Below are 44745 nucleotides of genomic sequence, written 5' to 3'. Positions count from 1 at the left end.
GAAACTGACCGGCAGGGACGGGAAAACAGCGGTAGACTTCTGCATCGAAAGGGTGCTCCCTCGCTCGGCAAATAACGGTCTCGACAACCACTATTTTCCCAGCTCAGAGCACCCTTTCCCTGATTAATACGCCAACCCAGCGGCACCCCCATGAAAACCCCGGGCTAGCGAGGTGGGCCCAAGACGAGTGTTGGGCCCGGCATGTCGGCGGAAAGCCAGCTTCGTGAACCCTGCTCTTTGCGGCATCTTGAGTCAAACTTTCCTAAAGGTGGCCTAAGTCCTGATGCTTCCCGTGCAAGATCATGACAACAGGAGGTATGGGTGAGGCATGATCCCGGGGAAAGTAGCCACGGTGAGGTTGTCGGTGGCGGTGCTCCCATGGGGACTGTCTTGCCTGATCCATATGGCTTGCCGTATCGGGAAGAAGCTGGGGTGCATGACAGACGACGATCAGAGCTTTGAGCTTGCGACGAATAGTGCGGAGGATCCGAAGGAGCCGGTGATTGGTCTAATGGTTATTCGGACGTGGCACGAGCCGGACCACCAGCACCTTTTTCGAGCGAGGATAACTACCGGCCTGTCGCCCGGCGGGGAACAGCGCTCTGTTGCTGCGGCTAATCCGGACGAAGTCCTGATGATCGTGCAGGAGTGGCTGGATGGCCAATCACGTGGGTTTGGTGCGCAATGATTCTTCGGTGCCCCCACCAGTGTTGTGGCCGCGGATTGCTGCAACGAGGCGCAGAGTCTCCGCACGTTTTCGTAGGCCTTGGTGTCAGGGTGCTCAGGCAATAAAAGCCCAACAACGTAACTGCGGGGGCTTGGCCCCCGCAGGACCAGGGCTGCAATCAGTCGCTGCTGCCGCAGAGCGGCGTGAATAGTTTGGCCATTGACGCGGAGCCGCCATGAGTGCAGATGTAATTCGAACTATTCATGGGCTTCGCTGCCCATAGCAACCCCGATCTCGCTGGGTCGGCGAAGTATTTCAGCTTTCTGATTCGCCATGCGCTGAGTACGGCGGCATGAAGCTCGCTGAGATTCAACTCCGGGGAACCACGAAGGATGAGCGGCGCGCTATCCGCGCCGAGTACAACGCTTGGCGACGGGGCGAAATTCTAATAGACGGCTGGACATGGAAGCGCTGGAGAGGGTGGGGAGATCACAACCAACGCGGTCAGTGTTATTACTGCCAAAAGAAGAAATCCAAGCAGGGATGCAGGTCGATCACCGCGTCGCTGTGTTCTATTGCGGCCCGAACCATGTCAGCAATTGCATCCTGGCTTGCCAGCCCTGTAACTCCTTCAAGGCCAAGCACGTACTTCCGCGGGCCATAGACGGGACTGCCGCCGGTCTTGTTGACTCCTTGACCTAGCGAGCTTGTGCTCGTGGAAGGATGTTGACCATGCCCACGGCTTATGGGGCGGAGTTCCGCCAGGATGTTATTGATGTGGCCCGCAAGGGCGAGGCGCCGCCGGCGCAGATTGCGAAGGATTTCGGGCTTGCGGTCACGCTTAAGCGCAGGATTGCTGTCGCCGAACGTAAAGAATCCGGGGCCGGCCCGGCAGCGTCGGAGTCGGCCGAGCTGCGGGAGCTGAAGAAGCGCAACCGTCTGTTGGAGCAGGAGAATGAGATTCTGCGCCGGGCGGCTGCCTATCTGGCCACGGACATCAACCCAAAATGATCTACCCGCTGGTCACGGATCTTGCCGCCGACGGTGTTCCCGTGGCGGTGACCTGCAGGGTGTTGAAGTTCAGCACTCAAGGCTATTACCGGTGGAGGGCCAGTCCGGTGACGGAACGCGGTTGGATCGATGCGCACCTCGTCAACGCCGCCCTGGACACCCCGCCGACGACCCCGCATTCGGGTACCGGTTCATCGCCGACGAACTCCCGGAGAAGGGCATCACGGCAGGCGAGAACAGGGTCCAGCGCCTGTGCAGGGACCACGGCATCTGGTCGGTGTTCTCGAAGAAGCGTGGCCTGAACCGCAGACCCGCGCCGCCGGTCCACGACGACCTGGTCGAGCGGGATTTCACCGCCGCGGGCCCGAACGAGCTGTGGCTGACGGACATCACCGAGCACCCCACGGCCGAGGGCAAGCTCTACCGCTGCGCGGTGAAGGATGGCTGATTGTCGGCTCCCGTCTCGGGCGTGAGAACCGCCACGGCGAACCACAGTTCGTACTTGGCACCTGTAACCCGGCAGCTAACTGGGTCAAGGACACCTTCTACACACCCTGGATAAAGGGCACGTTGCCGGCCGACTTCGCGCCACTCGATGCCCTGGCGTACGTCAAGGCGGCTCGCTTTCGGGGTATCCCCGCAGCGCTGGAAGTGTCCCAATCCGGACGTGGCGCCCATGTATGGATCTTCTTCAGCACAGCTATGCCGGCATCCGCAGCACGCCAGCTTGGCACGGGTCTCATCCACGAAGCAATGGCATTGCGTGGCAGCATGAGCCTGGCCAGTTATGACAGGCTTTTCCCCGCCCAGGACGTTCACTCGGGCAAAGGTATGGGTAACCTGATCGCGGCGCCGCTAAACGGCAAGCGCCGCCAGCACGGCACCACGTTGTTCCTCGACACTACGACCCTCGAACCATACGAGGACCAATGGGCGTACCTTTCCAGCCTGGATCGGCTCTCGGACGGGGAGGTTCGTATGCATATCCGAAGATTGCCTGGAGTTAGGCTTGGACAAGAGGTTCGCCGGCTAGAACTGCCGCTATCGTCGAAGATCGTTCCACGCCCGGCACTGATCGTCCATGCAACATTCGCATCGCGCCTGACTCTCAAGGCAGCAGACCTTGGACCAGCCATGATCTCGGCCGTCAAGCATGCCGCGTCCATGCCCAACCCTGAGTTCTATGAACGCCAACGCCAGAGGCGATCCACCTGGAATATTCCCCGATACCTGCGCAACTACGACGAAACCCTTGACGGCGACCTGATCCTGCCGCGTGGGTTGTTGCCCTTATTACAGCAACTTGTCGAATCGAGTGGCAGCTCGCTGCGCATCGATGATGAACGGTCGGGAGGCGCTGCTCACAGCTTCGAGTGCTCGGCCCGCCTGCGCGCGGAACAACAAGACGCCGTGGACGCCGCCACTGCCGCCGAGCACGGAGTCCTGGTGGCCCCGCCCGGCACAGGCAAGACCGTTATGGCGTGTGCTGCGATGGCACTGCGTGGCGTCGCAACGCTCATTCTGGTTGATCGCAAAGCCTTGGCGGAGCAATGGCGCAGCCGCATCCGTGAATTCTTGGACGAGAAGTGCGGCCAAATCGGAGGTGGCCGTGCCAAGACGACGGGTCGGGTCGATGTCGCGCTGTTGCCCACGCTGGCACGGCGGGAAAATGTTGCCGAGCTGACCGCCGGGTACGGTTTCGTCATCGTGGACGAATGTCACCACGTCCCGGCGGCAGCGTTTACCCACGTCATGAACCAGATCCAGGCCCGGTACTGGCTGGGGCTGACGGCCACACCGTACCGACGGGACAAGTTGGACTCGCTGATCAACCACCAGCTCGGCCAAATCTCACACACGATTTCCCCAGCTGTTCCACAGCAGCTGCCAACGCACGCACATGACATTGCCGAACCGACGCTGACTTTGGAACTGCACCGGACCTCATACGCGTACGACGGCGCCGCAGACCCCAGCGAACCGGGCGGGATCTCTGCCCTTTACAAGGACTTGATCACCAATGAGGAACGCCTACAGCAAATTTACGACGACGTCATTGAAGCTTACGAACAGAACTCCAGAATCCTTGTACTGACTACGTGGAAAGCCCATCTTGAGTCCCTGAGGTCCCGGTTCGAGTCGGCTGGTCTGAAGCCAGTGGCTTTCACTGGGGCGATGAAAGCCAAGGAGCGACAGGCCGCCGTCGACCTTCTTGCCACCACCGATGATTCGCAGCCTCTGCTGGTCTTGGGCACCGGCTCATATATTGGAGAAGGCTTTGACTGCCCCAAACTGGATACCCTGTTCCTTGCAGCGCCGGTGTCGTTCAAAGGCAGATTGGTCCAGTACGTCGGCCGGGTAATCCGGCCGTACCCAGGGAAAACTGTGGCGACAGTTCACGACTACTATGACGAATCAACACCCGTACTGGCCGCGTCCCTGAACAAGCGGGCTCCGGGCTACGTCTCGCTCGGGTTCCCTGATCCGCGCAAGCTCAAAAGCAGATAACATCGTCGACAGGACCGTAGGCGGCGGTGTCTGCGTTGCCACAACTCCTCGGAACCGTATTCTCGAGAGGTCACCGTCGGGCAGCCGGATACGTCTCACGCCAGTGAACTACCTGATACCGCTTAGTATCATCGAACGTGGACATGAACCTGCGTGTTTCAGACGACTGTGACTGCCGTCCGGATGAGCCTACTGCCAAGGCGCACACCTCCAGGTCGGCGCTTCTTGGCCAAGTTGCCGGTTCGGACGTCCAAGGTCACCGGCATAGGCAGGAAATCAGCGCGGGCCTGGACTTCGTAATGCGCCACGACGCCGGGCTGCTGAAGCACCTGGACGATGCCTGAGTTCTCGCTTCGAATACGACGACATCGTCGCCTTGCCAGATCTTCTTCTCTGCGACGCACTGCCTGGCCACAACCGTTATGGGTGTGACGGCTCGTCCCTACTGCACGTCCAACAAGTGGCGGCCGCAATATAGCACTTGAGTTGTAGAACACCTGAGTTGTATTATGGACTCGATGTGGAAAGTTGACGTGGGATTAGTTGAGCCATGGTTGTTAGGTCTTGACCAAGACTCGTATGAGCAGATTATTGCTGCATTAGAGCTTCTCGCCGAGCGCGGACCTCAACTTGGTCGTCCATTGGTCGACACGGTGGTTCGTTCACGGCATAAGAATATGAAGGAGCTGCGGCCGGGGTCGAGCGGGCGGTCGGAACTGCGAATCCTGTTTGCCTTTGATCCGGAGCGGCGGGCGATCCTGCTTGTCGCGGGGGACAAGGCGGGCAACTGGAGCAAGTGGTACAAGACGAACATTCCGGTTGCTGATGACCTGTTCGATGATCATCTGAGGATTCTGAAAGGAGGGGCATAGTGGCGAAGTCCATGGAGGAACTACTGGCAAAGCGTCCGGTGGACCGGGCAGCTGTGAATGCCCACAAGAAGCGCATGGTCGATGAGGTCCGGGCCTACCGGCTTCGGGAGCTCCGCGAGGCCTCTGAACTGACGCAGGTCGAGCTGGCTGGGCGCCTTCATGTCAGCCAGAACAGGGTTTCCCGCATCGAGCACGGTGACATTGATCGTGCCCAGATCGATACTTTGCGGAAATACGTCGAGGCGCTTGGCGGTCGGCTTCGTGTTGAGGTTGAACTCGGCGACGAACGAATCCAGATCGCCTGACGAAGCGACTCGGAGCGATCCGCGACGGCAGCCGTCTGCCCGGACATCGAGGTCTAAAAGGTGGGAAAAAGGGGTGTGCACAATGTGCACACCCTGGGGGTCGGACTGGGTCGTATATTGGCCGGATCGGGCCGGATTCAGCATGTTTTCGGGAGTTCCCAGTGTTTGCAAGGGCCGGAGTCCGGTTCGAGTCCCACCTCGGGCACAGTGTTTCCGCAGGTCAGGGGCTTTTTTGGGGTTTTTTCGTGTGGACAGTGTCCACACTTTTGCCTCTGATCTGATGTTCCGGGTGTGTGGGGTCCCGGAAACGGCCTATTCGGTTGTGTGGGGGGCGGCTGCCTACTGCGGACCGGGTACCGCCCTGCGGGGCCTCTTCTGGGTGTTCATCCTTCCCTTGGTTTTGGCGTTCACCACTTCATGGTGGCCAGAATGGCCTACAACATGATTTGCTGATTATTCGTTAGATCGACCTTGGGTTTGCGGCCGGTCCGGATTTTCCGTTCTGATACCTGTTCATGCAGGAATGCCTCGGGAACGGCATGACATGGCCACTGATCATGAGCTTGCTGAGCCTGGCCAGTCGGTTGGCGGGCCGGCCTCGGGGTCGAGTTGTAGGAGTTGCTGGGCCTTGCTGCCTCTGCCTTCCCACCAGTTAACCGGCCGCCGCAGCCATCATTTTCCCGTCATAGCAGCGACAACTCCAAGGTGGGCGAGGAGCAGTTCGGCCCGACGCTGCCAATCGTCAAGTACCGCCCCCAGGTCTGCCCCGCAGCTCCCGGTGAGAGGCGATCCGGGTGGCCGGAGAGGATCTACCAGTTGTAGTCCAGGAATTTGCCGTCCAGAGTGATGACGACCCGGTCTCCTGCCGGGTCCTCACGGCGCTCGATGTCGACTTTGAAATTGATCGCGCTCATGATGCCGTCCCCGAATTCTTCATGAATGAGCTCCTTGATCGCGGGCCCGTACACGTTGATCGCTTCATAGAGCCGGTATATGGTCGGGTCCGATGGCACCGGCGAATCGAAGGAACCGCGGTAGGGCGGCATCTGCAGAGCCTCCCGGACCTCCGGATCCAAAGACAGCAGCCCCCCGACGATCTCTGCGTCCGCCGCCGTCAACGCGTGCTGGCCGAGCAGCGCGGCAACGACCCAGACCGGATCTTTACCGACTGCCTGTGCGATAGCGGCCCAGGACACTCCCGACCGGAACTGTGCTGCCCGCACAATCTGACCGGCATCCCTTTTACTGACAATCGGTTCCATGACTGCTCCTCTCTTAACGCACAAAATTGAGCGGGTAAAGGCCCAAAGGTTCTCAAACCAATCGTCTTGGGTCAATACGGCTTGAATAGAACGAAGGTTGGGAGCGCTCTTGCCCGGGGGGGCAGGGGAGCTGCGGATGCGGCCCCGGGCGGGGGAGTAGAAGACGGGTCTAACCGGCCGGGCTGGAAGCGATATGGAGGCCCCGAAGCGGATTGACGATCCCCCACGGGGCGTTCGACCCACAAGACTCAGCATCTACAACTGCTTCCACAACGTCTGTTAAGCGATCGGGTTTCAGTCGCAGGTTTTGGGCTGGAAACCGGAACCTGGGGGCCGGCGCTGAAACAGCTTTGCCAATCAACTGCCGCGATCGCGAGTGAGGCATCTTTACAAGACACGGGGCGGCCCGGCACGACGTCGATTACTTCGATCCTCCACGACACGATGTCCGTGTCTTGAAGAGCTGTTGATTACCGACACATTGCGATCACGCACATCTCTAAGCACGTGGCGCGCCTTCTGGGCCTCCCGTGAACTATGGGTTGGCCGGCGGAGGCATACAGTGCTTGACTAATCCGCATCCCAAGCACCTTGACGACGGCGGGTTTAGGCGGTTCGCCTGGGCGCGGCAACGATCGGCCGAGCCCTCCAGTTGCGGCGCGCGTTCCAGCTGAGGCGCGCTCTCGCGACGAGTGATGGCGTGAACTAGACTCACAGAGGTTCGGGTGTGTCGACGGTGATGCCGACAAACTGTCGCCCAACCTGACCGCGCTATTGTCGAGACAATAATTCAATCGAAGGAACCCGCCGTGCCTGTTATCGCCATCATCGGAGCTGGACCGGGACTCGGAGCGGCAGTTGCGCGAAGGTTTGGGCGCGAAGGCTTCTCGATAGCCCTGATCTCAAGGAACCAGTCGAAGCTTGACGTCATGGCCGCGGAGCTCAAGGCCGGCGGCTTGACCGCCTGTGGTTACGCCGCGGACGTGCTAGTGCCGGCGGCGCTTGAGGACGCCCTTGCACGTGCCGCGGCAGAGTTGGGATCCATCACCACGTTGCAGTACAGCCCGCTCCCGTCGCGTGAATACCTGAAGCCGGTGCTCGACATGACTCCAGAGTTGGCGCTGGAAGCATTGCGGTTCTCGGCCCTCGGGCTCATTCACGCGGTGCGCACGGTGCTACCAGCGATGCGTCAGGCAGGAGGCGGCAGCATCATCCTGATTAACGGCGGGACCTCGGTGAAGGCACGCGCCGACTTCGCAGGCACATCGGTCGCGTTCCCGGCCGAGAGCGCCTACGGTGAGATGCTCCACGACGCACTCGAGGTTGAGGGCGTCCGTGTCGCGCAACTCGTGATCCCCGGGGGCATTCCTAAGCTTCAGCTTGTCAATGGCATCGACGACGTCGCCGATCGTATTTGGGGCCTCCACGCCGTTGGGGGTCCGTTCCGCACTATGCTCATCCCGCTCGAGGACGGCAGGGAGTAGGGGCGCTATCGGCGTTGGCCATGTTGCCTCGTTGACTTCGGGACCAGGACGTCGAACCGGCCGCCGCTCAGAGCAGGCGCCGGATCATTGCCGCCGCCCTCGCCGCCCCACCGTAACGACGTCGACTACATGACACCCGAAACCCGGGTCGAAGCGACGGTCCCGCTGAGGACAGACCGGATATGTAGCTGAACTCTCTGGCCAGCCCTGATTATGTCTACGAACTGGCAGGCCGTACGAGATCCGCTTCCGATCCCGACTGAAACGACCATGAACGAATTTATGGGGTTGACATAGCTACCGAATTCGGACGGGTGATCGGCGAGAAGCGCGCAGAACGCCTCGCGGTTCATGGGGCCTTCGACGAGCGGGCGAGGGTACGTGAGGATGCCGAGCCCATAAGGAGCCGCGTACTGCCAATGCGATGGCGGGAACATCACGACGACCACGCCGAACGCAGCGGTCCCCACGACATGAACGCCTGCGAGCCATGCCCGCGGCGCCTCAGTCTTGGTGTGATTTTTTCGAAGCAAGTAGGTTGCGCGTATGACGATAACCGCGACGAAGAGCGCCACTACGGAGGGCAGCACCCATGGGACCCGGTGACATCGCCGATTGCAAAGAACCCGAGCACGGTTTCGGTGATGAAGAGCGACCAGAAAAGCCCAATAAGCATGACGACGAGGCCGACGATGTGCACGATGCGACCAAGGTCACAGTGGCCGCATCCCTCGCCACGCCGTTCCTGGCATCGGCGGTCTGCCCTGCAACGTTGATGAGCGAGTACGGCAGGGCAGCAAACCACACTGCGTCCCGGGCATGGCGGCGGGATGTGCGCGGCCAGTTCAACAGGCGCAGCTCATGTCGGGCAGCGGGGGTGGATGAATCGTGTCCGGGCCCCGCGGAAACCTCCATGCCACTACCGGGCCGCTACCGATCGAGTCGAGTGGTCGCTTGTCGCCCATGCCGTGGACGCGCAATTCGACACTTCGAGTCGGGTCGACCGTTGACCGTGCTCATATGCGGACAGTAGACAATAACCGGGTTGGTCCGATAGTGGAAACTGAAAATTGGCGGTTTGTGCGGGAGTACGGAGTTGGGCACCTGCTGGCTCAAGCGCAGGGCATTGCGCTCTGGTTGCGCGGAGGGCCCGCCCAGCGATGATGGGGGATCAGAATGACAAACAGCGAAGATGCTCTTTGTCGTTAATGGACGGTTTTCGGTGGTGCGGCATGACGCGGGCGCATCTAGTGTGCAGTGGCAGCGGCAGCAACAAGCTACCGGATGGGACTGCTGAAGTTTTGACTGACAAAGAGGTCAGGGACACCTGCGGCGACGCGACCTTCAGCCCGGCGTTGGCGCCCTTGTCCGTCGGCACCGACAACCACTCATCGGCGAGTTCCTGCAGCCCGGCGTCCCGGGCCAACGTCATCACCGGAAGAAGCCCAGCCACCGACACGAGATTCGGCTCGTCAAAGGAAAATGACATGCAGGCACGCTCATAGGAAAATTGCATCCACAAGATGCCCTCTTTTCGGTGGTGAATGTGCTCCAGACAAGCTCCATTTTCCTTGAAAAGACGGGCATTCTCGGTTTAAACCGCCGTCGGCGCCCCGACCATCATCGGTTGATCAAGGGCTAAGAAGGGGCGACATAGCACCACCTGGAGCAGTAACGTTTCCGCTACCTACCAAATAGGAGCCCAGCGATGGCAGCAAAGATGGAAACCACTTCCGCAGACTCAGCCAAGTTCCTCTGCGACCAGGTGAACCGGTTGATCCGCGGTTACGAAACGGCGCACGTCAGTGTTCAGGTCGTTACCACCGTGGTTCCAGACAACCGCAGCCAGACGGGCTCCAGAATCATTTACGTGGCTTTTATCATTCACCCTTAGCCGGTCGCTCTAAGGGACCAGTGAACCGTGTCCATCAGACTTTAGGAACACGTTCCAGCTCGTGCCACCGGTCGTGATGGAGGAACAGACAAACTGCATCGGGATGGTGTTTCCAGCTGGGGCGTCGGTGTAGCCACCTGTGGTGTCGTAGCTGTTGTCGGAAGCTTTGTAGGTGGACTTTGTCTTACCCGCCTGGGGGTAGCTGTGGGGTGCTTCTGGATGAGCCGCTTCTCGCAAACCGTGTTGGCTTCCTTGGCGTCGGCTGGGCGCTGGTCGTCGATGACCTTCTGAGCGGCATCCAAACCCGCCGACAATGCGGAGGCGCTGGCTACGACGCTCACCTTGGCGTCTGCTTCCTGGCCTGCTCGGATTGCCTGGGATGAGACAGCAACGGCGATGACCGCCAGGACTACAACGGCGGCCGCCCCGATGATGATGAGCCGTTGGTTTCGGCTCGGCGGTGGCTTTACTTCCGGAGTGGTCTCGACGGACATGGTGGTGCCTCTTGGCGTCAAACGGGATTGGAACTAGTAGGGAAGTGCTCGCCTAATTGGACAGATGCGGAAATTCCCGCTTGATGATGGCCAGTACCCGGCCCTCCACCTCGCGGACGCTCCTGTTCGGAACGTGGACGATGCCGGGGTCGAGAGGGTTAGTTACGTAGCCAGCTGTCGGGATCTTTTTGGCGCCTGGCTTCGGGCTCCGGGAGCGGTAAACCAAATGGCGCGCAATGCCGATCAGACAGACGTGGCAAACCGGCTCGACCTTGGAACTGAAGAGAAAGAGCCCTGCTCGTCGGTCTCGTGAGGTGCTCAGTATCCGGCGACCGCGTGTGGGACGTAGGGACTTTCCAGTTCGGCCTTTTCCATGGGGGTGAGCGTCAGTTCGAGGGAGGCGAGGGCATCCTGGAGGTGGGCCGGTTTGCTCGCCCCGACAATCGGCGCACTGACGACGTTGTTGGAGCGGACCCAGGCCAGGGCGACCTGGGCGCGGGGTACGCCGCGGCGTTCGGCGATGCCGCGCACGGCTTCGGCGACCGCCCTGTCGCTTTCCTCGGTGGTGTAGAGGGTCTTGCCGAACTCGTCCTTCTCCGAGCGGTTGGTTTTTTCGTTCCAGTCCCGTGTGAGCTTCCCGCGAGCCAGGGGACTCCAGGGCAGTACCCCGATCTTCTGGTCCGCGCAGAGGGGGAACATTTCGCGTTCCTCCTCCCGGTAGATCAAGTTGTAGTGGTCCTGCATGGTGACGAAACGGGTCCATCCGTTGAGTTGCTGCAGGTGCAGCGCTTTGCTGAACTGCCAGGCGGCCATCGAGGATGCGCCGATGTAGCGGACCTTGCCGGCTTTGACGACGTCGTGAAGGGCTTCCAGAGTCTCCTCGATCGGCGTGGCGGGGTCCCACCGGTGGATCTGGTACAGATCCACGTAGTCCGTTGCCAGCCGGGTCAGGCTGGCATCAAGTTCGGCGAAGATGGCCTTGCGTGACAGGCCCCGCCCGTTGGGGCCTTGTCGCATCACCCCGTGCACCTTCGTGGCGATGACGGTTTCCTCCCGGCGGGTGAAATCTGCCAGGGCCCGGCCCATGATTTCCTCGCTCGAGCCGTTGGAGTACACGTTGGCAGTGTCAAAGAAATTGATGCCCGCCTCCACGGCCTGGCGGATCAGCGGCCGGCTCTGGTCCTCCGGCAGCGTCCAGGGATGCGGGCCCCGGTCCGGGTCCCCGAAGGTCATGCATCCCAGTGCCAGCGGCGAGATGTCGAGGCCGGTGTTGCCGAGTTTGATGTATTCCACGTTCGTCCTCCGTCAAAAAGTCACAGTCCAGGTCCCGGCTGCGGCCCTTGCCCCCCACGGTATGTGAAAAAAGCGGCCACCTGTGGGCGCACGCAAGGTGTCCCGGCCGATCCCACCGTCACAGCGCCGCAGGCAGAGGCAGATGCCGTCGGGTTTTGGAGAACCAGGGACTGCTGAACCGGAAAGGAAATCGCTAGCCTCCCTTTTTTAGCTTGTTGGTCGCAGGCGCCCGAATGAGAGGGATGGGCCAGCGCGCCGCCCTGATCGGGTCTATTCCATCGTCCGTGATTCCGGCAGTAAAGTCCTCGAAGCCAAAGACCTTGAAAAGCGCCTCGCGTCCGAACTTCGAGCTGTCGGCGACGAAGAACGCTTCGCCTGCCACGGAGCGCATCCTGCGTTTGAGCTCGATGGAGTAGCTCGAGCTGGCGTATATCCCGTCGTCCATCACAGCTCCCGCTCCGAAAACGGCGACGTTGACCCGCATGTTGTCGAGCTGCTGTAGTGATGCTGGGCCCCACATGGAGGTGGTGCCAGGAAGGAGCTCGCCGCCGATGAATACCAGGTTGATGCGCGGTTTGCGGGAAATCTCGAGTCCAACCAGCAAGTCGTGGGTCACCACAGTCAGGCGCGAGTGGTCAAGGTGCTTGGCTACTTCAAGACACGTCGTCCCGCTGTCGAGCAGCACCGTCTGGTTTTCAAGAATCCGGTCGGCGGTGGCAGCGCCGATTGCCGCCTTTTCCCATGACTGCAGCTCGGTAGTACGGGTTGGGGCAGAAGGCTCTGCCGGTGCGGCGCCGCCGTGGGTGCGCCGAATTCTCTTTTCTTCGGCGAGACGCTCCAGATCCCGTCGAATCGTAGATGCATCGACTGCATACTTCCGGGCGAGCGTAGTGACGCTCTGAAAGCCTTGCTCGTCTATGAGCTCGACGATCTCCTCGCGGCGCGACATCGGGCCCCTTTCTTAGGTATGAGCTAAAGAGTAGACGGATGCGCGATTTCGCGCAATGTCTGCACGGATGTTTGCAAGATTGCGCGAATCTCTCGACTTGTGCGCGAATATGGCCTAGCGTATGCACAGATCGGAGAATCCGATGCGCGGATTCAGGCATCCGCAATGCGTGATCACAAAGGAGTGAATTGATGAAGCTTTTGCGAACATCAGCGTTTCTAGCCGCAGGGGTCTCGGCCGTCCTCATGACTGGCTGCGGTTCTGTCAATGACGGCGGAGCCGCTGCAGCCGCCCCGGGCGCGAGCGGCGCCGCCAAAGCATCAGACATGACAATGGTGACAGTCGTGAAGCTCAAGGGCATTGCGTGGTTCGACCGAATGGACGAGGGGGTGAAAGCCTATGGCAAGCGCACCGGCATCGACACACGCACTGAAGGTGGCGATGACGTCAGCCCCGAGAAGCAGATCAAAATCATTGAGGACCTTGTCGCGCAAAAGCCGACAGCCATCACCGTTGTGCCGAATTCCCCGGAGGCCGTCGCCAATGTATTGGCCCAGGCCAAGGCCAAGGGCATCATCACGGTGGCGCATGAGGCAACCGGAATCAAGAATGTGGACATCGACATCGAGGCCTTCGACAACAAGGTTTACGGGCAGAAGATCATGAAGAGCTTGGGCACTTGCATGGAAGGCAAGGGCGAATATGTGCAGTTTGTCGGCGGCCTCACGGCAAAGACGCACATGGAGTGGGTCGGGGCCGCTTCCGACTACCAGAAGTCCAACTTCCCGGATATGAAGCTCGTCGAAGATCCGATCGAAAGCACGGACAACGAGGCTGCGGCTTACCAGAAGGCCAAGGAGGTCCTCGCCAAGCACCCGAACATCAAGGGGTTTGAAGGCTCTGCCGGCAACGACGTTCCCGGCATTGCACGTGCGGTGGAAGAAGCCGGAAAGGCGAAGGACACCTGCGTCATGGGGACGTCAATTCCCTCCGCTGCGAGCAAGTACCTCGCAACCGGCGGAATCGACAAGATTTTCTTCTGGGATCCGGCACTGGCCGGAGAGGCCCAGCTTGAGATCGCCCGCGTTCTTGCCACCGGCGGAAAGATCGAAGCCGGCACTGACCTGGGCATCAAGGGCTACAACAGCCTGAAGAAGCTCGATGGCTACGACAACGTCTTCCTGGGCGATGCATCAATCGAGGCGGACGCCACCTCTGCCAAGCAATACAACTTCTGATAGTCCCGGGCGTGGGGCCAGCACCAAGTGCCCCACGCCCTCCTGAAAGGGTTCCGATATGACAAGCACTGCCCTCAACGGGCCGCCCGCGCCTGTGCTGGAGGTGCGCAACATTGTCAAAACATTTGGTGGTGTCGCCGCACTGAGCGATGTCTCACTCGAACTGCTGCCCGGGGAGGTGCTCTGCCTCGCCGGCGAAAACGGCTGCGGAAAGTCGACGCTCATCAAGATCATCTCGGGCGCCGAGAAGCCGGATTCCGGAGAGATCGTCGTCGACGGCAACGCGTATTCTTCGATGGACCCCACCATCGCCATCAAAAGCGGGATCCAAGTCATCTATCAGGACTTCTCCTTATTCCCCAACCTCACCGTGGCGGAGAACATTGTCCTGACTGCGGCAGTGGCAAGCAGACGTCGGCTTCACAGCGCGCGGGGAGCACGTCCCGCAGCGCAGGCTATCGTCGACGAGCTGGGTTTGCATCTTGATCTCGATGCCGACGTGGAGCAGCTCTCGGTCGCGGACAAGCAGCTGACCGCGATTTGCCGCGCACTCGTCAGCGATGCACGGGTGTTGATCATGGACGAACCCACTACGGCACTGACACACACTGAGGTCGACAGGCTGTTCGTGATTGTAGAGCGTTTGCGCGCCAAGGGGGTGGGGCTCATCTTTGTTTCCCACAAGCTGGACGAGGTCCTCAAGATTTCGCAGCGCGTTGCGATCCTGCGCTCCGGCAGAAACGTTGTCACGAGCCCAGCCTCGACGTTGGATTCCAGGGCTATCGCACTCCATATGACTGGGCGGGAACTGGACGAAACCCGCCACGTAAGCCAGTTGGACCCGGCGTCAGACGTCGTCCTGGAACTTGAGCGACTGGGGATGCAGGGGGCATACAGGGACGTCTCTTTCAGCCTTCGGCGCGGCGAGATCCTCGGCGTGACCGGCCTCCTCGGCTCGGGACGCACCGAAATTGCGGAATCCCTCTTCGGCGCGGTGCCGCACGACTCCGGAACCGTGAAGATCAACGGTAAAGAGGTTCGCATCCGCTCCATCCAAGACGCGATCGAGGCAGGTATCGGGTACGTCCCCGAAGACCGCTTGACCCAAGGGCTCTTCATGAACAAATCGATAGCTGACAACATCATCGCCGGTTCCCCGAACGAGCACACGACGCGCCTAGGAACACTTGATCTGCGAGCCGTACGGCAGACAATCCAGGAACTCTTCACTCGGCTGCGTGTCAAGGCTCCGAACGTTCAGTCCCCGGTCCGAACACTCTCAGGCGGAAACGCACAACGCGTGGTACTCGCTAAGTGGCTGGCGCGCCGGCCACGCATCCTGATGCTGAACGGACCGACCGTCGGTGTCGATATCGGATCAAAGGCGGAGATCCTCAGTATCCTCCGTGCCGAAGCAGCCCAGGGGATGGGCATCATCGTCATTTCAGACGACGCACCCGAACTGGTGGCCTGCTGCCACCGAGTGCTTGTCGTACGGCACGGCAGGGTTGTCGAAGTTCTCGAAGGCGACGATGTCGCTGTGGACATCATCCGAGAGAAGGTGGCTGCATGAGCGGCACGAGGCTCAATACTCCGGCACGACTTCGGCTACTCCGGGGCCCAAACAACGAAGGCGTCCTCGCCGTCGTCCTCCTGGCCCTCATTGTGGCCATGTCCATCGCAAACCCCGTGTTCTTCTCGCTGCCGACGGCCTTCAGTATCCTTCGCAGCTCGATCGTGCCGCTTATTTTTGCCCTCGGTGTTCTCATGGTGATCATCTCCGGCGGCATTGACGTCTCATTTGCCGCTATCGCAGTGTTTGCGGCCTACACCACGGTCCGAGCGCTCGAGACCGGGATGCCGGATCTCGGGCTTGTGGGAGTGTTCGTTCTGGCGCTCCTGATCGGAGCGTCGCTGGGAGCAATCAACGGCTTCCTAATAGCGAAGTTCAGGTTGCCAACCCTTATCGTCACCCTGGGTACTCAGGGCATCTTCAAGGGCGCCCTGCTGACTTACGTCGGTTCCCGCTACATCGCCGATCTGCCGGCTTCGATGGCCCAGATCTCGACGACGAACCTCTTCGAAGTCGACACGTCCAGCGGAAGCGCTTATCTGCACGTTCTCGTGGTCCCCGCGGTGCTTCTGGCGCTCGGACTCGCCTGGGTCCTTCGGAGCACGATGTTCGGACGAAGCATCTACGCCATTGGCGGGGATGTTGAGGCCGCGCGCCGGGCCGGAATCCGAGTGGTTCGCACCCAGATGACCGTCTACGTCATTGCGGGCACCATGGCAGCGGTCGGCGGCCTCATCTACGTCATCATGGGACGCAGCGCCAGCCCCCAAATCCTCGTCGGCAGCGAACTCGACATCATTGCCGCCGTCGTCCTCGGCGGAGCATCGATCTTTGGCGGTCGAGGTTCGGTTCTGGGAACCACGTTGGGCGTCCTGCTGGTCCAGGTGATCTACAACAGCCTCATACTGGCAGGCGTCCCCAGCGCATGGCAGCGGACCGCCGTCGGTGTTCTTCTGATTATCGGTGTTGGCATCCAGGCGATAGCCTCCCGCCGGAGCACCCAGGCCCGCATCCTCGATGAGGCCCCCCAGAAGCAGGAGGTTGCAGCATGAAAAACGTCGACACCGAAACGAATTCACTGAACCGGCTTAATGACTCTGTCGACTCGGCGTGGACCCGCGTACTTGGCCGTGTGAGCCTGCAGGGCGGCGTCAAACGCATGCTGGTTCTGGTCGTGATTGCTTTCGCAATTTTCGCAGTGCTGAAGCCCTCTGTCTTCCTCAGCGGTACCAATCTGCGCAATATCGCACTGAACTCACCCGAAATCGGTGTACTCGCGATTGCCATGATGCTGGCAATGCTCACCGGCGGAATCGATCTGTCGCTTGTGGCGACGGCCAACCTCGCGGCCATCACAATGTCAACGATCTACACGGCCGTTGCCGCTGGCGATCCGACTCTTGCGGAACAATCATTCCCGCTCATTCTCCTCGCCGGCATCGCCGTTGGAGTTGCGGGAGGTTGCATCAATGGTGTCTTGATCTCCGTCGTAGGCATCACCCCGATTCTCGCGACCCTGGGAACCATGCAGATCTTCAACGGGATCGCTATTGCCTGGACGGGAGGCAAGACCCTGAACGGAACTCCTGCGGCCCTGACGGCCATCGGGGCCTCGACCGTCGGAGGGATTCCGACCCTATTCTTCGTGTTCATCCTTCTGGCCGTGGCCATCGGCGTCATGATCAATCGAACCCCTCTTGGGCTCAGAATTCAGCTACAGGGCGCGAACCCCACGGCGGCGCGCTACTCAGGCATCGCGAGCCAGAGGACGCTCATGAGCACCTACGTCTTGACCGGCCTGCTTAGCGGCATCGCGGGCGTATTTTTCATAGCTCGCAACCCCACTGCCTCTGCCGACTACGGCGCTTCCTACGTCCTCCTGGTCATCGTGATCGCCGTACTTGGGGGAACGAATCCAAACGGCGGATTCGCCACCGTCCTTGGCGTCGTGTTGGCCACCCTCACCCTGCAGATCGTTTCCAGCGGCTTCACCGCTCTGAGGCTCTCCTCATACCAGTACGCGATCGCCCAGGGAACGATTCTCGTAGCGGCCATGGCGTTCGACCAAGTCCGGTGGCGCAGCCGCAGGAGCCAGACAAAACCCGCAGTCCAACCCACCTGAAACCCCTCGGGTTGAGGGCGAGAATCGTCCAACACTGCCCGCCCAATAACCTCCGACACGTCAAAAGAAAGAAGACCGTGAAGAAGATCATTAATAAGCCAGAGGATTTCGTCAACGAGATGATCGAGGGAATCCTCCTCGCTCACCCTGACAAGCTGAAGACTCCCGGCGATGACCCCCGAATTCTCGTCCGCGCAGATGCGCCCGTCTCGGGCAGGGTCGGCATTGTCACCGGCGGGGGCTCCGGACATCTGCCGCTGTTCAAGGGCTACGTCGGCCAGGGGCTGTGCTCGGGCGTGGCGATCGGTAATGTCTTCAGCTCCCCAAGCTCCCAGCAGTGCTTCGAGGCAACGAAAGCCGTCAACGGCGGCGCCGGAGTGCTCTATCTATACGGAAACTATGGCGGGGACGTCTTCAACTTTGACCTCGCTGCCGATCTGGCGGAACTTGAGGACATAGAGACACGCACCGTTGTGGGGCGAGATGATGTCGCCAGCCAGCCCAAGGACAACCGCCTTGAGCGCCGAGGCGTCGCCGGATTGATCTTCGCCTACAAGGCCGCCGGCGCGGCAGCCGAGCGCGGGGACAGCCTCGACAAGGTTGCAGTGGTCGCCGAGGACATCGTCGATAATACGGCGACGATGGGAATCGGCCTATCGCCAACCATCCTTCCCACAACTGGTTCGCTGAGCTTCGACCTGCCTGACGGCGAAATGGAAATCGGAATCGGGATCCACGGTGAGCCCGGCATCCACCGCGGGGCCCTGGAGCCCGCGGACGCCATCACAGACCGCCTGGTTGGCGCGCTTGTTGAAGATCTTGAGCTCGCCGAGGGTGACCGCGTCGCCGTTCTCGTAAACGGAATGGGCGCCACGCCGCTGGAAGAGCTCTACGTCATGTACCGCCGTGTGCACCAGATCCTCTCAGGTCACGGTGTTTTGATCAACAAGAACTACATCGGCGAATACGCGACCAGCCTGGAGATGGCCGGCGCTTCCATCTCACTTCTCAAGCTCAACGATGACCGTCTGGCGCTGCTAGAAGCACCGGCCTCCTCGCCCTTCTTCCTGGAGGTTTGAACCATGCACTCGACACGGCTCATTGAACAGATCCAAGGAAGCCTCAAAGAGGTCGTCAAGTATGCGGACGAGCTGCGTGACCTCGACCAGGCACTGGGAGACGGCGACCTGGGCATCACCATCACCCTCGGCGCGGGTGCGGTTATCGACGCTCTTGGCGAACTGCCGGAAGGCGCCACCCCCTCGGAGATCGCCCGGACCTGCGCAAAGGCTTTTGCCAACGCCAACCCATCCACCATGGCTGCGCTAGTGGCCGGCGGACTGCTCGCGGGATCTAAGGTCTGGAAGGACGTTGAGGACGTGGACATCGCCGCGGCAGCACGCTTTGTTCGCGCCGCCGGGGACAACATCGCCCAGCGCGGCAAGACACAGTTGGGGGACAAGACCATCGTCGATGCCATCATGCCTGCGGCGGACGCACTCGACATAGGCCAAGATGCAACCAGCGGGCTGGACGCTGCCATCGCCGCGGCAGAAAAGGCCGTGGTGGATACACGTTCGTTGCGTTCGCGGCGCGGCCGGGCCGCTTGGCTCCAGGAGCGAAGCATCGGCCTTCAGGATCCTGGCGCGACAGCGATGTGGCGTTTCCTGGAAGCCTGGCGAAAAGCCAGCGTGCCCGCCCACTCGTAGATTCTGCAGGTCCCCTCACCGCTCTCATCAGCATTACGTCCGCCCGCGGCGAGGTGACGTAGCAGCCAGCGAAACCCGGGCATGCGGCCCCTGAATGGCCGTATGCCCGCCGGAGCACAACATATGAGGAGCAGAAAAGATGAAAGTTCTCGTAACCGGTTCACGCGGTAAGGTCGGCACCGCAGTTGTTCGCGCCCTTATCTCTGGCGGACACGAGGTCACCGGATCGGACCTCGGACGCCACGCATTCGACCGGATTCTCCCGGGCGAACCCGATTACCAACAGGCTGACCTTACTGACGCCGGTCAGGTCTACGGAATAGTTCGTGGCTTCGACGCGGTGGTCCATGCCGGCGCGATTCCCGAACCAACACATAACCCCCCGCACGTTGTCTTCCAGAACAACACCATGGGTACCTTCAACATGATTGAGGCATCTGTGCGGGCAGGCGTTAAAGTCTTCGTCAACATCTCCAGCGAGACCGTTCCTGGGTTCTTCTTCCCCGAGCGCCCGGTTCTCCCGGACTACGCACCTGTCGACGAGAGCCACCCGATCCGGCCGCAGGATCCGTATGCGCTGTCCAAATTGTTCGGCGAAGAGCTATGCGACGCCGCTGTTCGCCGGAGCAACATGCGCTGCATTTCCATCCGTCCGAGTCACGTCCAGCACACAGGTAACTATGAACGGAACTTGGGTGCCCAAGTCCGCGATGCCGGGAATCTCAGTCCAAACCTCTGGAGTTACGTTGACTCGGAGGATCTCGCGGATGCGATTTTGCTGGCCGTCGAGTCTGACATCCCCGGCCACGAGGTCTTCTACATTGCCAATCCCGATAACGTCGGCGGCCGAGACTTCGCCGCCATACTTAAGGAGCACTACGGCGATCAGATCGAACTGCGGAAACTGGATCGTTTCGACGCCTCCGGGATCTCCTGCGCAAAAGCGGAACGCATGCTGGGTTGGAAGGCCAAACGCTCGTGGCGCGATCACTTGGATACTGATGGTCACGCAATCGAGCAATAGATCTATGTGCATGTTCCCCTCCGCTAATCGGGGAATCCGAGTCAGCGAAGGCCACAACCCAGAAGGCGGTTGACGACCGACTACGTTGTCATGCTGACCCGCCGAAAATTCGACGGGGAAGGATGATCGTCATTTTCAAGGCTTGCCGGGCGGACCTCCGCCACAATGTGATCAATATCCGGCCCGCCCTTCCAGGGGCGGGCCACGGACCTCGGACGGTGGGGAACTGATGCTGGAAGTTGTTCTGGGCATCGATATCGGCACCTCCAGTAGCAAGGGCGTGCTGGTCGATTTCAGCGGACGGATTCATGCAATTGCTGTGCGCAATCATGACGTGTCGAGACCGTCATCGGGCCAAGTTGAAATGGACGCTGCCATCTGGTGGCAGGAGTTCATGGAAATTTCCCATGAGCTGACAGCTACGGAAAACGTCCGCGTAGTAGCGGTCGGGGTCAGCGGCATGGGCCCCTGCGTACTGGTTGCAGATGAGCACGCCAAGGCGCTGCGGCCTGCGATCCTCTACGGAATCGACGCCCGGGCCCTGGAGCAGATCGACTACCTCAACAGTCGATTCGGCGAGCAGTCGATCGTGGATCGATGTGGGTCGGCGCTGTCGACGCAGGCTGTAGGGCCTAAGCTCGCTTGGCTAGCAGATCATGAGCCGGCAATCGCCTCAAGAGCCCGTATGCTCTTCATGCCCAGTTCCTGGCTGGCCTACCAACTGACGGGTGAATACATTCTTGACCATCACTCGGCGAGCCAATGCACACCAATGTATGACACCTCCACGCATGGCTGGTATCTACCATATGCAGAACCCCTGACTCTATCCATCGACCTGCCTCGGCTCGTCTGGCCCGGAGAAATCGTCGGCCACGTGAGCGATGAGGCTGCGGACAGGACGGGCATCCCGAAGGGTGTCCCGGTCATCGGTGGAACTATTGATGCCTGGTCAGAATCCGTCAGCGTGGGCGCACAGAGGCCCGGCGATTTGATGCTGATGTATGGCACGACGATGTTCCTGATTAATACTCTGCAGGCAAGAGCCACTTCTTCTTCATTGTGGGGCACCGTCGGCGTGGTGCCCGGCACCTATAACCTTGCTGGCGGCATGGCAACCTCAGGTGCCATCACTGCCTGGATTAGGAAGTTAGTTGGGTCCCCCGACTTTTCAACCCTGCTGTCAGAGGCAGATAAGTCGGTCCCCGGGGCGAATGGGTTGCTCATGCTGCCGTATTTTGCGGGGGAGCGCACACCCGTAGCCGACCCGAACGCCCGGGGGGTCGTCGCAGGACTCACTTTGGATCACAGCCGTGGCGACCTGTATCGGGCCACCCTGGAGGCAACCGCATTTGGGGTCCGACACAATGTACAGGCTCTATCAGATTTGGGTGGCGCCGTGGGACGCACGGTTGCCGTCGGAGGAGGTACACAGGGTGGCCTGTGGACACAGATAGTTTCAGATGTCACAGGCTTGGAACAGCAAATACCTTCGGTGACCATCGGCGCGAGTTTCGGCGTCGCGTATCTGGCAGCAAATGCGCTGTGCCCAGTTGCAATCGATGACTGGAATCCGATCATGTCGGTAATTCAGCCGCGAGAGGAATCGTCCGCGAGATACGAAATTCTTTACGGGCTGTACAGGGAGCTTTACGAGTCAACGGCTTCAATCACCCACCGCCTAGTTGATCTTGCCGCGCGGTGAATGCACGCACGCCTACTCGTGCTCACCAAAATCGTAGTTGACCCATAGCCGTTCAAGCGGCGCTCCTGGCCACAGCCAAAGCCTCTCGAGACGCACAAAATCGAAGCACCTGTATAGGCTTGAGTCGCGAATTCCGCGGGTTGTCCTCACTTTCTGTACCACCACGACCGAGCACACCGGTTGTGTCATCGATGGGGTTTTCGGGAGCTGTCGATCCGCTTTGCCGACTCAGTACTGTGGGCAACGGTGCCGGGTGATACCAGCGTGACGGGTCAGCCTTCCGAGTCTGCCGGTCATGCGGATGTCGGCTGATCGGACCATGAAGGGGATGAAAAGGAGGCGGAATCGTTATGCGGAGCCTGACGACTCAGTGCGCCGTGCGGGCGTGCCCTGAAGTCCTTAACGGGAGCGGGCAGAACCTGGGTGCAGCCGAGGGTGAACTTCTCCGGCCGGATCAAGTCTCTGAGGGCAAAGAAGCGCCACACCCTGTCACTGGCGGGGTGGGGCTGTCTGGGGGAGGCCTCTGCGGGGGAGAATTGGGGGTGTGGACAGTGTCCACACTTTGGGTCGCGTACTGGGCCGTACCGGTGCCGGACTGGGCCGGATTCCGTATGTTTCGGGGGGAGTCCAGTGTTTGCAAGGCGTGGAACCCGGTTCGAGTCCCACCTCGGGCACAGTGTTTCCGCAGGTCAGGGGCCTTTTTGTGTTTCTTCGTGTGCACATTGTGCACACTCTCGCCTCTGATCTGATGTTCCGGGTGTCTGGGGTCCCGGAGCGGCCTATTCGGTTGTGTGGGGGAGCGGCTGCCTACGGCGGACCGGGTACCGCCCTGTGCGATCTCTTCTGGGTGTTCATCCTCGTTCGTCCTTCCGTCGGGTTTACGCGTACACCAATTCATTGCGGCCAGGGCCGCGCACAACATGACTTGCTGAATATTCTTCAGATCGACCGAGGATTGCGGCCGGTCCGGAACTTCCGCTCCCTGATACCTGTTCATGCAGGAACGCGGGGGGAACGGCATGACCTGGCCACTGATCCGGAGCTGAAAATGAGTTCGCTGAGCCTGGCCAGTCGGTGGGCGGCCCGAAGGCGAGCCGAACCTGGAACCGAGTTCCGTAGGTACACGCTGGACGACGATTTCGCGGGCCGGGGCCAAGGCTTACGTCTTGGTACTTCGGTCGGCCGGCTGGACGCGGACCGCCCTCAGTCCGGTCACCGAGCCGTCCCTCCCCCGGATCAGGCATCAACGTAGTTGTCGTAATCACGGCTATGGGCCGAGAGTTCGACCCAGGGATGTTCATCCGGCCTCAAATGGCAACAACTGAAGAACCCTCCAGTGGGTCACCTCAAGGAAATGGCGGAGCGCGAATTGAGTTGTTTTATAAACTCAGGACGAGTTTGTAGAGCAGTGCGAACGCGCCCCCAATGCTGTCATCTGCTGTTCGCAGGGGCACCATCGGCCGACTTGGTCTTTGTCTAATTCAGGGGCGGCGTGTCGGCGGGAAGGACGCCCGTCCCGTAAAGGTCGGTGGCGAGGTCGCGGAGCGCGCGCAGGGCGACACGCTGCGTGAACGGGCCGTAGGAGACCCGGGCTACCCCGAGGTCCTGCAGTTCGGCTGCGGGCAGGGCCCCCGGTGCGCCGATGACTGAGAGCTTTCCGCTGCCGAGTCCCTCCACCAGAGGCTCAATGACCTGGCGGGTGAGTGCTCCCGGCACGAAGACCAGCGCGGCGCCGGCGTCGAGGAATGCGCGGCCCCGGCTGATGGCGTCATCGATGCTGACCTTGAGGGGCCTGTCACCGGCCCGCGCGATCGCGTCCGTGCGGGCGTTTAGCTGAAACGCGATGCCTTCGTCGTTGGCGGCGGCCATGATGGCCTGCACGCGGGCGACTGCTTCATCGAAGGGCCGCAGCCGGTCTTCAACGTTGGCCCCGACAACGCCGAGCCCAATGGCCCTGCGAATCGTCTCGGCCGGGTTGTCGTAAGCATCATCAAGATCGGCCGTGACGGGAAGGTCAACGGCGTCCACGATGATTTTGACCCCTGCCAGCGCTATCTCCAGGGGCATCGTCCCGTCGGCGTAGCCGTATGCGGCGGCGATAGAGTGGCCCGCCGTCGCAATCGCCTTTGTCTCCGGCAGCGCCGCGACCGTCGCTGCGCTGATGGCATCCCACACGTTGACAACCCGAAGGATCTCCGGGGCCTCATGCAGCGCTTTCAACTGCCGGGCCCGCTCTGACGTGTTCGTTCCGGTCATTGTATTTTCTCCGTTTTCTGTTGGTCACTTGGCAAGGAAGCTGAGGAGGATGTTCGTTGACCTCCGAGTCCGTGGGTCAAAGAACATGCCGTGCAGGGCACCTTCAACCACCACATAGTGGCTGAGGTTCCTGCACATTGCGGAAAGTAACTAATCCCGCCGACCAGGGGGACTGCGGCCCCGGACGGAGACAGTTCGCCATGGACAGGCAATCCCGTGAAGGGTCATTTCACGGTGAGGGTGCCTTTCATGTTGCCATGGAAGGTGCAGTGGTACGGGTAGGTTCCGGGTTTGGTCGGGGCGGTGAAGGTGCCGGTCCCGGCCTTAATGACGGCATCGAACGTGGCACTGGTGTCCGCGGTGATGGTGTGCGCTTCGATGTCTTCGTTGGTGACACTTATAGTCGCTCCGGGGCTGACCGTTTCCGTACCCTGGTATTTGAAGCCCTTGATCAGTATCTCTGCGCCGGCCGCTGCGGGTGAGGAGCTTGGGCTGGAGGTCGAGGTAACAGGTCCCGTAATGGGCGCAGACGACGTGCTTGTTCCGTGGCTGTTGGTGCTGCTGTCGTGCCGGACGCTGACATGCCCGAGGTTCCGCAGCCGGAGAGAGCCAGCATGACTGTTGTTACCGTGAGTCCGAGGGCACTGAGTGTCCTGGTGTTTGCTTTCATGGTGAAACCTTTCGTCTGCGCTGCCGTAGTGATCTGCGGCGTGCGCCTGTCAGTGGTGTTCGACCCAGCAGGCCAGGATGGTGGTGGAGAGCTGGTAGGCGAGGGCGTTCCGGGTGATGCTCTCAGGTCCCAGGGTTGCTGGCAGGTCGGTGGCATCAACCTGGAGAACGAAGTTGTCCTTTTGGAACACGGCTGACCCGTCGGCGGTTTCGAAGGCTGGGAAGCCCAGGTTCGCGAGGCCTTGAATGGGCTTGGCGTCCTTTGCCAGGGCCTGCATGGCATCGAAGTACGTGCGAGCTGACGCTTGGTCCTTTGCTTCCCTGACGGAGATCTCCAGGGCTCCCTCGGTGAGGTGGTAGGTGCAGGTGAAGGTGCTGTTGGCCCAGTTGTTGACTGTGTGCGGTTTCGAGTCCAGATCCAGAATGGAGGTGAGCCTGTCCATGGGCTGGTCCCCGCACACCATCAGGGCGGCGTCGCTGGGGCCTTGGGCTTGGGGCGCGCCCGGGGACGGGGAGGAACCGTGATTGTGCCCGCCGGCGTGCCCTGCTTCGGCAGCCGCTGACGACGACGGGGGAATAACTGCTGTGTCGGCCTGCCCGACGGATCCGGCGGCTGCTGCGCAACCGGAGAGCAGCAGCGAGCTGAGGGCCAGGGCAGCCAGCATGTGTTTTCGGTGTTTCATGTCCAGTCCTTTCGCGCCATTTGCCGCTTCCGGTAGGAGCGGGAGTTCCGTGGTTCAGGCTTTGAGTTTCGCGTAAATGACGTAGTTGTCATCGAAGAGCTGGGTGGCGGGGTCGTAACCGTCGCAGGTGATGAGCCGGAGCTCAGCTCCGGGGGTGTTGCCGTAGACCTCGAGGGTGGGGAAGCTGTCTTTGCTGTACTGCGCGCCGTGATCGACAGTGAACACCGCTGTGGTGCCGTCGGCTCGGGAGACCTTGATATCAGTGCCCGGTGTGATTTTGCGGAGATCTGCGAAGACTCCGGTGGCACCGCCGAGTGCGTTGACGTGGCCCAGCATGACGGAGGGACCGCGTTCCCCTGGGGTGGGGGAGCCGTTGTACCAGCCGGCGGGCGCACCGCTGCCGGAATCCTGCGGGACTTGGAGGGAGCCGTTCTCCCGGAGGCCGAGTTTCAGGAGGTCGGTTCGCACACCGATGGCCGGGATGTTCAGGGTCACCGGCTCGGATCGGGGAAGCACCGCGGGACCGGCCACCGGGGGTGTAGCAGCCGGACTCGATGGAGCAGGAGCCGGGAGGGCGGTACCGGGCGCGGCGGGGCTGGCCGCCGCGGGCGCGGCGGCGGACGCCGAGGGTGGGGAGGCGGCGTCGGGGGTTCCGCTGCTTCCTGCACTGCAGCCGGCCAGGGTCAGCAGGAGCAGAACCCCGGCCGCCGTGGCGGCACGGAGGCCCTCAAGGCGGCCGGGATTCTTTGTGCTCACAGTAACGATCCAGTCAGCCGGTGCTTAGGCCGCTGCACCGGCGGTACGGCGGCGGACCACGTAGGCTCCGCCGGTGAGCGCGACCAGGGCGAGGCCACCACCGACGGCGAGGGCGCCGGTGTCGGTCCCGGTTTCCGCGGTGACTCCGGTGTCAGCGCCGCCGACCGGCATGGTCATCTGGCCTGCCTTCAGCGTCCCGCATAGTGCGGGGGAGGTGGCGGCGAGCGGAAGGGTCGGTGCAAGGTCGCTCTTGGCGGCCTGCCCTGCCGCGCTGAGGGTGGCGGGGTCCAGGCCGTGGACGACGACCACAGCGGTTCCGGCTTCCAGGGCTGCCTTGGTCTCGGCGTTCAGTTCGAAGGTGCGGTCTACGGTGTAGGCCGCGCCTTGGCCGCCGACCTTCAGGTCAAGGCCAGCCGCGGGGCTGGTGTCGCCGCTGGTGGACAAGGTGGTGACGATTCCGCCGTAGAACGGGGCGCCTTCGGTGGTGGAGATGACCTTGTCGCCGTCCTTATCCGCCGTGGGTGCCGGGCAGGTGCCCTGGGCGCCGCCGTGGATGTGCTGAACGTGCGGGTACGGGGCGTCCATGAACGTCGCGGGCATGCCCGATACCTTCAGGACAACGTGGGCCTGGTTGCCCGTGACATCGACCGTGATCGTGCCGGCGCCCGTGCTGCCATTGATCTGAGCCAAAGTGGACTGGTAGGAGTGGTCCGCTGCCATCGCGGGAGAACCGGAAACCGCCAGGGCGGCCAAAGCCAAGGTGGGGACCGCCATAAGGCGAAGGGTCTTCTTCATTGAATAAATCTCCTCATACACGCGCGTGTGACCTCGCACCCCGGAAGGGGCCAGACGTACTTCGGAGCAGTACCGGGAATGGATGGGTGGGAATGTGACCCGGCCGACGTGCCCTTGGGTCAGCCCGCCACCGTACGGCACCGAAGTGCCTTACCCGGGCCAGAAATGGGGTCAGGGTCAGGTCGTTGAAGCCCCGCGGCGCCGGCCCCTTGCAGCCGGACGTGATCCTGGCCGGGTCTTGTGCTGCAGGGCGTATACGGTCACCGCTAGGGCACCGGCAGCCGCTTCGGCGACTGCCGTGATGGTCTTGGCTGTGTACCAGACCGGTTCGTACATCGACGGCAGCGGCCCGAGGGCAGGGACCTGGACGTACCGGTACAGGATGACCGCGGCCAGGGACGAGAATCCCACCACGGCGGCGGCGGCGAAATTGGTCCGGGATCCTCTGAGCAGCACAAACACCGCCGCGAGGGCCGCGGCTCCGGCCTGGACCAGAAACAGGGTCCCTTGTCCGAGACCGCCGGGGGCTGCCCGCTTATAGCCGGGGGCGAGCTGGACATGGATCACCGCGCTGACGGCCAGCGCCGCCGCGTCCTAGCGGCGGCGGTCCAGGTGAAGCCGGTTCCCCAATTCGGGACCGGCGACGTCGATGCCTCCCGAGGCCGGGGCATCATCCCCAGCCGTCGCAGGTTCCACCTTTCTGAAGCCAACTCAACGTAGATGGCTCCGCCCAGGCGGTCAGCCGCAGCTCAGCTGGTGCTATCGAGGATCAGGCGCGCCGCTTCCGATGGTTGGTCCCAGTGCGGGAAGTGACCGCAGTTTTCGAACCAGTGGAGCGTTGCATCCGGGAATAGCTCCGTGGCCCGCGCGGCCTCGCTGGGAGCGGTGACTTTGTCCTTCCGCCCCCATCCAATGACCATATTGCCCTTGAGTGAGCCGGCCGGTGCGCCTTCCTGGCGTGGTCCGTGAATCAGTGCGTTGAGGGCCGGGTCCAGACTGGTCGACGTCTTGAACCCGCGAAGCTCATGCAGGACTAGATCCTGCGGCAGCTTCCATGGGTGGGCGGAGAACTGAGCCAACAGGGCCGTGCGGCCCACGGGGTTGCCGGTGAGGAAGGGCAGCGCCGGTTGGATGCGGCGCACCAGTGCGACGGATGCTTTGATGCTTGCACCAAAGATCGCTGCCTGGCGGTCATTCCAGAATCCACCAGGGTCCAGTGCGATCGTGGTGCCAGCGTGCCCTCGCCGTGCCATTTCCATCGCCATCCGGGCGCCCATGGAGCTGCCTACCAGATCAAGGTCACCCAGTTCCCCGTCGCGGATAAAGGCTTCGACGGCATCGGTCAGCGTGGCAATGGTGGTTTCGCCGGTCAGCGGCGCGGATTCGCCGCAACCGGGGAGGTCGACGGCGATGACATCGCGTTCAGCGGCCAGCGCCGGGACTACCGGGCTCCAGTTACCAATACTGGAACCGAGCCCATGGATCAGGAGGAGTGGCTTACCGGAGCCTTGCCGGGTTGAGTGCAGCATGACTCCACTGTAGGGGGCGGTGCAACATATCGGGCCCTTTTCCTTCGGCGAACGGGCCGCGCTGCCGGCAGATCCACTCCAGAGCCTGCTGTGCGGTGGGGAGTGCCGGAAGGCTGCCAATGAGAGGAATGCAAGGATCGTCCGCGAGCTCGAACGCGAGATGTACGTCGTCGTCGGTGAACTCGCGCAAAACGACTGAACTGTAGCTTGGTGGTGTGGTCGGCCAGGACGGTAAGTGCTCAGTCATACGTCGATTATCGCCGTCGTCGCCGCGTGTTGCTCAAGATTCACCCGAGTATGCCGGACAGAGCGGGTTCCACCTTCAGCCCGTTCCGGTGAAGGATCCCCCCACATCAGCTGGGGTGGACGCATTTCTGAAGGCCTGTAGCACGGGCACGAAACGAGCCAGCTGTGCGTGGCACGCCCGTCGGGGCCCAGTTGTCGCACCCGGCCGCGAGGGAACGCAGGCCCGGCTGGAGCAATGGACGTCCTCAACTGCAATCTGCGTGCGAGGCGAATGGCCCTAGTCTGCGCCCCCCAGAGTTGTGACAGTGGAGAAGAACCACGCGCTGGGTTCTTTCCTCATACTCCTCATGTCCTGCTCCTGGAGGTTCTCATGGCAGCTGTATGGACATTTGTCGGGATCCACACGATCGCGCCACACTCCGCTCTCGCCTTGCTCCTGACTTGGGCCCGCGATGCGCTCGCCATGGGGGCTCGGCACCCTGGCGCCCTCGCGGTCCTTCGTGCAGCCACGAAGACAGCGCAGTAGGGGGTACCCTCGGAGTACCGCAGCGTGGTCGCGGTCCGAGCCGGCAGGCCGGATGTGCTGGAGGTCGTGCTCCGCACGCTGCCGGAACCTCGAAGGGGCGAGGCGCGGGTCCGGGTTGAAGCCTCCGGCGTGAGCGCCGTCGATGTGCAGATGCGCCAAGGAATATCGACATATCCGCCGCGGTTCCCATTCACACCCGGCTACACCGCGGTAGGCGTGGTGGACGCAGTGGGGGAAGGCGTCACCGCCGTCGCGCCTGGGGATCGGGTGGTGGTGCTGACGGAGACAGGCGGATATGCAGAGTACGTCTTCGTGCGCCGGCATCCGATGATGCGGATCCCTGCCAGCCTGGATGCGGGTGAGGTGGTGGCCGTGGCCCTGAACTACCTGGTTGCCCACCAGGCCCTCTCCCGTGCGGCCCGGATACGGCCCGGGCAGGCGGTCCTGGTCACCGGAGCCGCCGGCGGGATCGGCAGCGCCATAGTGCAGCTGGGTCAGCTGCTGGGATTGAGGATGTACGGGGCCGCCGACGCCGCGAAGTACCACTGGCTCACCGACCACGGGGTGTTGCCCCTCGACGCCCAGGGCGCGGACGTCGTGGACATCGTGCGGCGTCTCGAGCCTGAGGGGGTGGACGCGGTGCTCGACGGGGTAGGCGGTGAGTGGGTGGACCGCGCTCTGGCGGTGCTCCGTTCCGGGGGTGTGCTGGTGGAGTACGCCAATCCCGGAAGCCCGGGCAGGACCCTGCGCCTGCTACTCCGGGCAGTGCGCCACAACCAGGCTGGGTGCGGGGCGAGGATCCGGTCCTATAGCACGGGGCTTTGGCGGCTTGACGGCCGTCCGTTGCTGGCGGCCTGGGCAACCCTCTACGAGTTGCTCGAGGCCGGGCGGATCCGGCCGGTGATCGCCGGGCGCATCCCGCTATCGGAGGCGGCTCGGGTCCACACTCTGCTGGAGGGCGGAGACGCCATCGGCACCCTGGTCCTGATCGCGTCGCCGGCGAAAGCCGCAGAGTAAAGACAAGACGGAACTAGCTGCCCGTAAGCCGGTCCGTTAGAGGATCCTTGAAAGCGGGTCGGTTGGTCATGCAGGTCGCTGTCCGTTTCTCCATGAGACGTTCGGAAAGGAGGGACCCGCCACCATGATGTTCGTCGATTTCCAGCAGGAGGGCTGCCCCGTAGTGCGGTGCACATTCGGCGCCTGTCCGGTTCCAGAGGCCCGTTCTTCATTTTTCGGCGAAATCGCTCCCCGCCCGGGCGGCCGTTTAAGCAGCGTGGTTGGGGCGGTGAAGTGGGCAAAAAGGGGGTGTGCACAATGTGCACACCCTGGGCTTCGGACTGGGTCGTACTGGTGCCGGACTGGCCCGGATTGGCGATGTTTGCGGGGGAGTGGCGGAAATTCAAGGGCTGGAACCCGGTTCGAGTCCCACCTCGGGCACAGCATGACCCTCGTCAGAGGGGTTTTTGCTTTAATGTGTGCACATTGTGCCTCGGCTGGTCCCTCTGACTCTGGCCGCGGTCTGTGCCTGGCGCCGCGGTGGCCTATGAAGTTGTGTGGGTGGCGGAGTCAGGGTCTGGCTGCTGGGCCCTCTCCGGTTGGAATCTAGGTCAGGTGTCGTCCTTCCTGGGCGTTCCGGTGGCCGGTTGTTGGCCTTCACTCATTCATGGTCAGGAGTTGTGATGACGACATGACGAAGTGGAATTTTCTTCTGGATCTTCGTCGGATAGTGCTTTCTGCGAGCCAGGGGGAGTGCGCTCGTAGCGTGTTTGTCCGGCCAAAGGGGGTGTGCACATTGTGCACACTGTTGTGCAGGGGCGGCGTTGAGGCTTGCCTCTTGGTGCCTTCCTCTTGGTTATGCCTTCACCACTTCATGATGTTCTCTGTTGCAGGCGACATGACTTTGCGGCCCGGATCGTGGGTTTCGTTGGACGTTCCCGGTTCAGCGGGAACGCCTCGGGTTGTCCCTGTGGCCGGCGTATGATCCGCCGATAGAGTGCAGGTGTGTGGGATCCGGACTCTTCTTCCGGGGGCGGGTCATGGTGTGGTGGGTTCGTAGGGCTGTCTATCGAATTCCTCCCATGCATAGGGTGCGGGGTGGCCGAACCCTCGCTGCGCGCCGTCCTGTGGTAGGAATTTCAGGACACGCCTGTGGGCTCCGCAAGACTGTCAGCGCCCGGGAGCACCATGAAGGTATGTCAGCTCCAACGGTTGAGGCGGCCATCCATGAACTTATGGATCTCGCCTGGAATCTTGTCTTCGATCTCCTCGAAGAGCGTGGCCTGCTCAGAGATGGTTTGTTCGTCGAGCGGTACACGGAGATCCATTCCTGGGTGGAGGGCCTGATCCGTTATTCGGTTGTCCACTCTTGCGATGTCGCGGTCCTGTTCGTGGATACCCGGCCCGTGGACGCCATCGTCTTCCGCCACGACATTCTGGGCGCTGACGACCCGAAGACTTTCTTCACGGTGCCCGGGTAGAGCTCTATTCAAGTCCCAGGCGTTTGGACGACAGCAGGGGCCAAGACTGGCTCTTTGAGCTTGCTGTTACGCTTCGGACTTGAGTGGCCCGCGATGCCGTTGATGCATCCGGAGGGCCGTCGACAATTGCCTGTTCCTCAGGGTGCACATGAGGGACACTACAGGAATTACGAAGAGGATGCGGTCGAGGATCAGAGTCGAGTCATGCTGCAGATCCTGATGTGCAAGTTAAATATTCGGCACGAATGGCATGTCGAACACGCCGAAGACGGCAGTGTCTTCAAGCGCTGCCGACGCTGCGGCAAGGACGATGATGAACGCACCAGAGGAGGGGGCAACTTCAGTCATTGGGCAGGCGGCTGAAACGAGGGCTGCGTCTGATTCTGATCGGCGCTCTGTCTGCTGCGCTGTCCGCACCGTAACCTTCCTTGCCGCGAGCCGGAAGGTGACAGCGTCCAGCTCATTCTCCTTGGGCTGCTTGGAAGTTCCCGGCCCAGTCGGTGATGCTCTGGCTAATGCGGCCGGATGCCGATGAAAGGTTCTTTCTCGTCGTCGTCGGTCGTCTAGTGCCGCCGTAGACGAGTTCAGTGTGTTCACGATGGAAGCGCAAGGGTCAGCGTCGGGGCACCGGTGACAGTGGCCGTCGCCTTGTACATCGTGCTAGCGGTTCGCCGCAGCAAGTGAATGCCCATTTTGGTGCGGGAGCACCAGGGACGTGATGATTCTTGTTGACCAGCCGAAGACGGGCGCTGAGGCGTGGGGCCTTCCGTCCCCGGGCGGCTCGTATTTGGGGCTGAAGATGGGGGGTGTCAAGTTTTCTGTGTAAGGGACCGGTCGGTTGTCCGGTCTGCCGGCTGGTCCGGCTGCGGAGGGTGTTTCATTGAGTGTGTAAGGGTCCGGTCTCTAACTAGGGTGTGACCTGCGGTTTCACCCCTGAAAGGACGGGCCCTCTTGGCCGAAATTAGTATGACCACCAACCCTCTTGAAGGCGTGTTGAGCGCTGACCAGATCGACGCCCTCGTCACGGCTGCGGAGGACCTGGGAGAGGGCCGCAACGGCGTTGAGGAACTCCTCTCCCGGATGACCCGAGCCGTCCTGGAGCGGGCCCTGGAAACCGAGATGAGCGACCACCTCGGCTACGAACCCGGAGACCCCGCCGGGCAGGGAACAGGTAACTCCCGCAACGGCAAGACCACCAAGAGCGTTCAGACCCTCCAAGGACCGGTGGAAGTCACGGTCCCGCGGGACCGGAACAGCTCCTTCGAGCCGGTCATCGTGCCCAAGCGGGCCCGCCGGCTGGGCAAGGTCGAGGACATGATCCTGTCCCTCTACGCCCGCGGAATGAGCACCCGGGACATCGGCTCCCACCTCGATGAAATCTATGGCACCAAGGTCTCCGCCGCGACGATTTCCAGGGTCACCGACGTCATCGCCGATGAGGTCGCCCAATGGCAGAACCGGCCGCTCGAATCGGTGTATCCGATCGTCTACATCGATGCGATTTGGCTGAAAATCCGGGACGGCGGCGTCGTGGTGAACAAGGCCTGCCACGTGGCTGTGGGCGTGGACGTGGAGGGCCGCAAGCAGGTCCTGGGCCTGTGGCTGGGCACCTCGGAAGGGGCGAAGTTCTGGGCCAACGTGCTCACCGAAATCCGCAACCGCGGAGCAACGGACATCCTGATCCTGTGCTGCGACGGGCTCACCGGGCTGCCGGCAGCGGTGAACAGCATCTACCCACAGACCGTTGTGCAGACCTGTGTCGTGCACCTGTTGCGCTCGGCCATGAAATACGCCTCCTACGGCGCCCGCAAAGCCATGGCCCGGGACATGCGCCCGATCTATACCGCACCGACCGTGCAGGCGGCCGAGCTGGCGATGGAGGCCTTCGCCCAGACCTGGCAGGCAACGGCTCCCGGGGCGGTGCTGGCCTGGCGGAACGCATGGGAGGACTTCACCCCGTTTCTGGCCTTCACCCCCGAAATCCGCAAAGTCATTTACACGACGAACCAGATCGAATCGATCAACTACCAGCTACGGAAAATCACCAAAACCAGGGGCTCATTCCCCTCCGACGAAGCCGCGATCAAACTGATCTACCCGGGGATCAGGAACATCGAGACCACCCGCGGCGGCGAGCTCGGAACCGGCACCCAAGGATGGCACCAGGCACTGAACGCCTTCGCCGTTCAATTCCCTAACCGACTTCCGATCTGACCACCCGGCAGACCGGATAACCGACCGGTCCCTTACACAGAAAACTTGACACCCCCGGCTGCGCCCTCGACCCCCGCACCCACGCCGAGGTCCGTCCAGCTGCAGATTGTCCCGCAAAACCCGGCGCCTCAGGGACCGGCCCCGGTCATTCCCCTGCCAGGTCGGAATGTTTCCCAAGCCCCGGCCGGCGAAGCTCCAGGGGCCCAGACCGGGATCACCAATCCGGAGACCCCGGCAGGGAGTGCGGCCGTAGCCAAGTCCATGCCCCCGCAGCCGACGGACCCGGCAGCGGTCGCCAGCGAGACAGCATCAGCCAGCGCATCGGCGTCGGCCTCCGAAACGGCGGCCCGGATCCTCATCGAGGCGTTCACGACCTCGGCGTCTGCTGAAGCGTCGACCGGGGCTGTCCTCGCCTTCGCCCTCGCCGGTATCCTCCTCGTGGGGCTTGCCGGAGCCGCCTACTGGTTCATCCTTCGCCCCCTGCAACTCGCCCGACGGAACGGCGGCCACCATGCCTAGGACATTCGCATCGGCCTTGGCCGCCTCTACGCTGCTGGCTGTTTCCCTGTGGTCGGCCGCCCCGGCGACCGCAATCACCCGTCCGGCCGGTCCGTGCCGGCCGTTTGCTGCCCGAGGCATCCTGGCAGGTCAACACTGTCCGCTCGGCCGACGGGGCCACCAACTGCTTCTTCGGGCACCTGTTCAACATGGGAGCCAACGACGCCTAAGGCAGCGCCCTGTGGAACATCTTCGAGAACCTCTGGTCGACGACCTTTGTGATCTCCGGGATCAACGACGGCGAGGGCAAGATGTACACGCGGTCAGCCGCGCGCGTTCCCCCGGGAAGTCGATCCTCGCACCTACACACCCGCCCAAGGATGGGTGGCTCACGGGAACTGACCACCATAGCTTCTCGCATTTCCGTTGCACGTAGCAGCGAGGACCGGCTGAGTGCAATCGGATGCATGTGACAGCGTTCCGTCCCTGGCGCGTGCGACGGCACGGCGGCCCCTTCCCGTTACCTTGCTCACTACCTGACACGTAGTCCACAGCACGGGTCGGCCTCGGTGTCAGGTCCCGGCGGGCCGGCAGTTGGTTCCGGTTCCGTAGTGCAGCCAGCTGGGCAGTGCTGTGGTGAAGGCATCGCGGACGGCTGGGGTGTTCGTGACTGTCCAGTCGATCCGGCCGTTGACTTCGGCCTCGTTTTTGTCCCACTCGAACCAGTTGATCATTTTCAGTTGCGGGAATTGCGCCGCCGTTTGCGGGCTGAAGACCTGTTCCCACCAGGCCCGTTTGATGTCCGACTCCGGGGCCCCGCCCACGGCCGGGTTGTAGAGGGCGGCTGTTTCGGGGATGGCCAGAGGCTTGTCGTGGTCCTGGCTGTAGACGTGGTAGAAATCGGGGAGCAGGCTGTCGTCGCCGTTGGCACCCACGTAGTTGCCCGTCAGCTGGTCGGCGAATTTGTTGGCCTCGGGGGTCTCGTTCTCGCCCCAGGGGTAGCGTGCGCCCCAGTGATACAGCGACATGCCCACCCAGTCCACCGCGGCGTCTCCCGGGTAGTACGGGGCGTAGGAATCATCGGCCATGGTCAGGACTCCGTTGTGGTCCGTGTCCAACGCTTCGAAACCCGGGGTACCCGGCGTCGCTTCGTATTGGCCGCCGGCGAAGGGATACCCGCCGCCATAGTTCGGAGCCCACATCATCGCCGAGCCCGGAGCCCCTTCGTGGACGGCTTCGGCGATTTGAGAGAACACTGATTTGTACTCAACGGGTTGCTGTGACCAGGGGTACCAGGATCCGTTCATTTCGTGGGCAAACCGGACGATCACTGGCACGCCTTCGGCATTCAGGGATACCAAATCCTGCACCAGTCCGGCGATGACGCCTGGGGTGATCGCGGCCAGTCCCTGTTTCGGTTCAAGGGTCAGGAGCATCATGTGCCCGTCAGCGCGGATCTGGTTTGCGGCCTGGTGCAGGTGGGCGCGTTCCTGCTCGGTGTACGGGAAGCCCGCAAAGGAGACGCTCACTGCGGGCTTGTGACCGAGATCGGCGGCATATTGGGACAATGGCTTGGCGTCCAGGTTCAGGTTGACGCCAAAGAGGGCTCCGGAGCCAGGTACCAGGTCCGTCCGGCTCGTCACCTCGCAGATAGGTATTGCGGCAGCGCTTTGGCTTGCCGCGGCTTCCTGACGTGTCCGTTCGCGGTCCGCCAGGCCGTTGGTGATGCTGGCGGCACCGAACGCCATGGCGAGTACGACTGCCGCCACCGGCAGGCCCCACGCTTTCACTCGGCTTAACGCCAGTTCGCGCCGGTCCACTTCCGGGTCGGCAGATAAGTCGTTAGGCATAGCGGTACCCCCTGTTGGCCTGCGGTTTTGGTTCTCATCCTAAAGGCAACGCAGGCGAAATCCGTTGCGGTGCGATTGCCCGACGTCCGCGTCGATCCACCGCGAATGGTCGGACCGCAAGTGCCGGCAGAATCATCAATGCCTACACACAGCGTCGGTTGCCCCGCTGCGACCGACAATTGCGCCAACCCGGCAAGAGCTTGTTCAGCGTACTCTCCCGGACTTTGGTCAGTGTGCCGTCCCGGGCGCTGATCCGCTGCACGTGCAGCCAGACGCCAAGAACCCGTTCTTCCTCGGTGGCGAAACCCTGTATGGCGGGCCAGTAGTTGCCGGCGGACCGGTACTCGACGAGTTCGGCGATCCGGCGGTCCCAGTGGGCTTCGTTGTCGGCCTTCTGGTTGGCTACCACCTCCAACCCGGGGATGACGCTTACCCTCTTTCCGGTAGGCGGGGGAGAGGGTGCCTGCGGCGGCGTCCTGCCGACGGCGATGCACCCACGCGCCCAGGGTTCGTGCCTGCGGCGGCGTCCTGCCGGCGGCGGTGCACCCACGCGCCCAGGGTTCGTTTCCGCGGGGTCATTCCGCTGGTTGCGGGGAGCCGGCCCTCAGCCTTGTAGAACGCGATGACGTCGGCAAGGTGCCCGTTGGCCGGCTGGCGTCTGGCGGGTCACGGAGCGCTGGGCTGCCTTGTGGGCGGCGGGAAGACCCAGGTCAGCCTGGACCGCCAGGCGAAGGTGATACCGGACTGTGCTTGAGGCCGCGCCGGCGCCCGCGGCGATCAATGATGACGAAATCCCCTGACGGTACACCTGCACCCATTCGGGATCCGGTGCGCGGCGCGTGGCGGTAGTCATCGGGAATGAGCCTAGCCGTCCGACACGGCCGCAGGCAGTCCGCCTGCGAAGGCATTAGCGAAGCGGTCTTGGTGAAACATCCACTGTCTCCGTGGGCGTCCTCGCCGGGGCCCCGACCAAGGCCTGAAAGCCCTTGTTCACGTTGGGGAGGCTTCTGCTCTGGTACTGGGGCCCCGGGTGGCTGTGCGTTTCCGGTATATGAGGGACAACGCGGCGTCCAGGAGGAGGACCGCGAGCCAGAGGTATTCTGCGGCTGCCGGGTTGAGGAACGACACCGGTATGGAAGCAAGAAAGACCAGCGGGACGACCAGACTTCTTGCGCGCAGGAAGGAGAAAAGGCTGGCATCGACATCCCTGCAGAACAGCTTCCGGTGCCACGCGTACTGCATCAATGCTGCATAGCTTAGTCCCATGCCGCTGACGATGACCGCGTACACAACGACACCGGCCGGCTGATCCCCATAGCGTGCGAGTACCCCTGACCCGAAGCCTGTGAGCGCGATGAAGAGCAGCGCCAGCAGGTTGATGCGTTGCAAGTTCGCATCGTAGCCGCGCAGGAGCTTGAAGAGTCGATGGTGGGTCAACCAGTACGCTCCGGTGACCGCGAATGAGAGCACATAGGCGAAGTACTGGGGGCCTTGCTTCAGTAGAGCGCCCGGGAGCTCGTCTGGAGCCACGTCGGGAACACGGATCTCGACAGCGAGCAGTGTCATCGCGATGGCGAAGATGGCGTCGCTGAAGAAGGTTGTCCGTTCGGTGTCGGTGCCTGAGCTGACCAGGGACCGGAATTTACCGTAGGTGGAAAGCGTCGCCATCGGTCTGGCCGTCCTGCTCAGGTAACTGCTGGCGCGTTCAGTTTCAAACCCACGACGTCCGTGACTTTCGTCCCCGGAGGGAATTGCCTCAGCAGGAGGATGCCGTAGATGAGCAGAACGGTGTCCGCCCCGATCATAATGCCCCACCGCAGCCCGCCCGTGACGTTGGCGATGGCAAGGGAGATGTCCGTCAGGGCGTGAAGCATCATCAGCGGCCACAGGGCGACGGTCCTCAGCCTCAGGGCTGTGTAGCCGATGCCGAAGGTGAAAGCGCCCACCACCTGGGCTGCCGTCACCGCGACGTCCGCGCCGTAGGCAATGTTCGTCAAATGGGAAAGACCAAACAGGGCAGAAACGGTCATGGCGGCAGCTATGGGACTCCACGGGCCCAGCGCCGACAGGGTCAGTCCGCGGAACCAGAGTTCCTCAAAGATCCCGGTCGCTGCTTCCCCGACGAGGATGGTGGTGAGCACGGTCGATTCGACCGGTTGGACGCCGGCGAGGAAGGGCAGCACGGCCAGGACCGCCGGAAGGATTAACAGGCGGCCGGACCTGACGGTCCAGGTGAAGCGGAATCGGGTGAATACGGCAGTTGCAACCGCCATGGCGGCCAGCACCAGAACTCCTGCCAGCCGGCGGTACAGGCTGTCCCAGCCGGTGAAGGTGTCCAGGATCAGGGCGGCGGCAAGATTCACAACGACGGCCGTGAGAACCAGAGTCAGTGCTAGCTGCCAGGGGCTTTGCCGCACAGGCACGCGGGAAACTCGCATTGAGGATGTGTCTCCCGCCATTGGTACTCCTGACCGGTAGGGCTCGATGACAATTGCAGATGTCTTCAAGCTAGCCAGACAGGCAGGTGCCCCATAGGGTCTAATGTCCCATGGACGGACGCGTAGAGACAGACAGTCCCTCAGCGGTCAGCTCCTTGGTGTGGACGTCACGACCGCGCCCCGAAGAACGTGACGGACACGTGTACCGCGGCGAAGACGGGCATGCGGGCCAGGGCCTCCCCGCACTGCCCCGGCCGCCGCCGGATCGGTGGGGGAGGCCCGTGATGCCATGCCGGGAATTCCGCCCCTACTCGAGGCCCCACCGGCTGGACGGAGGTCACCGACGCCCGGTGGAGTCACCGCCCGGGGTGGTGCTTCTTGCTGTCGTGCCGGTGCCCGTTGTGATCCCAGTAGCCGTTCTTGTCGTGCCGGCAACCGTCCTGGCCCGTCCAGTAGCCGTTGTGGTCGTTGTCAGCGCGCCAGTAACCGTTATCGTCACGCCAGCCCGAATCGTCGTTGAAGTCGTGCCACCGGCTGTCCTTGTCGAACCAGCCATGCCGTGTGTCGTGCCTGTTGGTGTCGCGCACATCATGCCTGTAATGGGACGACGTCTGGGTGTAGGAACTCATAGCGGCGCCGGCAGTGGCGTTGGCAGGAAGTGCGCTGGCACCCATACCCAGGGCAGCAGTGACGGCAGCGGATCCGATAATGCGAAGTGCGTTTTTCATGAGTGGTTACCCTTTTTTGTACTCCTCCCTCGCTCGCCTCCGTTCCGCGTGGGCGGGCACGACAGGAAGGCTGCCGCAGTGTGTCGGGAGGATGCTGAGGATGTGTGGAATCTTACTTAGAGTGTCGTCAGTTCTGGGCGGACGGACGGGCCGGCCATCGGGCCCTCGCTCGCTCCGGGACTTATTGCCGGGAGGACCAATCCAGTTCACGCCCGTCAGTAGCTGAGAAGTAGGGACTAAAGTCCCCGCTGCCCCCTCCTTCTGCCCGCGGGCACGCGCCAAGACGGGTGAAGGAAAGCGTAACGCCCCGCTGAAGCGACGTCAGGGACCGGTGGAGGGGGCCGGCGGTGGCTGGGTGTGGTGTGCACGGTCTCAGAACGCACCACTCACCGCCGGGCCCCGCTTCACACATTAGGGGAGCCAGCGGACAAGGTACACGGCTGGCGGTACCTGATTCTGAGGCGCAGACTACCCGTACCTCGGGTCGCCGAGGAGGCGGACCTCGTTGCCTCAACGGGCTAAAGTACTGGGGTGGAGATTCCAGGAAACATCGAAAACCCAGAGGGTGGGCAGGGTCGGTAACGGCCTCCGGCAACACCTACGAAGAAGCCACAGCGGCCATGGACGCGATGGTCCCGGAAGGCCACAAGCCCACCGTCAACCGCACGGAATAGGGTCACTAAGCTGTTTGAGGGCCGGCGGCGTCTGGGCGGCAGGGCTTCCTGCTCGTCCGCACTGCCCACCGCCGGCCTGCCGTCCACTCTAAGCTGACCTCTGATCGGGTTCACGAGTAGCGGCTACCTGAGTCGGAAAGCCCCGGCTACCAGGTGGAGTCGAGCGGCAACACGAGCCTGGGCTCGTGGTGAGGCTGTGTTAGGCGAATCTGAATACAGTCTTAGAGATTTCTTGGACTTTCTTGGCGCTGTTAGGGTGAGTGCCCTTGAGCCACTCTTTGCAGACTGAATGCCATCAGTTCATCGAACTCGGAGGCATCATGACCGTCACGTCGGAGACGCGACCCGAAAGCAGCTACCTATCCGTCATCACGGGCCGGGATGAAGAACCCGACGCTGCCCGGACAAGCAGCGCGTGCGTCATTCCTGCCTATAACGAGCAGGACACCATCGCCGAGGTGCTGACCTGGTTGCTGAACCAGACCCGGCTGCCGGATGTCATTCGCGTGGGCATCATGCTCCTGGTCGCCTCCCTGAGGATCAGCACCTAGCGGGTACTCGAATTACCGGACATTCGGTTGGCCGGATCCTTGGTTGCTGCTAAATGACCGGCGCCTGCCGCATGTCCAAGTACTTCTGCAGGGGATGCGTGGTTTGCTTGCTGCATCTTTCGATCCGGGGGAGATGGGCCGCGGCGAACCCCGGCAGGACCCGTCCAGGATCCGTCTTGGCTTCCAGTCGAATGTCCCTCTCCAAATCGAAAGCAAGCTCCGCCAGCCGCTCGGCACCCACCATCTGGCTCGAAGTTTTCAGTCCCAGGACCGCGTCCAGGGCGCCGGTGTAGTCCCCAGTCGTCAGCGACACGCGGAGCCGTTCAGATCGCGTGGGCAGGTAGGCGATGAAGTTTTCCACGAAGACCTTCCACAGTCCCTGGTCATCATCGAGTTCCCTCCGCAGACGGTCCAGGGTCACATGATCCAGAAGGGGCAGGGCTTTGTCCCGGTCTCTTCCCGGTTCTCCCTCAACCCCGGCCGCGGGCATCATGGCGCGGAATGGGTGGGCGGTGTCCCGTCGCCATGGGGCTGGTCACCGTGCAGCGGGTCAGCGGCCGCGAGAAGCACAAGAAGCACCAGGACCGCGAGAGCATGGCCGCGCGCATGTTTCGTGTGGACCCTTGGCCTGGTCAGCCTGAAATTCATTGTCGCCTCCCCTATGGTGATGGCCCTGGTTTATTCACAGGGCCTTCCCTCGACGCTACGCAGTCAAGTGGGGGTGGGGCACGAGTAGCCGGTACTCTATTTCTCCTGGCCGGCACCAGTGGGTCCGGCAGGCGAATCCGCTGGATGTCAGGCGGCCATGCCGTGCAGGTCCCGGTGGGCGTCGGCCAAGATTTCGGGTGCGGTTTTGTGCAGGGCCGAAACTTCGGTGCTGAGGCGGTCGGCGCTGACCGGGGCCAGACCGAACTGCCTACCCCGGACATGGAAGAGGTGACCTTCAGGCTCAGCACGGCGTCATGGGATGACTCGTCGTCCTCGTCGTGGATCCCGTCAAGGATGCGTTCCAGCCGGCCCGGCAGCATGTGCAGGTAGGATTCCAGGAACGCCCGGGCCTCTGGCGTGTAGGGCAGCCGGAGGGGCTCAGGGAGTTCCGTGTTCGATAGTGCTTGGCCCTGTCCGGCTAGCAACGGGTGCTGGCCTTGCAGACCGACTTCTCGAGTGCCACCACTCCCTTGAGGAGACTCCCTGACTTTTCGGCAAGCTCACCCGAGCCTTTCAGGGCATTGCGTGCTTCTTCACCCATCTGCACGAAGGAGGGGAGCGGAGCTGCTACCGCGGCGGCTTCCTTCTCCGCAGCCGCCCACGATGATCCGCACTTGCCTGATGACGTTGCTATGCCCAACCCTTGTTTGATCAGTTCCGCAGGGTCGTACTGAGGCGAAAGGACTCTGGGAACCTGCAGGGCGAGGTCATAGACAGCCTTGGTGCAATCCCATACCGCTTGGCGGACGGCCGAGCCGCTCGTGAGCGCCGACCTGAGCGCGGAGGGGGTTTTCTTCCCGACTTGCTTCAACACAAAGTCGTTGGTCATCCAGGCTAGGCTGAGATCAGGATGGATGACCCACTCGAACGAAGCAGGCGGGGAATCGACGGAAATTGTTTCCGAGGGGGCCATGAAGGTGTAGGCGTACATGCCGGCTGATGCCAGCGCATGGAATTCCTTGACCTTCAGTTCCGCCGCTTCCTGAGACACATTTACCGCGGAGTCTGAATAGAACGCCCAGACCATGTCGCTCTTATTGGTCAGCGAAACCGATCCCGTCGAGTCGTTCACGCAGGCGACGATGAGATCGACGTATTTGAGTTCCTCCGAAGTCTGGGCACGGGGACTGTCCCGACGCGGCCAATTCGGCGTGCACCCGATATCCGGGACCACTGCCGGAGGCACTGTTGCACCAGACCCGCCCGAACCACCCGAGCTTCCGGGCTCACCGCTACACGCGCCCAGCTGTAGTGCCAGGATCAAAACTGCGCAGGTTCCAAGCAGACGCAACGCTAGACTGCCGCGACGAAACTTCTCCGCCCGATGTCTCCCCAGCTCATAATGGATGCTGTCCACAGCGCCACCTCATTTGGAGACGAATGATGACCCACAGGCTACGCCCGCCCGGGACCGGGTTCAACAGGCGGCCCCTTGGGTGCAGGCCGTGCCAACACCGGCCGGACCAGTCCGCAGACACGCCCGCCGGCTCCCCAAGGCTGTCTGTGCACGGGAGCACCATGGAGTTATGACGGCTCCAACTGTTGAGGCGGCAATCCATGAATTGATGGATCTCGCCTGGAATCTTGTCTATGACCTGCTCGCGGAGCGGGGACTGCTCGGTGACGGGTTCGACGTCGCAGCGTACACCGGGATCCATTCCTGGGTGGAGGGCCTCACCCGATGGACGGTGGTCCACTCTCGGACGGTCGCGGTCCTGTTCGTGGGCACCCGGCCGGTGGACGCCATCGCCTTCCACCACGACATCCTGGGCGCCGACGACCCGGCAAGCTTCTTCACGCTGCCCGGCAGTGGACGATGTTGGGACCTATGAATGGCGGCGTTGACATCGGCAGGCCGAGCATTCGACCTTCCACGCCACCCGGGCAAGACGGGCGCATACTGGTTCAGTGAGCACGGCAAGTCTCAACGCGTTGCTGCCCTGGCTGGTCCTCATCCCGTGCCTGGCCATCTGGGCATACAGCCTCGTCGACTTCAGCCAGACAGACGAGCGCGACATGCGGACCTTCAGCAGGGACGCCTAGTTGCTACTGCTTGTCCTCGGAAGCGTGGTCGGCGGGCTGGCCTGGCTTGTAGCCGGGCGTCCCCAACCCCCTGGCATCCGGCGTCACGGCTAAGCGTCCGTATCGGCCCACCTGGTGCCAAAAGACGCCAGTCCCCTCCAGCGCGACCAGCTCTCCACATTCCCTGGCTAGCCGCCGAGGTCGAAGTCCAGGTCGAGGTCTTCGGGGGCGTGCAGCTCCCGCCATGTCGAGCTGACCCGGGCCCGGGGGAGGGCCGCGGCGATCGGCATCCGGTCTACGGCGACAAGCTGGTCGAGGTCCAGCCCGGTGAGGGCCGCGATGTCCCGGATGGGACTTGGAAGGTCCGGAAGGCCCCGGGCGGGGGAGCTTCTTCGGTGGCGCCGGGTTTGGGAACGTCGGGAAGGTCCGCCAAGACCGGTGTCTGGTCCACGACGTAGCCGGTTGCTGCCAGCTTCCCTTGGTAGAGCAAGACTGCAACCTTGAAGAATTTCAGCGGGATGTCCACGTCCCGGTACACCGGGTCCGTCGAGCCAAAAATTGGTCCGGTGAATACCGTGATGCGGCGGCTGTTGTCGGTGGCGTTTTCCTGCAGGTAAGACTCCAGCCCCAGCCAGAGCTCGGCACCCTGGTTGAATTTGGCTGCCTGAGGTGCGGCATTGGTGTAGTGAAACGTGTCCTCATTCGCTTGGGCTGCTTCGGCCCTGGTGTCGCCCCACACGGCTGAGGCGCGGCGGACCAGATGCCCGCGGTCTCGGTCATTGCCGGCGTAGACCCGTTCCCCAGTCTGCTGGTCGGCCGGGATGCGCGGGTCCAGCCGCCAAGGGATGCCAGCCCGGGCCAGGTCCATCAGCTTGGTCCCGTCCATGGCTAGGAGCCTGCTGAATAAGGCGGTTGTGGGGCGGGCGGAACGCCACCAATGGGCCGTCGAGCGGCGTGTTCTGGTCAGCACCCTTGGGTGCGACAACGGGGTCGTTCCGCCCGCTTGGCTTAATTC

42 protein-coding genes and 2 pseudogenes are annotated in these 44745 nt (G+C 62.3%); 24 read left to right on the top strand and 20 right to left on the bottom strand.

All coding sequences use genetic code 11. The features are described 5' to 3' along the window. Positions 1-436 precede the first annotated feature (436 nt). The 6 genes and pseudogenes from PY310_RS18690 (at position 437) to PY310_RS18665 (ending at position 5363) form a co-directional block, all read left to right on the top strand. Positions 437-688 carry a hypothetical protein gene (locus PY310_RS18690; RefSeq protein ID WP_275216000.1) on the top strand — a complete coding sequence of 84 codons (252 nt, stop codon included), beginning with the start codon at positions 437-439 and terminating at the stop codon, positions 686-688. Positions 689-1399: 711 nt separating this feature from the next. Beyond that, positions 1400-2120: pseudogene (locus PY310_RS18685) on the top strand (IS3 family transposase); the annotation flags it as partial. A gap of 128 nt (positions 2121-2248) precedes the next feature. Further along, positions 2249-4186 (top strand): DEAD/DEAH box helicase, encoded by a 1938-nt coding sequence (locus PY310_RS18680; protein WP_275215998.1) that lies wholly within the window; start codon positions 2249-2251, stop codon positions 4184-4186. Positions 4187-4329: 143 nt separating this feature from the next. After that, the gene (locus tag PY310_RS18675) at positions 4330-4530 is read left to right on the top strand and encodes a hypothetical protein (protein WP_275215997.1); all 201 of its coding nucleotides are present in this window, start codon (positions 4330-4332) and stop codon (positions 4528-4530) included. A 174-nt stretch (positions 4531-4704) separates the two neighbouring features. Then, positions 4705-5058 (top strand): type II toxin-antitoxin system RelE/ParE family toxin, encoded by a 354-nt coding sequence (locus tag PY310_RS18670; protein ID WP_275215995.1) that lies wholly within the window; start codon positions 4705-4707, stop codon positions 5056-5058. Beyond that, complete coding sequence (locus PY310_RS18665; protein ID WP_275215994.1) at positions 5058-5363, top strand: helix-turn-helix domain-containing protein; 306 nt, start codon at positions 5058-5060, stop codon at positions 5361-5363. Before PY310_RS18670 ends, PY310_RS18665 begins: the two co-directional genes overlap by 1 nt. Positions 5364-6172: 809 nt before the next feature. On the opposite strand, the gene cynS is transcribed toward PY310_RS18665, so the two are convergent. After that, positions 6173-6625, bottom strand: a complete 453-nt coding sequence (gene cynS / locus PY310_RS18660; protein WP_275215992.1) for a cyanase — start codon at positions 6623-6625, stop codon at positions 6173-6175. Positions 6626-7434: 809 nt separating this feature from the next. Here cynS and PY310_RS18655 point away from each other — a divergent pair. Further along, positions 7435-8109, top strand: a complete 675-nt coding sequence (locus PY310_RS18655) for an SDR family NAD(P)-dependent oxidoreductase (protein WP_275215991.1) — start codon at positions 7435-7437, stop codon at positions 8107-8109. Positions 8110-9442: 1333 nt separating this feature from the next. Here PY310_RS18655 and PY310_RS18650 read toward each other — a convergent pair. Then, positions 9443-9625, bottom strand: a pseudogene (locus PY310_RS18650) (IS1380 family transposase); the annotation flags it as partial. Between the two features lie 192 nt (positions 9626-9817). On the opposite strand from PY310_RS18650, the gene PY310_RS18645 reads away from it, so the two are divergent. Beyond that, positions 9818-10003 (top strand): hypothetical protein, encoded by a 186-nt coding sequence (locus PY310_RS18645; protein ID WP_275215990.1) that lies wholly within the window; start codon positions 9818-9820, stop codon positions 10001-10003. A gap of 812 nt (positions 10004-10815) precedes the next feature. Here PY310_RS18645 and PY310_RS18640 read toward each other — a convergent pair. Then, entirely contained in the window at positions 10816-11790 is a 975-nt protein-coding gene (locus PY310_RS18640) for an aldo/keto reductase (RefSeq protein WP_275215988.1), read from the bottom strand. Positions 11791-11983: 193 nt separating this feature from the next. Further along, positions 11984-12739, bottom strand: coding sequence for a DeoR/GlpR family DNA-binding transcription regulator (locus PY310_RS18635; RefSeq protein ID WP_275215987.1), 756 nt, complete (start codon positions 12737-12739; stop codon positions 11984-11986). A 326-nt stretch (positions 12740-13065) separates the two neighbouring features. On the opposite strand from PY310_RS18635, the gene PY310_RS18630 reads away from it, so the two are divergent. The 8 genes from PY310_RS18630 (at position 13066) to PY310_RS18595 (ending at position 22110) form a co-directional block, all read left to right on the top strand. Further along, the gene (locus tag PY310_RS18630; protein ID WP_275215986.1) at positions 13066-13977 is read left to right on the top strand and encodes a substrate-binding domain-containing protein; all 912 of its coding nucleotides are present in this window, start codon (positions 13066-13068) and stop codon (positions 13975-13977) included. A gap of 58 nt (positions 13978-14035) precedes the next feature. Beyond that, complete coding sequence (locus tag PY310_RS18625) at positions 14036-15550, top strand: sugar ABC transporter ATP-binding protein (protein WP_275215984.1); 1515 nt, start codon at positions 14036-14038, stop codon at positions 15548-15550. After that, positions 15547-16602, top strand: coding sequence for an ABC transporter permease (locus PY310_RS18620; RefSeq protein ID WP_275215983.1), 1056 nt, complete (start codon positions 15547-15549; stop codon positions 16600-16602). Before PY310_RS18625 ends, PY310_RS18620 begins: the two co-directional genes overlap by 4 nt. After that, complete coding sequence (locus PY310_RS18615; RefSeq protein ID WP_275215982.1) at positions 16599-17672, top strand: ABC transporter permease; 1074 nt, start codon at positions 16599-16601, stop codon at positions 17670-17672. Before PY310_RS18620 ends, PY310_RS18615 begins: the two co-directional genes overlap by 4 nt. 77 nt (positions 17673-17749) lie before the next feature. Beyond that, on the top strand, positions 17750-18751 hold the full coding sequence (locus PY310_RS18610; RefSeq protein ID WP_275215981.1) for a dihydroxyacetone kinase subunit DhaK: 1002 nt from the start codon (positions 17750-17752) through the stop codon (positions 18749-18751). Positions 18752-18754: 3 nt separating this feature from the next. After that, the gene (locus PY310_RS18605) at positions 18755-19381 is read left to right on the top strand and encodes a dihydroxyacetone kinase subunit L (RefSeq protein ID WP_275215980.1); all 627 of its coding nucleotides are present in this window, start codon (positions 18755-18757) and stop codon (positions 19379-19381) included. A gap of 139 nt (positions 19382-19520) precedes the next feature. Then, positions 19521-20405: an NAD-dependent epimerase/dehydratase family protein gene (locus tag PY310_RS18600; RefSeq protein WP_275215978.1), complete on the top strand. Its 885-nt coding sequence runs from the start codon at positions 19521-19523 to the stop codon at positions 20403-20405. Positions 20406-20634: 229 nt separating this feature from the next. Beyond that, positions 20635-22110, top strand: coding sequence for an FGGY-family carbohydrate kinase (locus tag PY310_RS18595; RefSeq protein ID WP_275215977.1), 1476 nt, complete (start codon positions 20635-20637; stop codon positions 22108-22110). A 1476-nt stretch (positions 22111-23586) separates the two neighbouring features. On the opposite strand, the gene PY310_RS18590 is transcribed toward PY310_RS18595, so the two are convergent. From PY310_RS18590 to PY310_RS18565, 7 genes are all read right to left on the bottom strand, one after another. Beyond that, positions 23587-24366: an isocitrate lyase/PEP mutase family protein gene (locus PY310_RS18590; RefSeq protein ID WP_275215976.1), complete on the bottom strand. Its 780-nt coding sequence runs from the start codon at positions 24364-24366 to the stop codon at positions 23587-23589. A 224-nt stretch (positions 24367-24590) separates the two neighbouring features. Continuing rightward, positions 24591-24767: a cupredoxin domain-containing protein gene (locus tag PY310_RS21695; RefSeq protein ID WP_419095522.1), complete on the bottom strand. Its 177-nt coding sequence runs from the start codon at positions 24765-24767 to the stop codon at positions 24591-24593. Positions 24768-25085: 318 nt separating this feature from the next. Further along, positions 25086-25718 carry a hypothetical protein gene (locus tag PY310_RS18585; protein ID WP_275215974.1) on the bottom strand — a complete coding sequence of 211 codons (633 nt, stop codon included), beginning with the start codon at positions 25716-25718 and terminating at the stop codon, positions 25086-25088. 54 nt (positions 25719-25772) lie between these two features. Then, positions 25773-26474 (bottom strand): class F sortase, encoded by a 702-nt coding sequence (locus PY310_RS18580; RefSeq protein WP_275215973.1) that lies wholly within the window; start codon positions 26472-26474, stop codon positions 25773-25775. Between the two features lie 24 nt (positions 26475-26498). Beyond that, on the bottom strand, positions 26499-27269 hold the full coding sequence (locus PY310_RS18575; protein WP_275215972.1) for a CHRD domain-containing protein: 771 nt from the start codon (positions 27267-27269) through the stop codon (positions 26499-26501). A gap of 177 nt (positions 27270-27446) precedes the next feature. Continuing rightward, positions 27447-27836: a hypothetical protein gene (locus PY310_RS18570; RefSeq protein WP_275215971.1), complete on the bottom strand. Its 390-nt coding sequence runs from the start codon at positions 27834-27836 to the stop codon at positions 27447-27449. 182 nt (positions 27837-28018) lie between these two features. After that, positions 28019-28798: an alpha/beta fold hydrolase gene (locus PY310_RS18565; protein ID WP_275215969.1), complete on the bottom strand. Its 780-nt coding sequence runs from the start codon at positions 28796-28798 to the stop codon at positions 28019-28021. A gap of 796 nt (positions 28799-29594) precedes the next feature. Here PY310_RS18565 and PY310_RS18560 point away from each other — a divergent pair. From PY310_RS18560 to PY310_RS18540, 5 genes are all read left to right on the top strand, one after another. Next, a complete protein-coding gene (locus tag PY310_RS18560) occupies positions 29595-30587 on the top strand; it encodes a zinc-binding dehydrogenase (RefSeq protein WP_275215968.1) in 993 nt (330 codons plus the stop codon). Positions 30588-31762: 1175 nt separating this feature from the next. Then, positions 31763-32047: a hypothetical protein gene (locus tag PY310_RS18555; protein WP_275215967.1), complete on the top strand. Its 285-nt coding sequence runs from the start codon at positions 31763-31765 to the stop codon at positions 32045-32047. A 204-nt stretch (positions 32048-32251) separates the two neighbouring features. Continuing rightward, positions 32252-32410: a hypothetical protein gene (locus PY310_RS18550; RefSeq protein WP_275215966.1), complete on the top strand. Its 159-nt coding sequence runs from the start codon at positions 32252-32254 to the stop codon at positions 32408-32410. 603 nt (positions 32411-33013) lie between these two features. After that, the gene (locus PY310_RS18545; RefSeq protein WP_275216001.1) at positions 33014-34261 is read left to right on the top strand and encodes an IS256 family transposase; all 1248 of its coding nucleotides are present in this window, start codon (positions 33014-33016) and stop codon (positions 34259-34261) included. 45 nt (positions 34262-34306) lie between these two features. Further along, positions 34307-34780, top strand: coding sequence for a hypothetical protein (locus PY310_RS18540; RefSeq protein ID WP_275215965.1), 474 nt, complete (start codon positions 34307-34309; stop codon positions 34778-34780). A 551-nt stretch (positions 34781-35331) separates the two neighbouring features. Here the strand turns inward: PY310_RS18540 and PY310_RS18535 are convergent. The 6 genes from PY310_RS18535 to PY310_RS18510 all read right to left on the bottom strand — a co-directional run bounded on the left by PY310_RS18535 (position 35332) and on the right by PY310_RS18510 (position 39775). Further along, positions 35332-36609 (bottom strand): glycoside hydrolase family 26 protein, encoded by a 1278-nt coding sequence (locus PY310_RS18535; protein ID WP_275215964.1) that lies wholly within the window; start codon positions 36607-36609, stop codon positions 35332-35334. Positions 36610-36751: 142 nt separating this feature from the next. Continuing rightward, on the bottom strand, positions 36752-37159 hold the full coding sequence (locus PY310_RS18530; protein WP_275215963.1) for a helicase associated domain-containing protein: 408 nt from the start codon (positions 37157-37159) through the stop codon (positions 36752-36754). A 54-nt stretch (positions 37160-37213) separates the two neighbouring features. After that, complete coding sequence (locus PY310_RS18525; protein WP_275215962.1) at positions 37214-37462, bottom strand: hypothetical protein; 249 nt, start codon at positions 37460-37462, stop codon at positions 37214-37216. Positions 37463-37599: 137 nt separating this feature from the next. Continuing rightward, on the bottom strand, positions 37600-38277 hold the full coding sequence (locus tag PY310_RS18520) for a TMEM175 family protein (RefSeq protein WP_275215961.1): 678 nt from the start codon (positions 38275-38277) through the stop codon (positions 37600-37602). A 17-nt stretch (positions 38278-38294) separates the two neighbouring features. After that, positions 38295-39068, bottom strand: coding sequence for a CPBP family intramembrane glutamic endopeptidase (locus PY310_RS18515; protein ID WP_275215960.1), 774 nt, complete (start codon positions 39066-39068; stop codon positions 38295-38297). A gap of 335 nt (positions 39069-39403) precedes the next feature. Next, positions 39404-39775 carry a hypothetical protein gene (locus PY310_RS18510; RefSeq protein ID WP_275215959.1) on the bottom strand — a complete coding sequence of 124 codons (372 nt, stop codon included), beginning with the start codon at positions 39773-39775 and terminating at the stop codon, positions 39404-39406. Between the two features lie 940 nt (positions 39776-40715). Between PY310_RS18510 and PY310_RS18505 the strand changes: the two genes are divergently transcribed. Continuing rightward, on the top strand, positions 40716-41000 hold the full coding sequence (locus PY310_RS18505) for a glycosyltransferase (protein ID WP_275215958.1): 285 nt from the start codon (positions 40716-40718) through the stop codon (positions 40998-41000). A gap of 49 nt (positions 41001-41049) precedes the next feature. Here PY310_RS18505 and PY310_RS18500 read toward each other — a convergent pair whose 3' ends face one another. After that, positions 41050-41421 (bottom strand): Hpt domain-containing protein, encoded by a 372-nt coding sequence (locus tag PY310_RS18500; RefSeq protein ID WP_275215957.1) that lies wholly within the window; start codon positions 41419-41421, stop codon positions 41050-41052. Between the two features lie 705 nt (positions 41422-42126). Further along, positions 42127-43065, bottom strand: coding sequence for a hypothetical protein (locus PY310_RS18495; protein WP_275215956.1), 939 nt, complete (start codon positions 43063-43065; stop codon positions 42127-42129). Positions 43066-43234: 169 nt separating this feature from the next. On the opposite strand from PY310_RS18495, the gene PY310_RS18490 reads away from it, so the two are divergent. Continuing rightward, a complete protein-coding gene (locus PY310_RS18490) occupies positions 43235-43540 on the top strand; it encodes a hypothetical protein (RefSeq protein WP_275215955.1) in 306 nt (101 codons plus the stop codon). Positions 43541-43616: 76 nt separating this feature from the next. Next, entirely contained in the window at positions 43617-43751 is a 135-nt protein-coding gene (locus PY310_RS18485) for a hypothetical protein (protein WP_275215954.1), read from the top strand. Positions 43752-44025: 274 nt separating this feature from the next. On the opposite strand, the gene PY310_RS18480 is transcribed toward PY310_RS18485, so the two are convergent. Continuing rightward, a complete protein-coding gene (locus PY310_RS18480) occupies positions 44026-44616 on the bottom strand; it encodes a DNA/RNA non-specific endonuclease (protein WP_275215953.1) in 591 nt (196 codons plus the stop codon). Positions 44617-44745 lie beyond the last annotated feature (129 nt).

Source organism: Pseudarthrobacter naphthalenicus, assembly GCF_029076445.1.
Lineage (GTDB): Bacteria > Actinomycetota > Actinomycetes > Actinomycetales > Micrococcaceae > Arthrobacter > Arthrobacter naphthalenicus.
Note: the sequence above shows the minus strand (reverse complement) of the source record. Positions and strands in the feature narration are given on the sequence as shown.

What these genes read in the sequence shown, in the direction of transcription:
- PY310_RS18510 (WP_275215959.1), bottom strand. Translation starts at nt 39,775, where the DNA reads ATGAAAAACGCACTTCGCATTATCGGATCCGCTGCCGTCACTGCTGCC.
- PY310_RS18645 (WP_275215990.1), top strand. Translation starts at nt 9,818, where the DNA reads ATGGCAGCAAAGATGGAAACCACTTCCGCAGACTCAGCCAAGTTCCTC.
- PY310_RS18630 (WP_275215986.1), top strand. Translation starts at nt 13,066, where the DNA reads ATGACAATGGTGACAGTCGTGAAGCTCAAGGGCATTGCGTGGTTCGAC.
- PY310_RS18585 (WP_275215974.1), bottom strand. Translation starts at nt 25,718, where the DNA reads ATGAAACACCGAAAACACATGCTGGCTGCCCTGGCCCTCAGCTCGCTG.
- PY310_RS18555 (WP_275215967.1), top strand. Translation starts at nt 31,763, where the DNA reads ATGTCAGCTCCAACGGTTGAGGCGGCCATCCATGAACTTATGGATCTC.
- PY310_RS18520 (WP_275215961.1), bottom strand. Translation starts at nt 38,277, where the DNA reads ATGGCGACGCTTTCCACCTACGGTAAATTCCGGTCCCTGGTCAGCTCA.
- PY310_RS18480 (WP_275215953.1), bottom strand. Translation starts at nt 44,616, where the DNA reads ATGGACGGGACCAAGCTGATGGACCTGGCCCGGGCTGGCATCCCTTGG.
- PY310_RS18550 (WP_275215966.1), top strand. Translation starts at nt 32,252, where the DNA reads ATGCTGCAGATCCTGATGTGCAAGTTAAATATTCGGCACGAATGGCAT.
- PY310_RS18535 (WP_275215964.1), bottom strand. Translation starts at nt 36,609, where the DNA reads ATGCCTAACGACTTATCTGCCGACCCGGAAGTGGACCGGCGCGAACTG.
- PY310_RS18625 (WP_275215984.1), top strand. Translation starts at nt 14,036, where the DNA reads ATGACAAGCACTGCCCTCAACGGGCCGCCCGCGCCTGTGCTGGAGGTG.
- PY310_RS18600 (WP_275215978.1), top strand. Translation starts at nt 19,521, where the DNA reads ATGAAAGTTCTCGTAACCGGTTCACGCGGTAAGGTCGGCACCGCAGTT.
- PY310_RS18590 (WP_275215976.1), bottom strand. Translation starts at nt 24,366, where the DNA reads ATGACCGGAACGAACACGTCAGAGCGGGCCCGGCAGTTGAAAGCGCTG.
- PY310_RS18670 (WP_275215995.1), top strand. Translation starts at nt 4,705, where the DNA reads ATGTGGAAAGTTGACGTGGGATTAGTTGAGCCATGGTTGTTAGGTCTT.
- PY310_RS18490 (WP_275215955.1), top strand. Translation starts at nt 43,235, where the DNA reads ATGACGGCTCCAACTGTTGAGGCGGCAATCCATGAATTGATGGATCTC.
- PY310_RS18675 (WP_275215997.1), top strand. Translation starts at nt 4,330, where the DNA reads ATGAACCTGCGTGTTTCAGACGACTGTGACTGCCGTCCGGATGAGCCT.
- cynS (WP_275215992.1), bottom strand. Translation starts at nt 6,625, where the DNA reads ATGGAACCGATTGTCAGTAAAAGGGATGCCGGTCAGATTGTGCGGGCA.
- PY310_RS18515 (WP_275215960.1), bottom strand. Translation starts at nt 39,068, where the DNA reads ATGGCGGGAGACACATCCTCAATGCGAGTTTCCCGCGTGCCTGTGCGG.
- PY310_RS18575 (WP_275215972.1), bottom strand. Translation starts at nt 27,269, where the DNA reads ATGAAGAAGACCCTTCGCCTTATGGCGGTCCCCACCTTGGCTTTGGCC.
- PY310_RS18525 (WP_275215962.1), bottom strand. Translation starts at nt 37,462, where the DNA reads ATGACTACCGCCACGCGCCGCGCACCGGATCCCGAATGGGTGCAGGTG.
- PY310_RS18565 (WP_275215969.1), bottom strand. Translation starts at nt 28,798, where the DNA reads ATGCTGCACTCAACCCGGCAAGGCTCCGGTAAGCCACTCCTCCTGATC.
- PY310_RS18615 (WP_275215982.1), top strand. Translation starts at nt 16,599, where the DNA reads ATGAAAAACGTCGACACCGAAACGAATTCACTGAACCGGCTTAATGAC.
- PY310_RS18635 (WP_275215987.1), bottom strand. Translation starts at nt 12,739, where the DNA reads ATGTCGCGCCGCGAGGAGATCGTCGAGCTCATAGACGAGCAAGGCTTT.
- PY310_RS18605 (WP_275215980.1), top strand. Translation starts at nt 18,755, where the DNA reads ATGCACTCGACACGGCTCATTGAACAGATCCAAGGAAGCCTCAAAGAG.
- PY310_RS18595 (WP_275215977.1), top strand. Translation starts at nt 20,635, where the DNA reads ATGCTGGAAGTTGTTCTGGGCATCGATATCGGCACCTCCAGTAGCAAG.
- PY310_RS18545 (WP_275216001.1), top strand. Translation starts at nt 33,014, where the DNA reads ATGACCACCAACCCTCTTGAAGGCGTGTTGAGCGCTGACCAGATCGAC.
- PY310_RS18690 (WP_275216000.1), top strand. Translation starts at nt 437, where the DNA reads ATGACAGACGACGATCAGAGCTTTGAGCTTGCGACGAATAGTGCGGAG.
- PY310_RS18620 (WP_275215983.1), top strand. Translation starts at nt 15,547, where the DNA reads ATGAGCGGCACGAGGCTCAATACTCCGGCACGACTTCGGCTACTCCGG.